Source organism: Paenibacillus sp. Soil750, from assembly GCF_001428045.1.
In the GTDB taxonomy this organism is placed as follows: Bacteria; Bacillota; Bacilli; order Paenibacillales; family NBRC-103111; genus Paenibacillus_E; species Paenibacillus_E allorhizoplanae.
The window spans coordinates 57,672-115,342 of record NZ_LMSD01000009.1 but is presented as its reverse complement, the minus strand read 5'-3'; the positions used below and the strand labels follow the sequence as shown (position 1 = coordinate 115,342).

Annotated in this window: 43 protein-coding genes (2 of these 43 cut by a window edge); 9 read left to right on the top strand and 34 right to left on the bottom strand. The window is 45.4% G+C overall.

The window, feature by feature from the left end; translation table 11 throughout:
- The 6 genes from ASL11_RS10080 to ASL11_RS10055 form a co-directional block, all read right to left on the bottom strand.
- Nucleotides 1–2,552 carry the 5' portion of an exo-rhamnogalacturonan lyase family protein gene (locus tag ASL11_RS10080; RefSeq protein WP_056613101.1) on the bottom strand. 16 nt of this gene lie to the left of the window's left edge, so the window shows 2,552 of its 2,568 coding nt (coding positions 1–2,552); the start codon lies at nt 2,550–2,552; its stop codon lies beyond the left edge, outside the window.
- Between the two features lie 123 nt (nt 2,553–2,675).
- A complete protein-coding gene (locus ASL11_RS10075; RefSeq protein ID WP_056613099.1) occupies nt 2,676–5,021 on the bottom strand; it encodes a helix-turn-helix domain-containing protein in 2,346 nt (781 codons plus the stop codon).
- A gap of 245 nt (nt 5,022–5,266) precedes the next feature.
- Entirely contained in the window at nt 5,267–5,767 is a 501-nt protein-coding gene (locus tag ASL11_RS10070; RefSeq protein ID WP_056613097.1) for a hypothetical protein, read from the bottom strand.
- 198 nt (nt 5,768–5,965) lie between these two features.
- The gene (locus tag ASL11_RS10065; protein WP_056613096.1) at nt 5,966–7,552 is read right to left on the bottom strand and encodes an extracellular solute-binding protein; all 1,587 of its coding nucleotides are present in this window, start codon (nt 7,550–7,552) and stop codon (nt 5,966–5,968) included.
- 47 nt (nt 7,553–7,599) lie between these two features.
- On the bottom strand, nt 7,600–8,484 hold the full coding sequence (locus ASL11_RS10060; RefSeq protein WP_056613094.1) for a carbohydrate ABC transporter permease: 885 nt from the start codon (nt 8,482–8,484) through the stop codon (nt 7,600–7,602).
- 33 nt (nt 8,485–8,517) lie between these two features.
- Nucleotides 8,518–9,489 carry an ABC transporter permease gene (locus tag ASL11_RS10055; RefSeq protein ID WP_056613092.1) on the bottom strand — a complete coding sequence of 324 codons (972 nt, stop codon included), beginning with the start codon at nt 9,487–9,489 and terminating at the stop codon, nt 8,518–8,520.
- A 253-nt stretch (nt 9,490–9,742) separates the two neighbouring features.
- Between ASL11_RS10055 and ASL11_RS10050 the strand changes: the two genes are divergently transcribed.
- Nucleotides 9,743–11,734, top strand: a complete 1,992-nt coding sequence (locus ASL11_RS10050; protein WP_056613090.1) for a beta-galactosidase — start codon at nt 9,743–9,745, stop codon at nt 11,732–11,734.
- Nucleotides 11,735–11,843: 109 nt separating this feature from the next.
- The gene (locus tag ASL11_RS10045) at nt 11,844–12,602 is read left to right on the top strand and encodes a YheC/YheD family protein (RefSeq protein ID WP_056613088.1); all 759 of its coding nucleotides are present in this window, start codon (nt 11,844–11,846) and stop codon (nt 12,600–12,602) included.
- Between the two features lie 192 nt (nt 12,603–12,794).
- Here the strand turns inward: ASL11_RS10045 and ASL11_RS10040 are convergent, their stop codons facing one another.
- From ASL11_RS10040 to ASL11_RS10010, 7 genes are all read right to left on the bottom strand, one after another.
- Entirely contained in the window at nt 12,795–13,838 is a 1,044-nt protein-coding gene (locus ASL11_RS10040) for a glycoside hydrolase family 88/105 protein (protein WP_056613086.1), read from the bottom strand.
- Nucleotides 13,839–13,862: 24 nt separating this feature from the next.
- Nucleotides 13,863–14,639, bottom strand: coding sequence for a carbohydrate ABC transporter permease (locus ASL11_RS10035; protein WP_420851928.1), 777 nt, complete (start codon nt 14,637–14,639; stop codon nt 13,863–13,865).
- Nucleotides 14,640–14,706: 67 nt separating this feature from the next.
- Nucleotides 14,707–15,609, bottom strand: coding sequence for a carbohydrate ABC transporter permease (locus ASL11_RS10030; protein WP_056613083.1), 903 nt, complete (start codon nt 15,607–15,609; stop codon nt 14,707–14,709).
- Between the two features lie 297 nt (nt 15,610–15,906).
- Entirely contained in the window at nt 15,907–17,241 is a 1,335-nt protein-coding gene (locus ASL11_RS10025) for an ABC transporter substrate-binding protein (RefSeq protein WP_056613082.1), read from the bottom strand.
- Between the two features lie 96 nt (nt 17,242–17,337).
- A complete protein-coding gene (locus tag ASL11_RS10020; RefSeq protein ID WP_056613080.1) occupies nt 17,338–18,900 on the bottom strand; it encodes a response regulator transcription factor in 1,563 nt (520 codons plus the stop codon).
- Between the two features lie 3 nt (nt 18,901–18,903).
- Complete coding sequence (locus tag ASL11_RS10015) at nt 18,904–20,652, bottom strand: sensor histidine kinase (RefSeq protein ID WP_056613078.1); 1,749 nt, start codon at nt 20,650–20,652, stop codon at nt 18,904–18,906.
- 147 nt (nt 20,653–20,799) lie between these two features.
- Nucleotides 20,800–21,642, bottom strand: coding sequence for an AraC family transcriptional regulator (locus ASL11_RS10010; RefSeq protein WP_056613076.1), 843 nt, complete (start codon nt 21,640–21,642; stop codon nt 20,800–20,802).
- A 155-nt stretch (nt 21,643–21,797) separates the two neighbouring features.
- On the opposite strand from ASL11_RS10010, the gene ASL11_RS10005 reads away from it, so the two are divergent.
- Complete coding sequence (locus ASL11_RS10005; RefSeq protein ID WP_056613074.1) at nt 21,798–23,309, top strand: sulfatase family protein; 1,512 nt, start codon at nt 21,798–21,800, stop codon at nt 23,307–23,309.
- 98 nt (nt 23,310–23,407) lie between these two features.
- On the opposite strand, the gene ASL11_RS10000 is transcribed toward ASL11_RS10005, so the two are convergent.
- From ASL11_RS10000 to ASL11_RS09975, 6 genes are all read right to left on the bottom strand, one after another.
- On the bottom strand, nt 23,408–24,241 hold the full coding sequence (locus ASL11_RS10000) for a hypothetical protein (RefSeq protein ID WP_056613072.1): 834 nt from the start codon (nt 24,239–24,241) through the stop codon (nt 23,408–23,410).
- Entirely contained in the window at nt 24,207–24,935 is a 729-nt protein-coding gene (locus ASL11_RS09995) for a hypothetical protein (protein ID WP_056613070.1), read from the bottom strand. The genes ASL11_RS10000 and ASL11_RS09995 overlap by 35 nt, the downstream gene beginning before the upstream one ends.
- A gap of 289 nt (nt 24,936–25,224) precedes the next feature.
- Nucleotides 25,225–26,214 carry an ABC transporter permease gene (locus ASL11_RS09990; protein WP_056613068.1) on the bottom strand — a complete coding sequence of 330 codons (990 nt, stop codon included), beginning with the start codon at nt 26,212–26,214 and terminating at the stop codon, nt 25,225–25,227.
- A gap of 4 nt (nt 26,215–26,218) precedes the next feature.
- Nucleotides 26,219–27,028, bottom strand: coding sequence for an ABC transporter permease (locus ASL11_RS09985; protein WP_056613066.1), 810 nt, complete (start codon nt 27,026–27,028; stop codon nt 26,219–26,221).
- On the bottom strand, nt 27,025–28,074 hold the full coding sequence (locus ASL11_RS09980; protein ID WP_056613064.1) for an ABC transporter ATP-binding protein: 1,050 nt from the start codon (nt 28,072–28,074) through the stop codon (nt 27,025–27,027). The genes ASL11_RS09985 and ASL11_RS09980 overlap by 4 nt, the downstream gene beginning before the upstream one ends.
- Nucleotides 28,075–28,212: 138 nt before the next feature.
- Entirely contained in the window at nt 28,213–28,977 is a 765-nt protein-coding gene (locus ASL11_RS09975; RefSeq protein WP_056613062.1) for a phytanoyl-CoA dioxygenase family protein, read from the bottom strand.
- Between the two features lie 167 nt (nt 28,978–29,144).
- Between ASL11_RS09975 and ASL11_RS09970 the strand changes: the two genes are divergently transcribed.
- Nucleotides 29,145–29,945: an AraC family transcriptional regulator gene (locus ASL11_RS09970; protein WP_056613060.1), complete on the top strand. Its 801-nt coding sequence runs from the start codon at nt 29,145–29,147 to the stop codon at nt 29,943–29,945.
- 291 nt (nt 29,946–30,236) lie between these two features.
- Here the strand turns inward: ASL11_RS09970 and ASL11_RS09965 are convergent, their stop codons facing one another.
- The 9 genes from ASL11_RS09965 to ASL11_RS09925 form a co-directional block, all read right to left on the bottom strand.
- Entirely contained in the window at nt 30,237–32,525 is a 2,289-nt protein-coding gene (locus ASL11_RS09965) for a copper amine oxidase (protein ID WP_056613058.1), read from the bottom strand.
- A gap of 299 nt (nt 32,526–32,824) precedes the next feature.
- A complete protein-coding gene (locus tag ASL11_RS09960) occupies nt 32,825–33,646 on the bottom strand; it encodes a helix-turn-helix domain-containing protein (protein ID WP_056613056.1) in 822 nt (273 codons plus the stop codon).
- Nucleotides 33,647–33,803: 157 nt separating this feature from the next.
- Nucleotides 33,804–34,085, bottom strand: a complete 282-nt coding sequence (locus ASL11_RS09955; RefSeq protein WP_056613055.1) for a sialidase family protein — start codon at nt 34,083–34,085, stop codon at nt 33,804–33,806.
- 185 nt (nt 34,086–34,270) lie between these two features.
- Nucleotides 34,271–35,227, bottom strand: coding sequence for an ROK family protein (locus ASL11_RS09950; protein ID WP_056613052.1), 957 nt, complete (start codon nt 35,225–35,227; stop codon nt 34,271–34,273).
- 11 nt (nt 35,228–35,238) lie between these two features.
- On the bottom strand, nt 35,239–35,922 hold the full coding sequence (locus ASL11_RS09945; RefSeq protein ID WP_056613051.1) for an N-acetylmannosamine-6-phosphate 2-epimerase: 684 nt from the start codon (nt 35,920–35,922) through the stop codon (nt 35,239–35,241).
- Between the two features lie 18 nt (nt 35,923–35,940).
- On the bottom strand, nt 35,941–36,858 hold the full coding sequence (locus ASL11_RS09940) for a dihydrodipicolinate synthase family protein (protein ID WP_056613049.1): 918 nt from the start codon (nt 36,856–36,858) through the stop codon (nt 35,941–35,943).
- A gap of 81 nt (nt 36,859–36,939) precedes the next feature.
- Nucleotides 36,940–37,770 (bottom strand): carbohydrate ABC transporter permease, encoded by an 831-nt coding sequence (locus tag ASL11_RS09935; protein ID WP_056613048.1) that lies wholly within the window; start codon nt 37,768–37,770, stop codon nt 36,940–36,942.
- A gap of 11 nt (nt 37,771–37,781) precedes the next feature.
- Complete coding sequence (locus ASL11_RS09930) at nt 37,782–38,678, bottom strand: carbohydrate ABC transporter permease (RefSeq protein WP_056613046.1); 897 nt, start codon at nt 38,676–38,678, stop codon at nt 37,782–37,784.
- A gap of 80 nt (nt 38,679–38,758) precedes the next feature.
- Nucleotides 38,759–40,159: an ABC transporter substrate-binding protein gene (locus ASL11_RS09925; protein ID WP_056613044.1), complete on the bottom strand. Its 1,401-nt coding sequence runs from the start codon at nt 40,157–40,159 to the stop codon at nt 38,759–38,761.
- A gap of 222 nt (nt 40,160–40,381) precedes the next feature.
- Between ASL11_RS09925 and ASL11_RS09920 the strand changes: the two genes are divergently transcribed.
- From ASL11_RS09920 to ASL11_RS09905, 4 genes are all read left to right on the top strand, one after another.
- Nucleotides 40,382–42,001 (top strand): response regulator, encoded by a 1,620-nt coding sequence (locus ASL11_RS09920; RefSeq protein ID WP_056613042.1) that lies wholly within the window; start codon nt 40,382–40,384, stop codon nt 41,999–42,001.
- A 4-nt stretch (nt 42,002–42,005) separates the two neighbouring features.
- Entirely contained in the window at nt 42,006–43,814 is a 1,809-nt protein-coding gene (locus ASL11_RS09915) for a cache domain-containing sensor histidine kinase (RefSeq protein WP_056613040.1), read from the top strand.
- Between the two features lie 86 nt (nt 43,815–43,900).
- Nucleotides 43,901–44,299: a CidA/LrgA family protein gene (locus tag ASL11_RS09910; protein ID WP_056613038.1), complete on the top strand. Its 399-nt coding sequence runs from the start codon at nt 43,901–43,903 to the stop codon at nt 44,297–44,299.
- On the top strand, nt 44,296–44,988 hold the full coding sequence (locus ASL11_RS09905) for an LrgB family protein (RefSeq protein ID WP_056613036.1): 693 nt from the start codon (nt 44,296–44,298) through the stop codon (nt 44,986–44,988). The genes ASL11_RS09910 and ASL11_RS09905 overlap by 4 nt, the downstream gene beginning before the upstream one ends.
- Before the next feature lie 717 nt (nt 44,989–45,705).
- On the opposite strand, the gene ASL11_RS09900 is transcribed toward ASL11_RS09905, so the two are convergent.
- The 5 genes from ASL11_RS09900 to ASL11_RS09880 form a co-directional block, all read right to left on the bottom strand.
- Nucleotides 45,706–46,590, bottom strand: coding sequence for a carbohydrate ABC transporter permease (locus ASL11_RS09900; protein ID WP_056613034.1), 885 nt, complete (start codon nt 46,588–46,590; stop codon nt 45,706–45,708).
- Between the two features lie 20 nt (nt 46,591–46,610).
- The gene (locus ASL11_RS09895; RefSeq protein ID WP_056613212.1) at nt 46,611–47,501 is read right to left on the bottom strand and encodes an ABC transporter permease; all 891 of its coding nucleotides are present in this window, start codon (nt 47,499–47,501) and stop codon (nt 46,611–46,613) included.
- A gap of 133 nt (nt 47,502–47,634) precedes the next feature.
- Complete coding sequence (locus ASL11_RS09890; protein ID WP_056613032.1) at nt 47,635–49,302, bottom strand: response regulator; 1,668 nt, start codon at nt 49,300–49,302, stop codon at nt 47,635–47,637.
- Nucleotides 49,303–49,336: 34 nt separating this feature from the next.
- Nucleotides 49,337–51,109, bottom strand: a complete 1,773-nt coding sequence (locus ASL11_RS09885; RefSeq protein ID WP_056613030.1) for a sensor histidine kinase — start codon at nt 51,107–51,109, stop codon at nt 49,337–49,339.
- Nucleotides 51,110–51,282: 173 nt separating this feature from the next.
- Entirely contained in the window at nt 51,283–52,995 is a 1,713-nt protein-coding gene (locus ASL11_RS09880; protein WP_056613028.1) for an extracellular solute-binding protein, read from the bottom strand.
- Nucleotides 52,996–53,317: 322 nt separating this feature from the next.
- Here ASL11_RS09880 and ASL11_RS09875 point away from each other — a divergent pair, with 322 nt between their 5' ends.
- Complete coding sequence (locus ASL11_RS09875; RefSeq protein WP_056613026.1) at nt 53,318–54,550, top strand: helix-turn-helix domain-containing protein; 1,233 nt, start codon at nt 53,318–53,320, stop codon at nt 54,548–54,550.
- Between the two features lie 12 nt (nt 54,551–54,562).
- Here ASL11_RS09875 and ASL11_RS09870 read toward each other — a convergent pair whose 3' ends face one another.
- Nucleotides 54,563–57,671: the 3' portion of a S8 family serine peptidase gene (locus ASL11_RS09870; protein ID WP_056613024.1), read on the bottom strand. The gene runs 1,181 nt beyond the window's last position; the window shows 3,109 of its 4,290 coding nt (coding positions 1,182–4,290); its start codon lies off the right edge, out of view; it ends in the stop codon at nt 54,563–54,565.

The window sequence follows — 57,671 nt, the reverse complement described above, 5'->3', positions numbered from 1 at the left end:
TCTGATATTAGCTCAAGTGCGATAATCGTATTTAATGACCATTGTGCGGCCTCATTCGTATTCATCCAATCGACTTCTTGCAAAGTATCCACATGCGTGACGATGGAAGCTTCCTGCTGAAGATCAACCTTAGCGAATGCGCTTCCGAGCAAAATAGCCCAGCACTTCTCAGCTGTCTCATCGTCCCGCTTATAAAATGCACCATAAGCAGTGATCGCTGCACTCAGCACAGGATGCTCGAAATTTTTCGTGGATATCTGACCGTTGGTCAGCTTATCCTTCTGCTCTTGTGTTTGGTTGTAATACACGCCAAGCTCCGCCATCATGTCTTCCCATTCGGGGTCCTTCAACATACCAGCAAGCTCGAACCACACTTGCGGTCCTCCCATACATATGGCCAAATGCCTGCCCCAGTTATCGTCACCAAGTGGCGAGAGCACGCCTGTTTTCGGATCATATCCATAGGTAGGTCCAGAGATCAGCCCATAATTGGCATCCTTAATACAGTTAATACCTACCAAGATTTTGTCCCGATACGACGTATCTTCATAGCGCTCCCATCGTGTCATCCAATTCGAGCTGAAAGCCGCCCAATCCGGACCCACACGGATATGCGTTGGATGCTCATCCTTCGGAAAGTAAGCACGCATCGGATCCAAATTCACCGTGGTGAAATCCGAATCACGGACTTCATCCATGATATCCCCAATTCGCTCATCAGCGGTCAAATAATAGAAGTATCGATGTAAGCCCGCCATCCCAATGCGAGCTTCCTTGCAGCCGCAGCCCCAATGGACCACATTATGCCTAGAGCCAAGTCCCGCATATTCACCGAAATGGTACAGGTCCACTTCACTTGTGTGCCGAGTCATCGCTTCAGCCATCCGGAAGATATCCACTCGTCCCGTACGCAGAAACATCACCCATAGCCACATGTTGGGCGCAAGCTCTGTATTTTGCCAAGCACAGCCGCCTAAATCATAGTTCCATACATGCCGAACAGGATCATAACTATGCATGTAATCGCCGTAATCCCAGAATCCATACCACTTTCGTTGCTCAACTTCATCTTGATAAAAGGTAATAATACCATCCAGCCGATTCTCCAGCTGCGCTTTCACTTTATGACTGCGGTCTGGTAGGCTCCAATATCCAAAAGCACCTGACTTGTGATAATACGTAGGCTCACAAATAAGAAGGGAGGGATCTTGCGTCTCTTCCTGCATGTGCTGCAGAAACTCCATATCCGGCGTCTCACTCGTACACCACAGCATCAATTCACTCGTATTCGCTATGCCATAGGGCGTAGCACGCAATTCCTCGGCCCCTTCATAGGAGGATTCCACGTGTGTTTCTGTATCATAATGGCGAAGATCCATCGGTGTCCCGTCAGGAGACCATAACCAGATCGTAAACGAAGCCGCAGGTGTTGCTGTACCGTGTACCTCCAAGCTAGATGGATGCTTCTCCCAGAAATGACGCAACCCCACTGCTAAGCCGCCGCCTTCACCGCCGACATAGCCCAGACCGCCAGCGCGAGCGCCGTCTGTCACCTTGACCCAGCTGCAGCCAGCTTTCGTCCGCTTCCAAATGCGATAATGTTCGGATGAATCTTGTACGAGTTTGAAGCTATCCCATGTTGCCGAATCATCCAGCAGCCCAAGGAAATACGCATCCTCTGTCGGGTCAAATGTAGTCATCTCACCTGCCGTTTGTCGCTCAAATAACGCTCTATACTTCCCTTTTGTTCGACGGGTATGTAAGGTTTTGGGCGATTCGCTGAAATAGCCACGATCCCCTGCCAAACGGATATGCCGATTGTATTGGGCCCCTCTCATTGGCACCGTGAAACGAATGCCTAGGCCTTTAATGAAATCCTCATGAGGATTTCCATCATAATGAAACGTGTGCACGAGTTTAATCGTTTCCTGCCCCGCATACACATACATACGCAGTGTAAAAGGCAGCCACTCTCGCGTTCCCGTCGTCGAGCGAAGTCTGCCGTCAAGTTTAACGACAGCCCGAATCGGTCCATCTTGTTCAACAACAGCGCGTAAGACACGGCTCTCGAAAGTCTCTTCGCGACTTATCCGTACACCGGACGCCTCACTCAGTCCTTCTTTCAAACCGATCAACTCGCCACCGTTGCATATCTCGTTGCCCTCACGAACGATGCTGCGAAGCCATTGTTTCCCTTGCTTGCCTATCGTGCAAATCATGACGCCTGTGTCCAGCGAAATGACATCGTCGGTTTCGGTTACGATCATTCGGTGATCGGAATCGGGACCAATCCCTTTACGAATGGCAAACCCTTCTGTTGCTCCAGGTTGAACTGCCGCCGCATGCGCGGACCACTTCACGCTCCCATCCGGCCAGTAAGCCGTCGGCCAGCTTTGGACGGGTACGGCGTCTTGGCCGTCACTGGTTTCCAACCGTAATGACTCATCGCGTCCAAGCTCTCCCTCACGCCATGGAATTCCCCACGTTATCCCTACAGGTTTTGATGCCCCTTTGTTTAACCAACGCAGCTTAATTGCCGAATTCGAAGCCAAGCGATCATCTCCTTTTCACATGTAGCCCTATTGTAGAAAGCGGAGCTCTTGCGAACAAGGGGACATTATTGCTAAGCAGTGATTCAGCGGATTGCACTTTTTTGGCGAACTCATACATTATTGCTAGGATGTTCGACTGAGCTCACGATAGCGCGTTGGCGTCATGCCCTCCAGCTTTTTGAAAATCCGATTGAAATACGTATGTTGGTATCCGACCTGATCGGCGACATCGTTGATTCGCATTTCCGAATCTCTTAGCAGTTCTTTGGCTTTGTCCATGCGCAGTTCCGTCAAGTAATCGATAAAGTTTTTGCCGGTCACTTGCTTAAAGGATCTGCTAAGGAAAAATGGATTCGTCCCCGTATGCTCCGCACAATTATCAAGCGAAATATCCTGTCTGTAATTATTTTGCAAATAAATCATCGCTTGTTCGATAATCCGTTTCACTTGAGCGTCCGAACGACCTGACATCTCCCTCATGAAAGGACTTAGCACTTTATCCTGAAACCACGCAAGAATTCTCGTAGACTCTCGAATCTGGGAAAGCTGTTCATATAAGTTCGCGCCCTTGAAGAGGCGATTCGGATTAATCCCGGACACCATGATGGCGTGCTGAACATTGCCAAGCAAATGCAACATCCCTTGCTGAACCTCAATTTCTTTGGCACCTTTACAGGTTAAAACCTCCAGGAAAGACACCAACAGTTCACTTGCTTCCCCTTCTTTTCCTGTCCGTAAGGCTTGAATGAGCTCCCGCTCCTGTGTAAATGGATATTGCAACTCCATGTCTTCATCTCCTGCAAAATTGTCATGCTCCATATCGATAATCTGATTCACATTCTCGAAGTAACGATAGCTAACTGCTTGCTTCGCTCGTTCAAATGCGATTGGCACATCTGAAATCAGTGATATCGGTCGGCTGATCGCCAAGGTCATGCGCATTTTCAAAATACGGTTAATCGACTGCTTCAAATCATCACTAAAAGCTTGGGTGGCTTCCGTATAAGATTGATCCTCAGGCAGGATGAGAAGAATACCCGCTGTTAAATCGTGAAAGTTAAGGGTATGACGCTGTTCAAAATACTGAGCCGCCAGCTCATCAATCATATTCACGGCTGCAAAAGTAACAAGTCCCTCTTCACCTAGCCGGAAGTTCCCCTCCATGCTCGTCATCCCAATCAACTGGACATAGAGGACAACGAATTGCTTATCCTTCACGTCCCATTTAAAACGTTCCATCCGATGGCGTAAATCGTCCTCTGAATACGCATTCAAATATCCTTGCAGCAGTTGGTGCAGAAAGCTGTCCTTGAGGTGGGGAAGCTGTTCTGTCAACTTCGTGTTCAGCTCTAGACTCTCGTTATGCAAATTCATCCACTTCGACTCCAGCAATGTGAATTCATCCGCATGCTCATGGTGAGTCGCGCTTCCCCCCAGCATTGCAACAAGCCTTTTGACAGGTAAATAAATGCGACGTGAAGCCAGCCATGCAAGAATAGCCGCGAGCAGCAATACCGCAAGACTTACCGTGATAATCAACTTGGAAATAAAGACTACCGGTGATGTAATACTCGAAATCGGCGAGGCGGATACATAGGTCCAATCTTCTGCAATTCTGGCCAAGCTACCGTACGATACCGTGTATGTAGAGCCTTTCCAATCCATAAAAAAGGAACCTTTATTGCCTTTTAGTGAGTCAATTTTGTCACGAAGAGCGCTTACAAATGGAGATGACGACGTGTTCCCGTTTGCTGAAACGAACAGTTCTCCAGCGTTCTGAATCAGAAATGTCTCCCCGCCATCATAAGGCGTCAGCGTATTGAGCATATTGGCCACCTTCTGACTATCAAAACGGAAAACTAAGACCCCGAACGGTTTCAAACTTCCACCGGGAACTTGATGAACGAGCGTTAAATCTTTGTTATCAGGACGATTCGCATCAAATGACCATTGCGTCCAGTAGGTCGTATTTTGACCCTGGATGAGAGGTTCATACCTAGAAGCTGTCGCTGCTGTACGATTATCGATCTTCATATATTCAGGGTTGAATAGAACAGAGCTTGTTCCACCCACATAAAGTTCTGCATGTTTCACCATCGCATTAGATCCCTGCATCGCGACCAGCGTTCTGGTAATATCCTGAGTCCGTTCGAAATTTCTTACAAAATCAAACCCATTTAAACTATAGTCAAATTTATTATCAAACGCCCAGTGGGATAGCAACAGCTCCAGATTGCCTAACTGGTCATCGATATTTTGCGACCTTTGTTCGATTTGCCGATAATGTAGTTGAAGCAGCTCACTTTCCACGCGCCCACCTGCCATCCAATATACGAGGACTCCCATCACTAGCCCAGGAATACCCGAGACGATGAAGATCGTAATCAGACTCTTTTTGTAAAAGCGACCTTGTCCACCAATCGTTTTGCTTAAACTACTTGCCAGACCTTGTTTCAATGCTCGGAACATGCTCTCACCAACCGTTCGAAAGTTTAGTTTGGAGCGAAGACTTCAACTTAGAGCGTATACCGGATGGCAGTCGGATGGAAGTTAATTTCCAGAGGAAATACATTACTTTTCCGACTTTTTGTGTTTAAAATGCAGTGGTGAAGGAGATCAAGTTTCTCCACGCTTATGTGGTAAAAAAAGACAGCTCCCCAACTGTCAGGGAGCTGCTGCATATCGTTGCGGAACGATAGTCCGCTATTCATCACTTATATCGAGAAATTTTTCATCAATGGCATTATAAATGAAATAACACCCATGCCCATTTTCATGAAACTGCCGATGTTGCCAAATATGCCGCCTGCCCCACCTGTACTTCCAGCTGCCCCTTGACCAAGTCCGCCGAGCAAGCCCCCAAGTCCGCCTGACGAACCTCCTCCTCCAAGCAAGCCACCGAGCCCCCCGCCACCTAACATCCCAAGCATGCTGCCTAATCCACCTAAACTGCCTAGACTAGAGATTTGTGCTTTGGATTTGCTTTTCTTGCGGGTAAGTTTTTTATTTGCCTTGAAGCCTTGAAGAATGACTTGATTGGCCTCAATGTCTTCCAAAATACCGTAGTAGACAGATCCATCTTTAAGCCCTATACAAACCGGTGTTCCTAAATGAGCTCTCGCTTGTGCAGCCATTGTGGACGAAGCTCTGGCAACTGATTTTTGTAAGACATGACCGCGTTTTTGTTTACTTTTGGACTGATATTGAGGTTTCATGCAGCTCACGCATCCTTTAAAAGTAGTTATTCTTGTCATCTTATGTTCAGCAGACAAGTTTGGACTAAGCTTTTAAGTACTTATTTAATAAAGACCAGCCTTTCACACTATTCCTAGTGGTAGACTGGTCTTTGTTTTTTAGAAAAGGAAAGAGCACCCTGTCGGGTGCCCTCGCTCATTGCTTTCACAAATACTAATTTACTTCTTCGCAGCAGCATACAAGTCGTTCATTTCTTTCACCAAATCATCTCCGCCTGATTTCTTCCAAGTTTCAAAAGCAGCCTTCAGAGCCGCTTCGTCACTTTGGCCGACGATAAATTTAATACGCGCGTCGTTGATGATGTTATCCAGCTGTTGACCTTTTTGTGAGTACACTGTGGAGATGAATGGCTCAACTGGATTGGCCACGATGTTCGCTTCTGCTTCTTTTTGAATCTTCGTCGTTTGCAAGCGAAGCGGTGTTTGCTTCACTTTCAAGCCGCGATCTTCCGGTATAAATGGCAGCATTTGGTTCAAACCTTCGACTTCGGACTCGAGAAGAGCTGTATCCTTACTCACAACAAGCGCGTCGCCATCCTTCGTATAATGCTTGCCTTCAATACCATAGCCAGCTAACGTTTGAAGATCCGGCTCATTCATTTGATCTAAGAATTTCAGCACACGTTTCAGTTCATCTTCCGTCTTCACGGTGGATTTCGAAACAGCTAGAATACCAGCAAATCCGGAGGTAGGTAGTGCTTTCAAACCATTTTTGCCTGTGACGCCAATCATATTATCTACATAATGAATGTTAGGATTGTCTTTGCCATCCTTGGCAAGCGCAGCATGAATTTTATCATCCATACGCGCGGCATTATCGGTTACGTCTACGATGACCCCTGCTTGATTGTTGGCAATTGGATCGTTCCACTTCGCTGAATCAAACACAGCAAAATCCTGATTAATTAACTTCTCATCATATAGTTTCTTCATAAATTTAAGGGCTTCCAGATATTCGGCGGTTTGATGCTCAGGTACGAGCTTCCCGTCTACAACGCCCCATTTGTTCGGTGCTCCGAACCAGAGTTTCATAATATCAAAGCCGCTTGCCCATTGCCCCGTCCATTTGACCAATACCATGCCGTATGTGTCGTCTTTGCCGTTTTTGTCAGGATCTTTTTCTTTAAACGCCTTGAGCATATTGTAGAAATCATCAATGGTTTTCGGCGGTTGCATACCAACAGCTTCCAACCAATCTTTGCGATAGTTAATCCCATTTCGACCCAAAGCACGACCACGGTAAATACCGTAGTTTTTACCATCGACCGACGAGTTGTTCATAATGACTTGGTTCGCTTTACTGAGGTTCGGATAATCCTTTAAATATTTTCCGATATCCCAGAAAGCACCTGATTTGGCCGCGTTTACAAAGCTTGGATTCTTCACATCACCAACATAAATGATCTGAGGCAGCTTGCCTGAAGCCAATGTAATATTAAATTTATCTGTGTAGGAAGCGTTCGGGACCCACTCCAGATGAATATTGGTGTTCGTTTTCTTCTCAATTTCAGTCGTAACAGGACCATCATCCTTTGGGAAATTCGTTTTGAAGATCGGAAGCATGATGCTTAGGTCCAGTGGAGCTAGATTCTCTGGCGCTTTGGTCTGTGTAGCTGCTTGTGTGGTTGAGGCGGATGCTGCAGGTGTAGCTGTTCCCTTTTTGTCACTGCTGCAACCAACAATTGTTGTCATGACAGCTGTTCCTACAGTTGCTACGGTAACCCATTTCTTCGCATTTTTCTTCATCTAAACATGCCTCCTCTAAGTTATGGACTTGCCTCTATCGTAATCCGTTACCCCTTGACCGAGCCGATCAAGACCCCTTTGGCAAAATGTTTTTGCAGGAACGGATAGACAAGTAAAATTGGAATGGTGCCTACGACGATAACAGCCATCTTGATGGATTGCTCAGGCGGTTTCACGAAATTCGGATCCATGGCATTGATATCACCAGCTGCAGCCTGAGACAGTAAAACAATCTGTCTGAGCATAACTTGCAGCGGCCATTTGGCGGGATCGTTGATGTAAAGTAAAGCTGAGAAGAAGTTGTTCCAATGACCTACCGCATAAAATAAGGTGAATGTGGCCAATACGGGCATTGATAGGGGCAGCACGATCCGCCACAAAAGGCCAAGCTCTGTGCAGCCATCAATCTTCGCGGCTTCCTCCAATTCGGGAGGGATCTCTTGGAAGAAATTTTTGACAATAATCAAGTTAAAAGCACTAATCGCTCCTGGAATCATTAAGGCCCAGTAGGTGTCCAACATGTGCAATTCACGTACAACCAAGAAGGTCGGAATTAAGCCTCCACCAAACAGCATGGAGAAAATAATCAGATTCAGCACGGTATTTCGTCCCATTAGCCCACGCTTCGATAAGGCATACGCCATCGTAACGGTGAAGAACAAGTTCACAAAGGTACCAAGAACCATCACGTACAGCGATACCCCAATACTTTTCAAAATCGTATCCGTTGAGAAAATAAAGCGATAAGCTGCTAAGGTAAACGTCTCTGGTATGAGGAACACGGAACGTTGTGTCAGTTCTGCATCCGAAGCGAACGACCCTGCTATGACATATAGAAATGGTAGAATGGCAACGATCCCTATAACGCCAAGTACAACATAATTCGTTACATCGAAGATGGTTCCGGGAACGCTCTTATATTGCTTTGCCAAAACCCCTCTCCTCCTTTACCTATCATATTCGTATTAATAAATGCCGGATTGTCCGAACCTCTTCGCTGTCCAGTTCGCACCGAGTACCAAGATAACGCCAATAACCGCTTTAAACAATCCAACAGCTGTACTATAACTAAATGCCCCTTGCGTAATCCCCATCATATAGACGTAGGTATCAAATACTTCAGCTACTTCCCTGTTCAATGGATTCAGCATGAGGAAAATTTGTTCAAATCCATTGTCCAACACATCCCCCATACGCAAAATGAGGAGAATGACGATCGTACTACGAATCGACGGTAGTGTAATATGCCACAGCTGTCTCCAGCGGTTAGCGCCATCCACGATGGATGCTTCGTATTGTTCCACATCGACTCCCGCAAGCGCTGCAAGGAAGATAATCGTGCCAAACCCGCATTCCTTCCAAATCGTTTGCATAATAATCATCGGCCGGAACCATTCTGGACTAGCTAAAAAGTCAATTTTGTGCCCCACATATTTCTGCAATAGCTCATTAACCAATCCGTCTTGTGTCGTCAGGAAAACATAAGTTAAGCTGGCCACGATGACTAATGATATGAAATGCGGCACATAAATTAATGTCTGAATAGTTCGTTTGTACATATTGACTTTGATTTCATTTAATAGGAGTGCAAGCACAATCGGTGCCGGAAAGTAAAACACCAAATTATATAACGAAAGCAACAGCGTATTGCGGAGGAGCATAACAAACTCTGGATTTTGAAAAAACACACGAAAATGCTCCAAACCAACCCAGTCACTTTTCCAAAAGCCTAGAAAAGGCTGATAATTCTTAAAGGCAAGCAGCACACCCCACATGGGTACATATTTAAAAATAATGAAATACAATAAGCCTGGTGTTAGCAATGCGTAGATCCATTTATCCTTGCGCAACCTTGCCCAGACCTGTGATCTGCGAAGCCCTTTCGCCTCGCTCACCTGAACCAGCTTTCTGTTGCTAGGAGCAGCTGCCTGCTTCATCCTTTTCACCTCCATGTCATGATCGCCTTGTGAGCGTTTGTAGCCCTATTATGCATCTCCTGTGATTTACCGCCTATCAGACATTCTTGTAAGCCCTTCCAAATGATTAAATTCGTGTTGTATCAAGAAAGTGCAAACCCGTCAAAACAGTTGAAACTTCCTAATTTACCCAGCAAGAATGTGTTATTGCCCCTGAGTAAAATAGCACTTATAGTAGAAACTAACTTTCTGATGAAAAGGATGGATGATGGTAATGGGTAAAAAGCTATATCATGGTGCTGCCTGGTATCCTGAACTTTGGGATCAATCGGTCATTGAACAAGATATCGTTCTTATGAAGCAAGCAGGTATGAATGTCGTGCGAATCGGCGAATTCGCCTGGTCTAATATGGAGCCAACGGAGGGGCATATTGACCTTGGATTTTTTGTGCAAATGGTTAACCTCCTCCATCAAAATGGGATAGATACTGTGATGTGTACACCGACTCCGACTCCGCCAATTTGGTTCACGCACGGTCATCCGGAACGGATGTATGTGAATGAGCAGCTGCAAGTTATGGGACATGGGTCGCGTCAGCATGCTTGTACGAATCATCCTTATTTTCGTGAAAAAGCCGCCATTATCACCGAGCATATTGCAAGGGCTATTGGACGCTTGCCAGGTCTGATCGGTTGGCAGATTGATAATGAATTCAAAGCGCATGTATCCGAATGTATGTGTGGAACCTGTCTTGTACAATGGCATGAATGGCTTGAAGCACGTTACGAAACTGTTGAGAAATTGAATGAAGCGTGGGGCACACAAATTTGGAGCGAATACTATCATAGCTTCGAGCAAGTACCGCAACCTGGTCCTGTGCCGTTCTTGCATAACTCTTCTCTCAGTACGATGTACCAGCTATTTTCAATGGAGAAGATTGCGGAGTTCTCAGATGAACAAGCGGCGATGATCCGCCAATTCTCGGACGCGCCGATCACGCATAATAGCAGCGTCGCTTTCAGTGTAGATAATGAGCGTTTATTCCGCGAATTGGATTTTGCGTCGTTCGATACGTATGCAACCTACGATCATCCAGCGAACTACTTATTAAATAACGACTTGTGGCGGAACTTTAAGCGCGGTCGAGATTACTGGATCATGGAAACGAGTCCCTCCCATGCGGCCTCCCTTGCAAGCTACGCAAAGCCGCATCCTAACGGCTATCTCAAAGCTGAAGCTGTTGCTGCTTATGCACTTGGAGCAGAAGCCTTCTGTTATTGGCTCTGGAGACAGCAGCGAGCAGGCTGCGAGCAGCCACACGGCTCTGTTATCAGCACTTGGGGCAAACCTACGGTTGGCTTCCCTAACGTATTAGAAGTCGAGCAGGCTAGAAAAGAAATTGAAGCCACAATCGTAGCGACTCGACCTACTCAAGCTGAAGTTGCGATGACGTATTCGGATCGCTCCAAAGCGTTTCTGAAAACAGAACCGCATCAAAAACTGAATCATCGCGGACTTGTAACCAGTTTCTACGAACGGATACTCCATCTTGGACTTCACAGGGATATCGTGCCAGAAGGTGCCGAGCTGACCGGGTACAAGCTGCTGTTTACGCCATTCCTCCCTTATATCTCATCAGATCTGATGAAGCGTGCTTCTGCATTCGTTGCGGAAGGCGGTGTATGGGTAGTCGGCCCTCTCTCCGGCGGACGCACCGAAGAACACACGATGCACACAAATGCTGCCCTCGGTGAATTGGAGCACCTAGCAGGTGTGGAAACAGTCTACACCTTCCCTATGGACGGCAGCGGATCCATCGGCAGCGCCTTTGGTGTCGCTGCCCCGCTATCACTTTGGAGCTCCGTCTTTGAACCGAAGGAAGCTGTCGCCGTTGGAACCGTCGAATCGGGGCTGACACCGGGGCTGGCCTTCATTACCGAGCGCACCTATGGCAAAGGTAAGATCGTCATGCTTGGCTCTATGCCGACCGGCGAGGAAGGTGAGCAATTGTTGAACAAGCTCATCCTGCGGTATGCGGATGATGCTGGTGTAACACTACGTACCGATGTAACAGCAGGTACGATTGTTGCTCCGCGACATGGCGATGGTCGCGAAGTCTGGGTCGTGGTTAACATGGACGGTGCAGGCGGCAGCGTGACTCTCCCACGTGATGGCGTCGACCCGATCACGGGAACCGTCTACCGCAAGGGGCAGCTAACACTTGGCCGGTATGAACACAAACTAATTCAATTCACAGCTAGGTAACAAAGGCACTTCAGAGGTTATGTTTATGCAAATTTGATGGGTCCATGGGTATAAGCACTGACAAGCAGCGTGCACCTCACATACGCTGTCTAAAAGAGGTGTACTCCCTATGCCCACGTATAAAAGCAGTTCAATCAAGAGCAAATGGCGTAAAACCAAATGGTTGCTTCAACAACCTCAATTACGTCACTATGTCCCTCGAACGTTGCTTTTTACGAAAAATAATTTGAATAGGATGTTGGATGATTATAAAACAGTCTTTTTCAAACCTACAGATGGTTCCGGTGGTTCCAATATTATCCGTATCAAACGGAAGACAACAGGCTTCCAAACTCAATTGAATCGTACAAAAAACTTCTATACCACGCTGAATGAATTGCATAGCAAATTGTCCAAACATGCGGGTAAGCGTTCCTATTTACTCCAGAAAGGGATTAAGCTCGCCCATACGAAAGGCCGACCTTTCGATATTCGCGTCATGGTGCAGAAAACGAATCAAGGTGAATGGGTGAGCACTGGCCTCTTCGCCAAAATCGGCAGACAAGGAAAAGTAGCTACGAATTATAATCAAGGCGGATCTATCGGTTATTTCAAACCCACCATGCTCGGAGCAGGCTATTCCACACCTGATACTCAAGAACGGGAAGCGCAATTGAAGCAGTTAGGCGTGTCGGTCGGGAATACTTTTGATGATCATAATCGAGGATTCCGAGAACTGGGTCTCGATGTCGCGATTGATTCCAAAGGAAGACCGTGGATTCTAGAAGTGAATACGCGACCTCAGTTCTATCCATTGAAGAACATGTCTAATCGTAAGCTGTATCGGCGCATGGTGGACATTGGAAAACAGTATGGGCGTAAGAAGTAGATGATTGGTTTCATCATACAAACTAACTGATATATGAGAAATAGATGGAAATCCTCCATCTATTTCTTCGTCTTTTCGCCATTTCATGGAAATAACAGGAAAACCTCCAGTTAATCTTGGCGTTTCTGTGCGTTTCGCAGAGAATGACCGAAATTAACTGGAGGTTTTCCATTTAAACTTAATTTTTACTCTCTAACAACCGTTCCCAAAACTATTTTTCTTCGAATTCAGTACCTCAGCCAGGAACGTCAAGGTTAACCCTTGCCCCCAACCTTGAATGCGTTTGTCTGGCACGCCTTTGTATCCTTCTGCATTTTTCATGACAGCCGTTCCCGCGGAAACACCAGTTACTGTGCCTTCCTCGGTAATTCGCGCTAAAATGCCGTCGATCGACTTCTGTGTATATTTGTTATACAGTCTGCCTCGCGTAAGTAAAGCAGTGGCAATACCGGCTGATCCGGAAGTTTCCAGCGGAGCTGTTGGATCATCAAGAATAGTGTGCCACAGACCTGACTCATCTTGCAATCGAACAAGTGCGCTTAGTTGATCACGCAATGAACCATCAATAATCATGAACGAAGGATGCGTAACTTCTACGAGATGAAGTGCGCGCGCCATCGTGAGAGCAGCCCAGGAGTTCCCGCGTGCCCAGAACATAGCGGACATATTATTTTGAGCGATATTGTCCCATCCATGGTAGTACAGGTTGGTTTTCGCATCTTGCAGGACGTTCTCATGTCCATGATATTGCTTCAAGCCAAGCTCGAAATAGTCATCATTATTCAGCAATGTTCCAACACGAAGTAGGAAGTAACCAGCCATAAACATCGTATCAACCCAAGCTTGTTCTGGAAAGTTATACGTTTCGGAATTAACCGTATGCTGGAGAATGTCGTCCCCAAACCGCTCCGCTTGTGTCGCTAGGAATTCCGCCATTTCCTTCACAGTGTCTAAATATTTTTCTTCCTTTGTCACGTCATATAGGGTAAGAAGGGAATGCCCGATGGACACCGCATTGACCGAAAGCTTCGGCAAGCCATCCTCCATATTTTCATCCACCCAAGCCTTCAGCCTAGTTAGATACGATTCATTCCCTGTTGCCGCATAGGCTTCACAAACCCCATAAAATGCGACACCACCTGGCCAATCCCATCCGAAGTCCATTCGAAACGTGCGATCTACCACACGATCGATGGCTGAAATGATATCATTTTCCTCAAATACTAATTTCGGCATGTCTATAAGTTCTCCTCTCATCCTCTATCCTTTCAAGCCGCTTGTGCTAATTCCTTCAACAATGTACCGTTGGAAAATGAAGAACACGACAACAATCGGTACCAGTGATGCGGATGCCATTGCGAACATGCCCCCCCAGTTATTCACTGACTCTCCATCTAAGAAAAGTTTCAAGGCCAGAGACACAGGGTACATACTCGGCTTATTTAAGTAAAGCAGCGGGTTTATGAAATCTTCCCAGCGCCAGTAGAAGGAGAAGATCGTTGATGTAATGAGCGCCGGAACGATAAGTGGAACCAAAATCCGGAAAAAGATGCTGTATTTGCTGCAACCGTCCATTTTAGCCGCTTCATCAAGCTCAATGGGAATTGTCCGAATGAACTGCATAATCAGGAAGATAAAGAATGGAATTGCGAAGAACTGCGGCATGATGATCGGCTTAAAGGATCCAATCCATTCTAACTTCGCAAACAATACGTATTGCGGAATAATTGTAACATCGTGCGGCAGCATCATAGTAAGCATCATACAACCGAACCAGAAGTTTCTTCCGAAAAATGGGATACGGCCAAACGCATAAGCAACGAGGGCTGAACTGACCACCGCGCCGATCGTAGACAGGATCACGATATAGAACGAGTTCATGAAAAAGCGACCGAATGAATTACCTGCGAAGCCTCTCCAGCCTGTTTGAAAGTTCTCCCAAGCAATCTTGCTCGGAATCAAGCTGTATGCAGTTGAGAAAATTTCACTGTTTGGCTTCAGCGAGCTAGCAAGCAACCAAATGATAGGGTACATCATCACAAGCGAGCATAGGACTAAAAGGAGATGATAGCCAACGCGTTTGTAGTTATTCGAATGTGCCATGTTATTTCTCTCCTTTGTTTTCGTAGTAAACCCAGTATTTCGAAGTTTGGAAAATAACGAGTGCTATGATACCGACAAGTATGAGCATGACCCACGCCATTGCGGAAGCATAACCCATTTCGTAGAATTGGAATGCTCTGCGATACAAATACAAAGAATAAAGTAATGTATTGTCTAGCGGTCCACCTTCGCCGCGTGAGATGATATAGGCTGGCGTAAAGGTCATGAACGCAGAGATGGTTTGCATAATTAGATTAAACAGGATAATTGGGCTAAGCAACGGAAGTGTAATCTTGAAGAACTGGCGAATTTTATTCGCGCCGTCTACACTCGCCGCTTCATAATAAGAAGCTGGAATGTTTTTGAGACCGGCAAGGAAGATGAGCATGGAAGAACCGAACTGCCAGACGGACAAAGCAATCAGTGTCCATAGCGCCGTCGACGGGTTCCCGATCCAGGACGTATCTGTGTGGATCCCAATAACACCTAGTGCGGAATTGACCAAGCCTTTATCTCCGAACACTTGCGTCCACATGATGGAAACAGCCACGCTGCCCCCGATTAAGGAAGGCAAGTAAAACGAGGAGCGGTATACGCCGATACCTGAGACAGCTTTATTAAGTAGTACCGCTACCATCAAAGCGAATGCGAGTCGAAGTGGTACACTGGCGAACACGTACGTAAAAGTTACACTGACGGATTTCCAATACTTATCGTCCGCGGTAAACATTTTTTCATAGTTGTCAAAACCGATAAAATTCGGTGCATCAAACAAGTTGTAATCCGTAAACGAATAAAAAAGTGATGAAATGATCGGATACAGTGTGAAGATGAGAAACCCCAGAATGAAAGGGGAAGCAAATATGTACCCCACCAGGTTATCGTTATAACGCAGCTTGTTCATTGGTGATCAACCCCTAACCTTGATTTATGAAGCGGAAGCCTCGCTTCCTCTCTTCTCTACCTTTATTATAAAAGAGTTGATTCGCTGCCAGAAGGCAAAAAACCGTTCTGTTTGTATAAATAACAGAGTGATAATAGCGGTTTCATGGTCCTATTGGAAGGTCATTTCTATCGTGGGGCGCGGCAGGCTCGGGTGTTACGTAGGCTTCTACTTTCGATTGATCACTAAAGCTGACGATCTCGACTGAACGATGAAAAAGCCTCCGCACGATAATCATGCGGAGGCTTCAGTCCAAGCTTATTTTTTGTTTTTAGCCAAGATTGCGTTCGCGTCCTTACGGAATTTCGCTGCGCCTTCTTCAACTGTTAACTTTTTGTACATGATTTGTTCAGCCGTATCTTTAAGCAATTTTTCTACTTCAACGGAGCCAATTGGGCTTGGCGGATCCATTGGAGAAGCGTTTTTCTCTGCCCAAGCTACGTACTCAAATACTTTCTTTTGTTCCGGCGTCAATAGCGGCATCAAAGCTTCTTTAACTTTGGAGGAAACCGGTACACCACGCTCGCCCATGATGATTTTGTTCGCATCGATATCATTGATCAAGAAGTCAACGAATTTGGCTGCTTCTTCTTTATTCTTAGAGCTTTTGGACACAGACCAGAACATACTTGGTTTCAAGAATAATGCTTTGTTTTGACCCCAGCTTGGTGTTTTCATGATATCCAGCGAACGCTTCGCAGCTGTATTGAAGCCAATAAACTGGTTAGACCAAGCGAATGTTGCAGCCGCATTGCCTAGTACCATTTCATCGTCTTCCGCCGTTCCTTTTTTCTGCGCTAACTTATCTAGCGGCAGCAAGTAACCGGAGTCATACCATTTTTTGTACATCGTGTAGTAGTCAACAAAAGCTTTATCATCGGAATAGCCAAGACTTGCGCCATCTGCCGCGTATAGCTTTTGACCAACGCTTCTCAGATAGAACGGGAAGTACACATCATGACGAAGATCACCGGCGAGCAGCTTACCTTTGGCTTTCAGCGTCGCGCCGATTGCATCCAAGTCACCAAATGTCAAATCTTCCTTAATCGTAATCCCATTGTCTTTCAACATTTGCGGATCGAACGTACCGCCTAGGGCATTGGATCCTGCGTTCATAGCAACCAGTTTACCGTCAATTTTACCACCGGAAATACTGTTTTCTGCAATGTCTTTCACATTCAGCACACCGCTTGTTGTAAATGGTGTCAAATCTTCCAATTGCCCTCTAGTGCCATATTGTGTAAGGTAGGAAACGTCCATTTGAAAGACATCTGGCAATCCGTTAGCTGCAGCTTGTGGTGCAAGCTTCTTCCAATAGTCGTCGAATGCGGCATACTCCGATTCGATTTTCACATTCGGATGCTTTTGCTGATACAATTCAATTACTTTCAATGTATAGTCATGGCGTGCTTGTCCGCCCCACCAAGAAACGCGCAAAGTAACTGGATCTGCTTTGGCACCCGTCGTTGGTGCTGAACTTGCTGCTGGGCTTGTGCCTGTGCTCGGTGTACTTGTTGATCCGCTAGAACCACTTGTTCCGCAACCTGCAAGTAGTAGTGCGGCTGAGATTACTGTAAACATGACTTTTTTCATCTGTCATTTCCTCCCCAAAGTTGTAATCGTTTTCTTTCTACTCGTATTATGCCGCTGGAAGGAGCAAACGTTAATCCAAAATACAGACCTATTTGTTTAAAATGCAGAGGTGTCTGTCGATTTCATGTATTCCGATGGGGTTGAACCTCGATATTTTTTGAATACTTGACTAAAGTATTGTGGATTGTCTCCGAAACCAAGACGTTCAGCGAGTTCGAAAATTTTGATATCCGCATCCTCGGCGATCAACTCGGTGGCGCGATTTATTCTAGCTTTCATGACATAATTGGAAAATTTCTCGCCAGTTTCCTTCTTGAATAGTTTCCCGAGATAGTCTGCATTCATATACAGCATTTCATGCGCTACCCAGTTCAAACTGAGCTCTGAGTTTCCTAGCTGAGAAGTGATTACATCAATAACCTTTTGAACAATTGCACTGTGCTTCACTTTGTTAAGTCCATAAAATCGTTCCGTCATGGTAATAACAACATTCTCCATAAACGTTTGAATCGTTTGCAGTGTGTTCATTTCAACAATTAAGGGAATTTGGGTGAAATAATGATTCATTTCTTCTGGTGCGCACTGTCGAACTAGTGATACAAATTGCTGAATGACATATGATTTTGTTACATCAATATCAAGCTGAGCTTCTTTTAAGCCCCCAATAAAAGAACGTAAAGCTGCTTCCGCTTCCTCACGATGACCGGATCTCACCGACATATTGAGACGTTCCTCATCCCAACCCAGCTCCTTCGGCGAAGCTTCTTGGGAGCCTTCGGTATCCTTGCGGGTAATGAGACTGCCCTCTCCCAAATAAAAGCGATAATTCAACAAATGAAGACATTGCCTATACAGCGTTCTAGCTTGTGTTATGTGGCTAGGTTCACTTAGTGCGATCGTGACATCCCTTTTATAATAACTTTGAAAAGTATCTCGAATATGATAGATCCGCTCATGAAGCTGATCGATGTGATCTGATTCTTCCAGTAGAATTAAGACATGATTCCCAATGGTCGTACTAAGGAGAGGACTAACTAGAATTTCCTGAGCAATATTCTTGATGGCGAACAATAGTTCAAACTCAAATCCCTCTTCCAGCTGAAACAAGAGAAGTCGAATTTGGTAATCAAAGTCAAGCTTAAATAAGCTTCGGAAATAGTCCCAATCCACTTTACCATACGTCTTATTCGTCACAAACTCCTTGAGGAATTGTTCTTTCACATGCGGCATCACTTTCTCAAGCTCCGCCTTCATATTCCGAACGAACGACTCTTTACTTGTCTCCTGTTCTAGCTCTGCTACGATTTCCTTCAGCGCTTCCCCGATCTTCCCTTCATTCGTTGGCTTGAGTAAATAATGCTTAACGCCATACTGCATCGCTCTGCTCGCATAGTCAAATTCACCAAAACCCGATAGCAGCACGAAGCGAATATGCGGATACGCCTCATGCACACGCGCCACCAGCTCAAGCCCATCCATCCCAGGCATACGAATATCACTTATGATAATATCAGGCGCCTGTCTCTGTATAATTTCAAAAGCTTCTACACCATTACGCGCAGTCCCCATAAGTTCCGTTTGTAAGGAAGACCAATCCACCATACGTGAGATGCCATCCAGGATAATACGCTCATCATCAACTAACAATACGTTATACATTCCTTATTCCTCCTGTCCTTTAGGTAAACTTAAAATGATAGAAGCTCCCTGTTTGGCTGACTCATCCACTCGAATTCCGTACGCTTCGCCAAAAGCAAGCTTAATCCGATCATCAATATTCAGGAGTCCGATACCTTTCCCCTTCGTCGTCACTTCACCACTACGCAGTCTTTCAATAAGTCCATTGGGGATTCCTGGTCCCGTATCATCAACAGCAAGGAAGATGCCATCTTCTGTACTCCAGCCTCGAATTGTAATCTCACAAGGTTCAATGATTGACTCTAGCGCATAATGAATAGCATTCTCCATTAGCGGCTGGAGGGTCAGCTTGGGAATAGCCCGACTCATTAATTCTTCAGGCACATCCAACCTAAACACCAATCGTTCTTCGAATCGAATTTTCTGAATCGTCACATAGCTGCGAACGATATCTATTTCCTCACCGAGTGTAATGATGGGTTCCTTTAAATCGACAGAGTGGCGAAGTAAATAAGCCAGCGCTTCCACCATCTCGGAGATTTTGGATTGTCGATTTACTTTGGCCATCCAATTAATCGATTCTAACGTGTTGTACAGAAAATGCGGGTTTATTTGGGACTGCAGTGCTTTAAATTCCGTTTCTTTAATCAGAAGTCGATTCGCATAATTCTCCTGAATTAACGTATTGATCCGTTCAATCATGAATCGGAAGCTTCGCTGTAAGAGCCCAATTTCATTCATGGCTACCTGCCCGCCTGGCGGAAATAAATTCGCCTCTTCGAAGTTCCCTTTCTCCGCCAGCTTCATCCGCACCATCAGTTCGTCGATCGGCCTAGTTAAACTGTACGAGAATCGTATGCCTAACAAGATCACGACTACGAATATCGCAATAAAGACGAAAACAACCATTTCCTTGATGAAGATGATACGATCAAAGATTTGATTAAATGGCGTGATGTTCAAGTAAGTCCAACTTGTATTCAGTGACTGGATTTGGGCAATGAAATATTCTTCGCCGTTAATCTTCTGAATTTCATAACCTTTACTAGCATTCACAGGCTTCGTAATTCGACCCAAATCAAAGGAAGGTTCACTAGGAAAGATCACATGCTCATCGGAAACAATCATAACATCGCCATCTTCAGGCGCGATATCACGTACAAGCTTCTCAATATTGATTCGAATGACAAGCGTCCCTAAATAGTCCAAATCAAAGTTCGTTTTGTGAAAGGAGCGAATTTCCCGCGTTGCAATCAAGGCAGAATCATTGCTGTCCGGGTATATCCAACGATTTTCCCCATTGCCTTCCGCAGCCACATTCAAGATGTGCCTTTTCCGTTCAGCGTCCATTCTTAGAATGTTGCCGCCCTCATGCTCATTTCCTTTGGCATCCATAATTTGAATGGAATATAAATAGGGTTCTTCTCCGGAATAGCTGATAAGTCGATCTACCAAGTATTGACTAATGATGAGTCGATCATAATCGGAAGGATTTTTTTTGAGTGAAGTCAACCATTCTTGAACTTGCTCTTCGGCCAGAATCCGATAAGAGAGCTGTTGCAATCGCTTAAGCTCCGTTTCGATCGCGGTAGACGATAAATTGAGCACGCGTGAAGATTTATCATAAATTTGCCCATCGTAGATCGAAAACACATATTGCTGGATCAAAATTGTAAATGCCAAAGATACCGCGATAATCATCGTGATCAAAATCGACAACTTATTTTTGATCTTCATATGCCGATACATATCAAGGACTGAACGTAATCCCATAATTGGCCGACTCCCTATTTCGTTTTATCATCGATTATGGCATTCTGAAAGATAATGGTCAACGTTCAACTGTCAAAAATCAATAGTGAAATAGACCGCATCCCTTGGATACCAAGGAAACACGGTCTTATTATTAATTGTGGAGCATTACCCCCGATAACTGCGTGGTGAGACCCCCATATACGTCGTAAATGCCCGTGTGAAGGCATATAATTCGGAATACCCCAACGAATAGGCGATTTCTGTTACCGATAACGACGTGGTTTTGAGCAGTTCGGCGCCCTTCTCCAAACGCTTGGTGGCTAAGTAACGCTGTGGTGAAGTGCCATACTTCTTCAGGAATGCAGCATACACATGTGACCGATGGTAGCCAAAATGGTGGGCGGCATCCTCGACACGTATATGCTCTGTATAGTGCAAATCGAAGAAATCCTTCACCTGTGCGAGCCAATTTTCTTTCGCATTGGAGGCTGAACGGTTCGCTTGCAGGTTCATTTTATAAAAAAGATCACTGAGTGTCCGCTGCTCGAGAAACATATTTTTCTTCGCCCCCGAAATGACACCTATCACGCTTCGCAGTGCTTCTCCAACTTCGTTATTCACCATGTCATGTAACCAATACTTATGTGGCGTTAGGCCAAACTCCGCTGTTAATAACGGCAATTGATTGCCTTCCATAGCTAACCAAATCATTTTCAACGGCGGAGTACTGTCTTCCGTTTGCATCGTTTCGTACACATAAGGACGTCCGGGAAATAAGCAAAATAAATCCCCTTCGCTTAATTCAACTGTATGGTCAAGTGAAGTCACCCTTACTTTGCCTTGCATTATCCAATGAAAGCTCGTCTGCTCAATCACTTTGGGTCCTATGTGATACGTGGACTTGGCGATATTCTGCCCCGCCCGTACAATCCAACAGCCGCTTGTTGTTTGAAAGGGGTGGGAAATAGCGAACCAAACATCGGCGAATTCCATCTCATATTCTTGCATCTCTTGCCTCCTATACGCCCATGTTACTCAATACCTAATTTTACAAAGAAGTAGACATAATGACAACTTCCTAACATTCTATCATGTTATTTTCTCCCTCGTATTTCTATACTAAACCTAGTATGTAAGAAGAAAAAGAAAGGCGGAAGATCCCCTTGAAGAAACCGAATATTCTACTCATCACAAGTGATCAGCAGCATTGGAACACGATTGGCGCTTTTAATCCAGAGCTATCTACGCCTAACTTAGATCGACTCGTTCATGAAGGAACGACTTTTACAAGGGCTTATTGCCCCAATCCGACATGTACACCGACTAGATCTTCCATTATAACTGGACAATATCCTAGCCAACATGGTGCATGGACGCTCGGCACGAAGCTTTTGGAAGATCGACATACCGTAGGTGAAGATTTCAAGAAAGCGGATTATCGCACAGCATTGATCGGTAAAGCACATTTCCAACCGCTCAAAAGTACAGAGGAATATCCCTCACTAGAAGCTTATCCAATCCTGCAGGACCTGGATTATTGGAAAGCATTTGACCAACCTTTCTATGGCTTTGACCATGTTGAATTAGCACGTAATCATACGAATGAAGCTCATGTGGGACAACATTATGCGCTATGGATGGAGGAGAAAGGGCTCACGAACTGGCGTGATTATTTCTTAGCTCCAACTGGAACCATGGACCCTAATCAGCTGCATCATTGGGCTATTCCGGAGGAGTTCCACTATAATACGTGGATTGCAGAAAGAACGAATGCGCTGCTTGAACAATACAAGGAGTCCGATGATGGCTTCTTCCTGTGGTCGAGCTTCTTCGATCCGCATCCCGACTATTTAGTCCCTTCGCCATGGGACACGATGTATGATCCAGAGAAGTTGACCATCCCAACCGTCACACCTGGCGAGCACGAGAAGAATCCACCACATTTTCAGCTGACACAAGAAGAGAATCCCGACTTCTCTTATCTGAAAGAAAGCGGCTATGGCATTCATGGCTATTCCTCCCATTCCCACCTGCCGGAGAGTGAACGCAAGCAACTCGTGGCCACCTATTACGGGATGATCAGCTGCATGGATGCACACATTGGCCGTATCTTGGATCGGTTGGACGAGCTTGGGCTTGCCGAGAATACGATCGTTGTATTTACCACGGATCATGGTCATTTCTTCGGGCAGCATGGTCTACAATACAAAGGTGGCTTCCATTATGAAGATTTGATTAAGCTCCCTTTCATCGTCCGCTATCCAGGTCAAGTTCCAGCGGGTAAAACGTCGACTGCAATCCAATCTCTCGTCGATCTCGCACCTACTTTTCTATCCATGGCTGGCCTCCCGGTCCCATGCTTCATGACGGGTGTCGACCAAAGCAGCGTGTGGACAGGTCAATCAGAACGCGCGCGCGACCATGCAATTTGCGAATTCCGTCACGAGAAGACAACCATTCATCAGAAAACGTATGTAGATGATCGATATAAGCTAACCGTCTACTATAATCAAACCTATGGTGAACTCTTTGACCTCCAAGAGGATCCAGGTGAGATTCGTAATTTATGGGATGAGTCCGATTATAAAGATTTGAAAGCTCGCCTGTTACTGTCCTATATTTGGGCGGAACTGGGGAAAGAACCGATAGCCATGCCAAGGATTTGGCATGCTTAGTTAGGCTTTACAGCACGATCTCCTCTTTAGTCCCTTCTCCTCTCTTACAACCAATTGAAAAAAGCTCCCGCGAATAAATCGCTGGGAGCTTCTATGTCTTACAAAACCGTTTGAAAACCCGTCTTATCGGCATGTTTATATTTAATACCTGAATCACGCGTCGATATGACCATCATATCACGCCAAATCAGTAGATCCGTCACCTCGGCTTGCGCATTTAACGCGTGCAGTATAATGTTGCCTCTGATCTCGCTCAGCTTATACAGCCCCGTATTGGCACATACGTAGACTTCCCCCCGATGCGTGACTAAGCGATTCAAGAACATCTCACCGAATCGATGTTGATTGAATCCGCCATTCTTATTGCCCACGATCAAACCCCCACGTTCTGTCGTCCCGACCAGCATCGTGTTGAATACGGCTAAACTAGTCACCGCTTGATGGAGTGGCATACTGCACCATTCGCCAGTAAATAAATCGTAAAAGGCAACGCCATCCTCGTAGCCCAGGAATATAAAATGAGGTGTAACTAGCAAATCATAGGTTTTCTTCCCACGGTAGGCCAGCGGCAGCCATTCATTATCACTTCCACAGAGCAAGCCGTTCTCCGTGAGAACAAATCGATCACCCCAGCCAATCGCCGCATAACAGGGATCGGTGACACTCGTTTGGAGCCATATCTCATCCTCTAAATGATACAATCCGTGGCTCGTAGAAGCGAATAGCTGCGACTCCACCCAGTCTAAACGGTAGACATGAACCTGCGCTGGCAACCCTTCCGATGCGCTTTCCCAGGAACGTAACGGTGAGAACTGAACCACACCATGTCCTTCCGTTCCCGCATACAATACCCCGTCTCGGGATGCGGTCAACGTAGTAAACTTTAGGGACAGCAAGTCATTGGTGGATTGCCAAGTCGAATTTATTTCCATGAAGTCCGTCCTCTCTGCAGCAGGTACACCTGCGACTTTCCAAATACACATCTTTCACAAGTCGGAGATAATCGAGCGATTGATCCATTGTGAAATGGTTCGTCTCGATGCGGTGCTGCTTGCCGCTCATCAGATTGACGACTTGCAGCTGCACAGGTTTCTCTCCAAAAGCCTTATTGCAAAAAACAACCGACATATGTGTAAACAGGGCAAGCGAAGCCGCACTGTCTTCCATGACAAATTTATGAATCACAATGGATTCTTCTGAAGATTCCATCACTTGAACGATCATGGATAATCCCAAATCCAGCTCATCAATCCATACATCCATGCTTTCGAATAAAAGGAGCGGCCACTCGATCCGACTTTTATTCGTCAGAATGTGATACAACTGATCCCTGACGCGATGTTTAACCTCACTATAAAATATATCCGTCCCGAATTTTTGCGTTTTATTCGTCCACTTTTTCTCGAATTCATTCTTTAACATATGTTGTGTCCGAACAGCAGGTGGTAATGAATACCATGCGTTGATCGCGTGATACGCTGCGAATTGAGTAAGCTGCTGCCAATTCAACTCCTGCGAATCTGTCTCACTGTCTTCATGAGTAAGGGTATGCAGCCATCGCTCTAATTGAAAATCCGCAATAACCTGCAAGTTCCCGACGCCAATACCATTCTCGCTATGTTCCATATCGACTAGCCCCCTCATGATGCCGTTCACTCTCGTCACCAATTGATAATCATTTTCATTTAGTCCTCTACAACGAATGATAATGGTTCTCACTGATAATGTCAAGATAATGGAATACATTTAGGAGCCTTTTGAAGCCTTTTGACAATATGTCAGAAAACGACACCGACTTTCGAGCGACATCGCATTTGAAATGCGTTAATCTATGAAAAATGATTCATAGGAGGCGTACTAGGATGCAAAACTTACAAATCTGCGGATTGGGTTTTATCGTGCTATGTATTATGTACTATCTCGTCATTGATGTCTTCGAGAAGAGTAAGCGCCTCAGACAGACGGCTTCCAACTTACAAGAGCCTCTAACCGCAGTGATACCTCCTGTTACCATTAAGGTCGCTCCTCCCATACAGGAAGGTGTGTATCCCATGTATATCGACTGCAGTCGCAACGAACCATTTATCCCGCAACACTCGAATAACGCCTTAACCCCTGTGACCATATAAAAATAAGACCCCATTACGACCACCATCGTTACGGCTGGAACGCCCCAAGCGGCCCAGCCGTATTGCTCTGGTCGCAATAAATACGCCGCTGGATAGAAGCTGGCCAATGAGTACGGGATGACGTAAGTTAACAATCCACGTAGAATGGGATGAAAGATTTGCATAGGATACCTTGTGAAATCATATAGCCACGTTATTGGATAAATGAGAGATCGTATCTCCTGAAACCAGAACGTTAATACACTAATCGTTAGTAGAATCGAGAATTGAATAAGAGCGCTGCACAATAAAGCAATGACTACATATAGTACGCTCAAGAACGTCCAACTCATCTCCAAATGAGACGCCGCATAGCCCATAATTGCCATGCCAGTAATTAATTGGCCGACGCCATTCAACTCTTGGGAGTAGCCAATGGTTTGAAAAAGTACGCCTACAGGCCGCACCATCATCATATCCATCCGTCCATTCCGAATGTTGCCTGTTAGCATGAAAGGCGCATTGAAAAATGTTTGATTCAGTGCTCGACCCGTGGCGGCCAGTCCGAACATGAAGACCAACTCATTGTAGTCCCAACCTGCCAACATCGGAATGCGTTTGAAAATGACCGTTAAGAAAATCAGCATACTTCCCTGCGCAACGATCCCCGCAATGACCGCAATGATCGTATCCGCGCGATATTCTACCAACGTTTTGACATACACTTTTAGAAAATGACCATACATCCCTATCAGATACGCTACCTGCTGCATGAAGCTTCTCTTTGGTGCCAACATCCTCTCACCCCCCGTTAATCGCTAGTCGCTTCTCTGCTTTCATCCACAACAATCGACTAATAACAATCATAACAAGCGCCCACGCAAGCTGCTCCAATAGCGCGACACCCATATCTACACCCGTCAACTTACCTGTATATATCGATAGTGGAATATAGGCCATTGCTTGAAAAGGTAAATAGGTCAGTACGATTTGTAAGCTGCTTGGGAAGAAATCGAATGGGATCAACGTTCCTGCGAAAATATCCATCATCGCTCGCTTTGCCAACTGTACCCCGAACGTATTCGTCGTCATGAACGAAATCATCATAATAATCGAGTTAATACTGAACGCTACCAAGAAACCGATAATAAGACTTAAAAGAAAGGCCGCTCCAGCAGCCAAGTTTGGTGGTGATTGAATGCCGAGCCCGAAGATCAGCAGCAGAAGCGCGGGAATATTCACCCACAACATTTCCACGGCAAAAAAGCCTGCGGCTTCTACAAATCGTTGTACTTGGAAGTCCACCGGTCGGATCAAATCCAGCGCTATGTCCCCGGAACGAACACGTAACGCCATGGCATAGGTGGGAGCACGTTCTGCTGGTGACCAGCGAGCAAAGTTAATCGTTTGACCTACCATGACATAGGTTATTAATTGCTCCCAAGGCAACACCTGCCCGCTGCCATACATATAAATCGCTTTCCAGAGCATGTAGTAAAGCACACAGAACATGAGCGTTGACACGAGTGTCATCATAAAATCAAATCGAAACTGCATGCGTTGGCGAACCGCAATGCGAGACATTCCGCCTAGTCGTTGAAGGGTATTCATGAGCTAACTACCACACCTTCCAACTCATGCTGTGGCTCCTGCGGCGAGCCTGAAATACCTTCCCGATAAATCCGAGAAATTAAGGCGTCGATGTTTTCATCCTGCATGGTCAGATCACGCGGCTGTGTGTGCTCTAACAGATGCTTAAGTAATGTGGACGTATCAATGTGATGCTGATCATAGGAAATTTTAAGCATCCGCTCTTCAACCAACGTGTGCACATTGAAGCCAATGAATAGTGAAGCAGCCGCTTCGGCGAGCTTTGTATCCTCGAAGGTCGCTTTAATTTGACGCTCAGTCGCATAATGATCGCGAATATGCTGCAAACTGCCATCATAAATGAGGCGCCCCTTATCAATAATCATCGTCCGGTGACACAACCGTTCGATATCATGCATGTCATGTGTTGTCAGCAGCAGCGTCACGCCTTTTTCCCGATTGATCTTCTCGATAAATGCACGGATTCGCTCCTTCGCCACAACATCTAGCCCAATGGTAGGCTCATCCAGAAAGAGGATATCCGGCTCGTGGAGCAAGGAAGCCAGGATTTCACAACGCATCCGCTGACCAAGAGAAAGCGTTCTCACCGGACGATTGAGTAAATGCTCAACTTCCAGAACCTCTGCAAATTCACGTAAATTTCTATGATATTGCTCCCAAGAGATGCTATACATATACCGTAATAAATCATACGAATCCTTCACAGGCAAATCAAACAGCAGCTGACTTCGTTGTCCGAATACGACACCAATCTGATAGGAACTCATCTTCCTGCTTTTATGCGGGATCAAGCCTGCCACCTCAATACTTCCGCCGCTCGGCTCCAGGATTCCTGTCAGCATTTTGATCGTTGTCGATTTGCCTGCACCATTAGGTCCCAAATAGGCAACACTCTCCCCTTTTTCAATGGAAAAAGAAATATCCTCCACCGCGACCATCTCTCGCTTCTCGGGCTTGATCAAGCTCCGAATTGTGGCAAATCGCCCCGTTCGTCTCACATCGGTCTCAAATGTTTTCCTTAAATGCTTAACCTCAATTAACGACAAAGCGCTCTCCCCTTTGGTTGCGATAGTCCGATCTGAATCTCATTCATTATACCAGTGTTCCAAATGATGGTAACTACTTTTTCGCAGCATAAAAAAACATAGCCCCTCATCCTGAGATGACGAGCTATGTTACAACGCCTAGTATAACGGATATTTCACTCGTAGATCTTCCCGGAACAAGACCGTGGAATCATTCCGAATATAATGACACACATACGAACGGCGCCAGCGATCCTTGCTGCGATTTTTGTAGGAGGAATGAATGAGCAGCTCATGGAAAAATAAAATGTCCCCTTTTTCCATAATAACTGGAATCTCTCGACTCAAATCTACACCTTCAGTTTCATCCGTCCAGCTTTCATGCTCTTCGAGATTCGTTACTTTCCCATGCGGGAGCAACCCTAATTTATGTGTACCTGGGATTACCCATAAACAGCCATTCTCTTCATCAACGACTTCCTCCAAAGCAATCCAAGCAGCAATCATGGACTTCGGGTCATCCTTAATGTAGTAGTAGTCCTGATGTGGCGCTTGCCCTGGCGAGCCTGGCTCTTTATAGAAGTACATACTTTGCACACAAACGGCTTCGTCGCCCATCATTTGAGCAAGCGCACCTCGCACGACAGGGAGCTTCATGAGTTGTCGTGAGAAGCCGTCATGCTTATGCGGATTAAATAATCGCACCGAGAACCGGTCCTTATCTGTTACTTGCTGATTGCCCTTTTTGGGGAGCGCCCATTCGGCTATCTCATCTGCTGAACGTATACTGTGAATGTGTCCATTAAAGGCATCTACAAGATCTGCACTGCACCCTTTTTTCAATAAGTAGTACCCATGCTCATGAAAAAATGCCAACTCTTTTTCCCCTAACGGTGCTAAACGATCCTTAACTTGACTTTGCATATCCCTTTCCCCTTTCAAAATATAAGCTCGAGCTATATACTTAGCATACAGTCGCACTCCCATTCCGAACATGGCTGTGATTGACGATTATATATCTGTAATTGATATTCAAATGGCAGTGAACAATATTAATCTCTTTCATTAAACCATTGAAAAGGATCTCGCTCATGACATCAGAATCCATTATTAACATCCCCAAAGTACGAGCTGCCGTTGGCGGAACTGTTGTCTACCCAGCGGGCAGTCGATTCGGCCCCCGTATTCAAGCGGATCTGCAGCTAGTCTTGCTGCATACTGGCGCAATGACCGTGTATATTGATGAGGTCCCCCATGCGATACAGCCTGGGCAAGTGATTCTCCTGAAACCAGGACATCAAGAACAGTTCTTGTTCGCGAGAGAGCAAGAAACTTGGCATCGCTGGATAGCCGTTCATGTTGGTGAACTTACGGAGCAGCAACGCAACCAATTGGAGCAATTGCCTCATACACAAGTCATAAGTGAAGAGATGAATCGCTTAACGGACATCCTGATTTCCTTAAGATTACGCTACGATGCGGCCTCGGAAACCCTCTGCAGTCTGGGACTAGCGGCTATTCAGTTATTTATTGCGGAATCGACTAGCAATCATATGCAGCATACGCACCCTTCGGTTCTACACGCAAAGCAATATATCGAGCAACAATTCCATGATCATCTCTCGCTGGAAGGCATTGCTGATGAAGTCGGGTTGTCTCCTGAGCATCTGGTTCGCTTGTTTCGTAAACACGAGGGCATCACGCCGATCAAATTCGTATGGAATTATCGCATTTTGCGGGCAAACGAGTTACTAACGCAAACTGGCTTAGCCATTGGCGAAATCGCCATGCGCTGCGGGTTCAAGAACTCGTTTCATTTTGCTCGCGTGTTCAAAAGCACAACAGGCACTACACCTTCCGATTACCGGCATGGGAACTGGCGAGGGAAATGACAAAGAAGCTGATCTATGATCAGCTTCTTTGTCTAGCCGCAACGGTCACGGTGCCGCCGAGAACCTCCAGGCACACATCTAACTGTAAAAACTACAGCTAATTCTCCCCGTTTTTGCAAATCCGATCAATTAGATGGATTTTGTGCAGCTAATATTGCCTGATTTGGCTGAAACAGCCGATCGTGGGTATTTTAGCTGTACTTTTTCCATCCTTTCAGCAATATCAGGCTTTTCGAGTGAAAATAGATGGAGGTTTTCCAGTTAAACACCGAGTGACGTGCCCAACATCATTTATGGCAAATTCATGGTTGGCGTATTATCGAAGAAATTCCACGGCTTCAACATCGCGTGTACCCATTCCGTTGGCATAATCGGCCATTCTTCCGCACGAGCCACATGGGTAGCGCCTGTCGTGATCCAAACCACGTCATCTGTGTTCTCGATTGAAGCATTGTCTGCTGTAAATTCACCTAAACCTGTATCCTTCGCGGTGCGATTCGGGTACTTGCCTTCTGGATAACGCTCATCCGGATTGTAAGTCGTCACCCAAATTTGCTTATCCATAAAGCCTGCACGTTTGAATAGCCAGTCGTCAGCACTGAATAGCGCTCCCTTCGCAATTGGATGTGTTCCACCAGCAAAAGGAATAATTTGATAAGAGACCGGGTTACCTACTTTGTTTTCCTTATTCGGATTACTTAGAATTCGAATCGTAGATGGATCGAATTTCTGCGTAGCTTCTTGTTCGGTTTTAACGGTTTTGTGCTCGGTGATCATGACACTTTTACGAGGTCCACCATCCATATTCTCAGCGACTTTCGGATCAATTTCCGTTAAAGAGTTATTTTCCCCATCCACATCCATATCGAGTCTAAAATTATAAATATGCTGATGTGTTGTGCCTACGATATTTTTATCAAGCAATGTGCCATATTTCGTATCCTCAGTCGCCGACGCATCGTGCATATTGGTGGTTACGACACCTTTGACCGCTTCAATTCCGGAAGCACCCACATCGATTTTGATCGTACCGTTCGGTTGCAGCACCCAATCGAAAATATAATCATAATTCCCCACCGTCGAAATCCAACGAACGACTAATTCTCTACGCTCTTTGCTATCAGTTCCTTGCGCCGACATCGTATCATGGCGATACTCGGGACCTGCATATTGTTCGAACACAGCCATTGCATTCGGGATCGTACGCGGATTCCCTTGCGTGTCTGCAGTAACCGCATCTAGCAACACCGCATTGTTAGGTACGTCCTTTCCTTTTACAAGAGAAGACGTCAGCGTCCCCATGCCATACTCCCCGGAATCAAAATACGTCTTGAAATACCAGCCGATATCCGGATCGCCATAAGGTACGACCATGCCACCGAGTGAGCCTTCGTACATGATTTTACGCTTTTCTCCTTGATCGTTATACGTCATTGTCGAAAGAATTGGCCCCACACGACTATCCAATCTCAAATGGAAATCCCAATTCCCCCAGGAGATCATATTGCCCGTTAAATTGTAATTTTTACCCGCTGATTCATCAATCGTAAGAGGCTTCTGGGCTAGCTTGTCAGCAAAATTACGACCATCATAAGGGTTCGCTTGCATCGGAACTGGGATGACCCCGTTATCTTCAATTTTAATAATTTGTTTCTTTTCCAAATCGACAACAGCTACTAGGTCTTCAATGGGGTGTGCCCAGAAGTTTCCATCCCCTGTATCCAAATAGGAAACAACCTTCAAGAGACGCGCATCCTCAACCAGATCATCCTCACCGCCAAAATAACCAACCGTCAAAGGAGTGGTCACCACTTTCTTAATATCCGAAATACCTCGCTTCGCAATTGCTTCAGCATAGGCAGCATCCACTTCAATGACGCTCTGTACCGTAATCATATCGTCCAGTGTAACCATACCTTGTGCGCCTTCCTTGGTTTCCCATTTGGTCAGCTTTCCATCCGCAAGATTCACTTCCCCTTCGATGACATATTTACCGTCCAGCGCTACGAATTCAGCTACTCGAGGTAGAAGCTTATTTCTTTCACCTGCTAAGACATAGCTCCACACATCGCTTTTCGCCGGCGGCTTCAACGAGATTTCCGTAAAGAGAATCGTCTCTTTGTAACCTTCAGATCCTTTTACAATGCTGACAGCTTTCTCTATCTCTTGAGCGGTTAGCGGATTAAGTGGGTTCGAATCCTTTGAAATTTGAACACTTGGCACTACGTCAGATTGGAAAATAGCATTAATAAAATCATGATACACGTATGTGATCCCATTCTTCATCACCACAGGCCCAGCAAGTGTCCTCAGCGTCCCATTCACTTTTGCATCGGCACTATTCAACTGAAGCTGAGCCACTTTGCCATCCTTCACGACTTGAATCGTCTTCGACGTTTCATCCCAATACACCGCAGCACCAAATTCCTCAAGCGTTGGTCGTAAGGCCATGTATTCATCTTCAAAGCTGCCACCATGTGCATAAGCTTGTTGCGAACCAAATGGCAGGAATGGCGTGATCGCCATTGTTAGCACCGTGCCAACTATTATGCTTTTTTTCAAAGAATTCCTCATTTTCATTCGTGTATTCCCCTTCTGTTGTGGAGTGAAGTTCATCTCGATGTGGTTAGTATACTAGAAGAGTGTACAGAAATATTGGAAAAATCGGCCATTGTGTTAGGTTAGTTAACATTAAGCGGGAAATATTTACTGGGAGCAGTTGACGTGATGGAGAGTCTGGGATTTCAGAGGAGTTGGGAATTGTTTTAGTACGGTGATGGAGAATTGATGTGCGTTGGGTTCGGTGAGTAGTTGGATGTTGCTGGATTATTTACTACAAATGGAGACAAAAAAGGACCAACGATATGGCCCTCGCTCCTTTACTCCTGCAAACAACGCTTCATCCAGGCATGCGGTGTTTCTTGATAAAACTTCTTGAACTCATTAATGAAATGAGCTTGATCATAGTAATAAGCGTGCTCTGAAATGCTGTCCCAAATCGCAGAGGCTTGTGGAGCGGTAATCAATCCGTTCAGCGCATGCTGGAATCTCGTAATTTGGCTAAATACTTTGGGAGATAAGCCAACAAAATGCTCAAATTGCTTACGAAGATACCGCTCCGAATAAGCAGTTTCAGCCGCCAAATCCTTTACACTCATATTCCCTTTTGCCATAATCATCCGATTGAGGGCAAAGCGCACCAACCGTGAATCCTGCTGAGTAGTTAAGACTTCACCGAGTATTTCCTGGAACAAGCGTATCTTTTCTGTGAATGTTGCAGCTGTAAGAATAGGCTCAACACTCTTCGTATTCAACTTGATAAAATCCGATAAAGGGCAAGATTGACTAATTAAATCCTTCATATCAATCTTCGAGCTGCCTGTTACATGAAGGGAGAGAAATCGAACACCAAAATAGTTCGTATCGCTTTTTAGCGTGATCGTGCGTTTGGAAAGGACAGAACCGTATACTTGAATATTAGGCTGGCTAGCATCACAGGTAAATAACATATCTACATGACCGTCTGGAATAGCGACGAAATCAGGTGACCCAACACCTTTGGACCGAAATTGATAATATAAAGCTGGGATATGATGCGCATCACCACGCGCTTTATATTCTTGATAAGCAGCAGTTTGCCAGGCCATCTCAGGCTGCAAAGGGATATAAGCATTGGTTGTATCCGTCACGAACTCATTCATCGCCTGCTCACCTCTTCAATTTGTGATGCTTATTAAAGCATTATATTAAGGAGTCCATTCTCATTTGTCAATATATATAACATTAAAAGTGATGTTAAGTTACATACAAAAACAGAAAGGGAGCCCCGCATGACATGCAAGGCTCCCTATAATAAGCTTATGGCGCTTCAATCCACGCTTTACTCATGCGCGCTAACGCGATTTTGCTGCCCGCAGGCTTCTCGTACAAGACGAATATGGTTTTATCCGGTGCAACACCAATATCCGAGTAACCATTCGTTCCAGCATAAATTTCTTTGGATTTATACCAAGTGGACGCATCGTCATTGCTCATCCGAATCGTCATATTGGTACGTGTACTCGTGTTCGCTGGGTTTGTAAACAAAATCGTAGAAGCATCATACCGCTGTATACCTCCTGCTACGATGGGGTCAATCAAGGTGGTATAGCTCTATCATAGAGCGACTTTTCTTCCTTGATAATCCCTCGAACTTGACTTTCAGGGGCTCTTTTTTGACCATCCTTCACGATATTCATCCTAAAATACGTAAAAACCTCCGCTCTATCGCGTTATACGATAAAACAGAGGCTGACTTCTCATCTATACTCGTTCTTCCATGACGTTCATTCCCACCATTGCAGTGCTGCGCCAATCATACCGCTCCAATTCCCTCGATACGCTGGCTCAATGCGAACACCTTCCAGCATCGAAGGCATCGTCCTGCGTGCTACTTCTTTCCTTAGCTCCGCAAACAAGAGATCGCCTGCTTCAGCTACCCCGCCACCGATCACGATTAACGAGGGATTACACATATGAATTAAGGAAGCAATGGCCGTTCCTAGCGCAGCCACGGTTTCCTGCATAAGCTCATTCGCCGCCAGATCCCCCGCATGCCATCTAGCAAACACCTCCCGTGTATCCACGGTTTCCTCAACTATACCCATGTGGTCAAGCTTCTCGCGCATACGCCTCGCAATCGAAGTCCCTGAGGCATATTGCTCCAAACATCCAATCCCACCGCATACACAAGGGATACCACCGAAATCAACCGATATGTGGCCTAGTTCACCGCCACCGCCCCATGCGCCGTGGACCAGACGGCCATCCACAACGAGTGCACCGCCAACACCAGTCCCTAGTGCAAGGCATAGAAAATGTTCCACACCTTGTCCTGCTCCCAAGTGTTTCTCTGTCAGAGCCAGCACATTTACATCGTTATCGATGATGACAGGCAGCTGAAAGCGTTCCTGAAGAATGTCTTTAAGTGCCGTTCCCGCATAACCGGGAATCAGCTCAGATGCTGAGCGAATCGAGCCGTTCGCCCAATCGATTTGCCCTGCACTTCCAACACCAATCCCTTTTAAGCATAGGCTCGGCATTACTCCTTCACACTCCGCGATTAACTCGCGAATGACTTGCTCAATGCGTTCCACTGTCCTTGCTTCGCCCGCCATCGTCGGCAAACTAACCATAAACAAAACTTCACCTTGTGCATTTACGAGACCAGCGTTGATCTTGGTACCTCCAACATCAACACCAATTACGTAATTTGCTAAGGGGTCATACGTATACACGACCACCCGTCTCCCCCCTATGCACGCTGAGTGAATAATGCCTTCACATAACGCTCCGTAATGAGCTGCGGTCGCGTGATCGCACTCCCAACCACGACATAAGCGGCGCCGCAAGCCATCGCTTTCGCCGCTTCCTCCGGTGTCCAGATCCGGCCTTCTGCTACAACAGGTACGCTAACTTTCGCACATAGCTGTTCAAGCAATTCGAAATCCGGCCCTTCTTGCTGTGTACTGTACGGTGTGTATCCGGCAAGTGTCGTCCCGATGAAATCAACACCAAGGGATTCTGCTGCTAACCCTTCTTCCAAGGTTGAAATATCAGCCATAACAGCGGCTCCCATTTCGTGAGCCCAAGCGATTAGGGGCTTTACGGCTTCCAATCGGCCTTCCCGATTCGTAACATCAAGCGCAACGATGTCCGCACCAGCCATTACGATGGCTTTTACTTCGTCCAAAGTTGGAGTAATAAACACACTGGACCCAGGCATATCTCTTTTGATAAGCCCAATCACAGGTACGTCTACTTCTTTTTTTATCATCAAAATATCGTGAACCCCGTTCGTGCGAATGCCAATGGCACCCGACTGGACAGCTGCTCTCGCCATTTTCGCCATCGTATCGCCACCATGAAGAGGCTCATGTTCCAATGCCTGACAGGAGACGATCAAACCACTCACTGGAAATATTTCTCTACGTTCCATCCGTGACACTCCCCCCAATTATGCCTTTGCTAACTCAACCAGTGTCATAATTCGTGCATTCAACTCTTCGATTCGCCCTCGATCCCCCGAAGTGCAAGGTAATAACGGCATTCTCGGCTCTCCAATATCGTAACCACGCAGCTTTAGAATCGCTTTGCAAGCCCCATACAAAGATGGGAATGAGAGTAATTGGGTAATGAGTTCGTTCACCTTGAACTGCCACTCCTGTGCTTCGCGCATCTTCCCTGCCACATAGCATTGTTCAATTTTGAGGAACAGCTCCGGCATTACCCCATAAGTTCCTCCAATTCCTCCGTCTGCGCCAATACTGCGTCCCGCTAAATACTGCTCATCAGGTCCGTTGAATACGAGGAACTCACTGCCTCCTGCCGCTTTGAATTGCTGCAGCTCAAAGGTACTTTCAGCCGAGATTTTCACTCCGATAACCTTGTCCTGTGCAGCCATTTTCATTAATAGACTTTTTGATAAATGAAAGCCTGTAGTCTGAGGAATGTGATAAATGATGAAAGGCAGTGATGTCGCATCGATAATTGCCTGCCAATGCCCCTCTACACTATCTGGTGATAGGCGATAATAAATCGCAGGAACCGCTGATACCGCATGCGCCCCAACTTCCGCCGCATGCTTGGCAAGCTCGACACTATCTCGCGTGGCAGCTGCTCCTACATGGGCAATGATCGTCAGCTCGTTGCCGACTTCTTCCATCACGGCCGCAAGGATCAGTTTACGTTCTTCAACGGTTTGCAGCATACCCTCACCTGAACTGCCGCCAACATAAAGTCCTTTCACACCTGACGTAGCGTAATAGCGAGCTAAGCGACGCACAGCGTCAGTATTCATTTCTCCCTGCTCATCGTAACTTGCATATAAAGCGATAATAATACCGCGAAATGGTTCCAAATCATAAGGTTTCATGTATGTTTTCCTCCGATTGTTTGACTGTTTATATTGTGTACATGATTATTAGCTGTTATCTTCCATCCCACTACTGCAACTTTATCCCTTGACCGCACCCATCGTAATGCCTTGTGTAAAGGCTTTTTGGAATACGAGAAAGATCGTAATCATAGGTACAGACGCTAGTGCCGCTCCTGCCATCATGATTCCGTAGTTGGTCGTAAATTCGCCTTGCATCGTTGCTACCCCTAGCGGCAGTGTCATCATCGAGGTAGACCTCGTCATAATGAGTTGGCTGAAATAGTCGTTCCACGATGCAATGAAAGTAAAGATCGCTAGTGCTCCTAGCGCTGGTTTGAGTAATGGCAAGATAATCGTGGAGAATAGTCGGATTTCGGAGCAGCCATCGATCTTCGCCGCTTCAATTAACTCTCCTGGTACCGTTTGAGCGAATTGTTTCATCAAGAACACACCAAATGGCCATCCAATCGCTGGTAAAATAAGTCCATGATACGTATTGACCCATCCAAAGTCGGCCAACATCGTAAAGAGCGGAACAAGAATGACTTGTTTCGGTAAAGCCATTGCAGCAATAAACATTGTAAAAATGATTTTCCGGCCAGGGAACAGCTTCTTCGCCAGCACATAGCCGGCAGAAGCGGAAACCAGACAGACAGCGAACATTTCAACCAAAGCAATGATGAAACTATTTAACGTCCAGCGCCATACCGGATTCTTGAACAAATCCACCCAGTTCTGTAAGGTCGGTTTGAGCGGGAACCATTCTGGCGGAATTTGTGTTGCCACGGTTTGGAATTTAAAAGCCCCCGTCACAATCCAATAAAACGGAAATATAAAAAACAACGTAGAAAGAATCAATAATAGCGTAGAAAATCCGTTAAATACCCTTTGCCCAGCGTTTACTTTCATGATGTCCCCTCCTAGTACTCAACATCGCTGCCAAAGAATTTAAATTGAATCAACGAGATAACCCCGATAATAATCGCAAGGAATACACCCATAGCCGAGGCGCTGCCGAAATGACCCAGCACGAAGGCTTGCTCGTACACACCATACATGACGGTCGAGGTACTATAAACAGGCCCGCCAGAAGTAAGCAATTGAATTAAGGCGAAGCACTGAAACGTATTGATCGTTGTGATGACGATAATATAGAGATTGGTTGGCATGAGCATGGGCCAAATAATTTTCAAAAAGATTTGCCAAGGTGTCGCTCGGTCGATTTCAGCCGCTTCGATATACGAAGTTGGGATATTCCCTAGGGAAGCCACGTAAAGAATGATAGGCTGACCTACTGAGGTTGTGATCAAAACCGCGATAATTGCTAGCAAAGCTGTCCGCTGGTCGCCCAACCACGAAATCGGCTCAAGCCCAATTAATCCCCCTAAATAGTTGAGAATGCCGTAATTCGGATGGTAGATCCATCCCCATACAACTGTAATACTGACGACAGAAGAAACGGCTGGCAAATAGAATACGCCTCGAAAGAATGATCGAGCAAACTCTTTTTTCTTATAAATAGAAACGGCTACGAATAAAGAGAAAACGATTACTATAGGGACCGTAATAACGACTAGCAACAGTGTATTTCGCATCGATTTCAGAAACGTTTCGTTTTGAATTAAATCGACATAATTATCAAATCCAATAAAGTTAAACGTTCGCAAGGAGTAATCGAAGAAGCTAATATAGATCCCTTTTACCATGGGATAGGCAACAAAAAGCAGAAAGAATCCGAGTGCAGGCAGTAAAAAGACATAGCTCATAAGCCAATCTCGACGTATGTAACCTTTGGTTTTACGAACCGTTACCTCCATATTTCTTCCCTCCCTTTCTTTTTTGAGATGAAAAGAGTAGAGTACAATCGCACTCTACTCCCAGTGGACATTCCTCGTACTTATTTGGCAGCTGCTTGATCTTTCTTCGCTTTCGCAATGGCTTCGTTCGCTTTGGTCGCAAAGCTATCCAACGCTTCCTTACCTGTTGCTGCACCTGTTAACACACGTTGTAATTCTGGGAACCAGAATGTACGAATTTCCGCGTAACCATCAGCAATTGTCGGTGCATCCGTGATGAATTGACGAGCTGTTTCTGCGTACTTATATTCGGCATCACTATAAAGGCCTGTAATCGACGTACGTGCAGATAGTCCGCCTGTTTGAATCAAATTCTTCTTCGCATATTCGGGATCATTCGCGATAAAATCAACTAGCTTCTTAGCAGCCGTAATTTTGTCTGCGTTTCCATTGTTAAACACGGCCATACCGCCCAAATACGGCTCAAGCTTAGGCTTAGATCCATCTAGTGTTGGGAATGGCAGCAGAATATCTTCGAATTGCACCTTTTTAAGCGGAACGTTCTGCGCTTTAAGTACCGCTGAATAATTCAAAGTAAAAGCTAATTTACCTTGCAAGAACAAATCGTTGACATCCGCAGCTGCTAAGGAAGCAGAACCAGATACACTGATTTTATCCTTCGTCGCCTTAGCTACCCAGTCCAATGCTTTCGCAGCATTGTCGGTATTAATGGCTACTTTGGAGTTATCTTCACTCAAGAATCTCGACACACCTAAGTTAGCAATATATGCGCGAGTCCCTTGATCACCTGCTGTACTTTTTGCAAAGAAGCCCGTTGGAATAATCTCAGGTGCTTTCTCCTTCACGGCTTGTAGCGCTTTCTCATATTCAGCTACTGTCCACGTCCGATCAGGACGACTTAGTGGTAGTAAATCCAGGGCACCGATTTTCTCAAATACGGTCTTATTGACGGCCATCATGAATGGCGCTGTATTGATCGGGTACATATAAATCTGATCGCCAACCATGGATTGCTTCCATAGCGCTGGCGTAATATCTTTCTTCACCTCGTCGGTGACAATGTCATTCAGTGGAGCTAGTAACTTCTTCTTTCCCCAGTCAATAATGCGCCCCGGAGCATCGTAAATCACATCTGGTGCCGAGTTCGAAGCGATGGCCACGTTCAGCTTTTGCGGACCACCTTCAAAGGTAATCATTTCTAGATTGACTTTAATTTCTGGATACTTCTTGTTAAAAGCGGCAATAATCTGCTTCTCGTATTTCCCAACTTCCCCATCCAGTGGTTGAAAGTTCGGGAAGTTCCACCACGTAATCTCAACTGGCTTCGCAGCCACTGGACTTGGTGTTACTGTTTTGCTTTCGGCAGTACTCGTGGCTGTGTTCGCTGGAGTATTCGTAGATGAATTCGTACATGCAACTAACTGCGACCCGACAAGAGCAACGCCGATCAATGTCATTAATCCTTTTTTCATAGCCCTCATTTGAGCACCCCCGTTATTGTTTGTGGAATAAACATGCTTCGTTTCATTCCGTGCCCTAAGCATACGTGATATTGAAATGGAGGAGAATCCCCGTATCTTTACATTCATAGTCGTATTCTGACCTGTTCGTTTTCCAGCAAATGAGAGCCTCATTTCCGATAATTTTAGTGTTATACTTAAGTTACCGCAAGGTTTCAAGTCCTAACAAGCTGGGGGAACTTCATGTATAAACTACTAATTGTCGAGGATGAACCTCTAATCAGAGCTGGCTTGCAGCACTATTTTGACTGGACAGAGCTTGGTGTGACTTCTATTGTTGAAGCTGAGAATGGAAAGGAAGGCTGGCTCACAGCTCTGCATGAGCAACCTGATCTGATCATCACCGACATTCGCATGCCCGAGATGGACGGACTTCAGATGATTGAACACATTCGAGCGACACTCCCGGATACCCTCTTTATTATTTTGACTGGTTTCAATGATTTTGAATATGCCCAAAAGGCAATTCGTCTTGGCGGCGTGCATGCCTTTCTATTAAAGCCGCTTGAATATGAAGAAAGCTTTTCGACCATTCAAAGCTGTATGGCTACACTTAAGCAAAAGCGAAATGAACGGGCCCAACGTACGGAGTTGGAAGCGCAAGCCAGCGAAAACAAAAGCTTTAAAAGCAAAGAGCTGGTCAAATTTTTACTGGAAGACGAGCATGCAGCTTGGGAGGAAAGTGTGCGCCAACAACTCAACGACTTCGGGCATTTTGCGATTAGGTATCAACCTTTTGTGGTAACATGGATACCTTCAAATCCCTCTCAGACTTACGAAAGAAGAGAGTTCCAACAACACGCTGAACGCATCATTCGAGCCGCTTTAGAAATAATGTCTAGTTCCAGTATTCCCCCACAACTATTTATATATATAGATAAGACCAAATGCTATGCTGTAGCGATATTGGATGATCAACCAAGTTCATACGAGTCCGATCACTTCTCACTTCCAGCTTGTGATGCCAACTTTTTCATGGCTATTGGTAAAATGACGGCTGAAAGCTCGCAATTAACACAATTGCTTCGTCAAACGGATCAAGCGCTATATCAACGCTACTATCAGGACAAGCGACAGATCTTCTTTCCGATCGCAGCCAATGAGTCACCGACACGTGCCAAAGATTCACGTTTACTTCTTGAAGAAGCGGATAAGAACCGTATCATTGTCGGTCTTGAAAGTGGTAATCCTACGGAAATCGAACAGCTGATGCAGCGACTCGCGCATGACTTGAGCATACATCTGCCCCGCACTTCAATGGATCGTGGATTCGCCTTTATCCAAGAAATCATCTCCACCACCGTTCGCTTCGCCCACCGGAATGGCATTCCTGTCGAAGGCGTCTACAGTGAAAAACTGCTAAAGCTTACGTGTGTCGATGATTTCCCAACGCTAGATGCCCTTTTCAGCTGGCTAGCAGCTTGGATGGTGCAAGTCAGCGACGTGTATCGCGATGAGCTCTCTTCAACGAACCACCAGGATGTGCTTATTTTTGAACATATTGAAGCTTATATTAAAGAGCATATCGACCAAGATATTACGCTGCAAATGGTAGCCGATCGTTTCTTCTATAATCCATCGTATTTAAGTCGTATTTTCAAAAGAAAACTAGATAAGAACTACATGCGGTTTGTGACCGAAATTCGCATCCATTATGCCCAAGAATGCTTGAAGAAACCAGAGTATTTGGTGACGGATGTGTGCACGATGTGCGGGTATAAGAGCTACAAGCATTTCGTCAAAACTTTCCGAAGCATTACGAATATGACGCCAACCGACTATCGGAAGAAATGGGGGTGGTAGACGTTTGAACGCATGGCAGCGGCTTTCGCAGCAATACCGGATGAAGCATGTTAACCATCAAATATTCGTACTTATGATCCTAATTATCACTGTTCCCTTATTGATTATCTCCGTCATTATTTATTTTTTTTCCATCCAAGCCGTCAAAAATGAGTACCAGAGCTCCTCGAACCTGATTCTCACAAATCTATCCTTCAATATTGACCAATATTTGCAGAGTATCGAAAAAGGAACGCTCAACGCGCAAATGGATGGGCAACTGCAGAATGCCTTGGAGCACTGGGTTGCTGATGGTGACGAGAACAGTAATGATCAACGTATCCAATATGGGAACACCATTGAACACTTTGTCAGTTCCATCGAAATGACGATTAAAAATGTGGACAGCGTGCAAATTTATGCAGGCTCTCGTGTCTTTTACTCGGCTAATTTCAATCGCTCGGATTACGATGTCGAGGATTTCACCCATGAGGATTGGTACTTGCAGACACAGCAAAGTAAAGGTGGCATCGTCCTGTTCGGAACACACCTCCCCTTCCATCGCGTGAATGCCAAGGATCCCGTTATTTCCATCGCTAGGGTCATTAATAAGGTAGGAAGTAAGCAGCCACTCGGGGTTATGCTCATCGATATTCGATTGGATTCTTTGCGAGAAATATTGAAATTGTCCGAGACAAGTAAACGCAACTTCACGATTATAGATAGTCAGGGAGCTAGTATTTATAATTCCGAAAGCACGACTACGAATGCCAATGTACCAATCACGTTAGAGAGTCAGAAGCTTCAGACCGTTTTGAATGCTGAAAATGGGAGCTTTTACGCTTATTTTGCCGGGTCCAATTCGTACATTAACTTTGTGACCTCGCCTTATTCGGGCTGGAAGGTCATTCAATCCATTGATGAGAAAGAAATGACGAAGCAAGCCGAAATTTTGATTAAAATCATATTAGCATTAGCCTTCTTGTCCCTAGGAACTGCGGTTTTATTCATGTTCATTCTATCCGCGCGCGTAACGAAGCCAATCATTCTACTAAGCCGCAAGGTGAAAATGGTTGGTTTAGGCAATTTCGATGTCGATCTTAGCTCGAATCGGCAAGATGAGTTCGGCGTGCTTTATCAAGGTATCCGCAAAATGCTAGAAGACTTGCAGAACTATATTGAACGTTCCTCCATGGCCAAAGCACAGCAAAAAGTCGCGCAATATGGCGCTTTGAAAAGTCAGATCAATCCGCATTTTCTGGCTAATGTGCTGGAAACGATTCAAATGAAGGCGATCATCAGCGGACAACGAGATGTCGGTGAAATGGTCGGTATCTTAGGTCGCCTGTTCCGCATTCATATCCAAACGGGTAAAGAAACAGTTACCTTGCAGGAGGAATTGATCCACATTCGGCTGTACGTAAAAATCCAACAGCTGCGCTTCGGGGATAAAATTCAGTATCGCGAGGAACTCTCGGTGAATAGTGAGACTTTGCAGGTTCTGCATTTTTCATTGCAGCCGCTGATCGAGAATGCCTTTGTTCATGGACTGGAACGGAGCAGTCAAGCAGGACTGTTGGAAGTATCTTCCGAGATATCGGGGGATGACTTGCTGATCCAGATCAAGGATAATGGAGTTGGCATGGATGAAATCAAGCTTGGGCAGCTGCGAAATCGGCTAGCCCAGCCTTCAGACACACTCGATGAAACACATATTGGCATCAAAAATGTGCATGATCGAATCGTTTTCTACTTCGGAGATCCGTATGGGATTGACATAGCAAGTCATCCGGGTGAAGGGACGATCGTGCGGATACGCATTCCTGCGCGGTAGAGCATTCCCCTTCAGCAACCACTTCAAGACAACAGACGAAGATGACTGACAGGACAACAGACCAAGACGACAGACAGGAGGACCTTATGCTAGGACTCGCGATTTTACTTGCTTTTAACCTCATTGGCATTTGGCTTCAAACGAGCTTTCACATCCCTCTTCCTGGCAATGTGATTGGACTAATTCTTTTTACCATCGCGCTATTCGCCAAGCTCATCAAGTTAGAATGGGTGGAAACGACAGCGAATTGGTTCACAGGCCATATGATGCTATTTTTTCTACCCTTTGTTGTGGGAACCATGGCATTCTTCCCTCTGATTGGGCGGAATTGGCTTTCTATCGGGGTTGGCGTCATGGGGAGCTCTGTGGCTGTCCTACTCGTAACTGGATTTATCACCTCGCAAATGCAACGTAGTCAGGTTAAAGGGCATCGGATGCCTACAGGTGCAAATGGGCAAAAGACGGCTGAAGGTGGGATGAAATGAACACCTCTGATTGGTTAATGAACCCGATGTTTGGCATCGCGCTTAGTGTTGTAGCCTATACGGCTGCACAACATATTCACAAGCGTTGGCGGTGGCTTCATCCGCTTTTTGTATGTTCAGGCTTGATCATTTGCATTCTGCTCAGCTTTCGTATCCCATATGCCGCCTACAAAGTAGGCGCTGATCTGATTACCTTGTTGCTTGGGCCAGCAACCGTAGCGCTAGGTGTACCGCTGTATAAACATGCCGGTCTGATTAAAAAGCATATCACCGGCATCTTAATCGCCGTTACGCTGGGATCGTTGACCGGCATTGTTAGCGCCGCTGCCCTAGTTGGACTTCTCGGCGGAAGCCGCGAGATTCTTCTCAGCATGCTGCCGAAATCCGTCAGCTCGCCGATCGCCTTAGAGATATCACGCCATCTCGGCGGATTGCCAGAGCTAACGGCCGTGCTGACGGTGCTCACCGGGCTTTTCGGGAGCATGATCGGCCGGAAGCTGCTGACCTGGATCGGATGGCGTGATTCGGTATCCATCGGTATCGCCGTTGGCACCGCTGCGCATGGGATAGGCACGGCACGCCTCCTCAAGGATTCCGAGGAGGAAGGCAGCATGAGCGGCTTCGCCATGGGCGCCGCTGGGATAATAACGTCGATTTTGTTTATTCCGGTGTATTGGTGGTTTAGCTAGAATAAAGCCCCTAACTCGAAGCAACTGCTTCAGGTTGGGGGCTTTATAGGTTCCGGAAGTGGCAGGTTCTGGTGTAACAAATTACCTGTAAAAACTACAGCTATTCTACTACTTTTGAACCAAATATAAGCACTAGATGGATAACCTACAGCTAATTTTAAGTAATTTGGCAATTTCGAGTGAATTAGGTGTAACTAGCTGTACATTTTCCAGTTAATCCTTCTCGATCGCTGAATTGGACAAAATTAGATGGATGTTTCCCAGTTATTTGGAAATGCAGTCCTAACTAGGTGCCATTTTCTTGCTCAAAGTAAAGCCGCCAATGCCATTGCGTATAGCGAGTGCCCGTATTCATTCGGATGATTGAGGTTATTCATCAACAAACTCGCGGTTGATTTGCCTGCCGCTAATTCAGCTACCCGTAGCTTCTGAACATCCGCGAGTGCAACCTCATACCATCGCTCATCTCCCCCTTTTTACACTTACCAAAGTAGATCTATTCGACCTGTAATTCCCTCTAGATAAATACGATCCTCTTGGCAAGCGCAGCGCCTCTGTGCAAACTTCGTCTATCGCAGAAGGATCGAGGTTTTTGAAAGGTTTGAGACTCATTTCCAAGGAGGCTCGTTGAAGTGTATTTTTAGTAACATGTTCTACCGCCATCTCTGTTATCTCCTTACAATCGATTTATTCAATTACCAGCTCTCTCTATATTCGCTATTCCTTTACACTGCCAAGTATAATCCCCTTTGTGAAATACCGTTGTAGAAACGGGTAGATGACGAGAATCGGCAACGCTCCTAGAAAGATTTGTGCAGCACGTGCAGTACGATCCGATATAAGCGCCAGCACCTCGAGATCCGTGTTGCTTTTGATCAGCGTATCCAGACCTACAACCACCGTATATAAATAGCTTTGGAGTGGATAATGGGATGGCGTGTTCATGAATAGAATGCCGTCAAACCACGAATTCCAATGGGAAACTGTCGCGAAAAGCGTAAGTGTTGCCAAAGATGGCGTAGATAATGGGATGTAAATATTCCACAGGATTCGCCACTGCCCTGCGCCGTCCATGAGGGCGGCTTCTTCTAATTCTTTGGGCAATGCCCGGAAAAAGTTCAGTAAAATAACGACATTATACACTGGCACCGCATGCGTTAAAATTAAGGCCCAAATCGTGTCTAACAACCCGAGCGACCGCATTGTCATATAGAGTGGGATAATCCCCCCACTGAACAGCATGGTGAACACGAATATCCATACATACACCGTTCTGCCCTTGAAACTCGCTGCTTCCTTGGACAGCGGATAAGCGACTAGAATGGTCAACACCATATTCACAATGACGCCTAACACGACTCTTTTGATCGAAATGATGAACGAGGTCATAAACTCTGGTTTTTCCAGGATGAATTCATACGATTTCCAAGTGAACTCGATGGGCCAGAAAGTGACAGAACCTGTGGCTACGGCATTATTGGAGCTGAGCGACATCGCCAGCAAATGAATTAATGGCAGAATACACAAGACAGATAAACTAATAAGAAACACATAGTTCGCAATTGTGAACCCTCGATATGCCCAAGACGCTGTCTTGATCATGCTGAATTTCCTCCTTCCCCTCAGAAAATGCGGTAATTGGCGAACCGATACGCCATCGTATACGAAAGTGCGATAAGGATAAGTGAAACGAGTGACTTAAAGAGTCCGACGGCTGTCGCCACCCCGTACTGCGCATCGATCATCCCAATCCGATACACGAAGGTGTCGATGATATCTCCACTTTCATACACGATAGGGCTGTACAAATTGAATACCTGCTCGAATCCGGCGTTCAGCACATTTCCAATACTAAGTGTCGCCAGCAGTACGATGATCGGAGCCATCCCAGGCAAGGTAATATGCAGTGTTTGCTTCCACCGATTCGCGCCATCCATCGTCGCCGCCTCATACAACGCTGGGTTAATGCCGAGGATCGCTGCCAAATACACGATTGTGCTGAAACCGAATTCCTTCCACTCATTCGTCAATACCAATGTGAATGGGAACCAATGATTGTCTCCCAAGAAGAAAATCGACTGCATCCCCAAGGCACGAAGCCCCGCATTGACGATCCCTTCTTTTGGCGAGAGAACATCCAATAAGATCCCGCTTAGAATAACCCACGAAAGGAAATGCGGCAGATACACCAGCGTCTGAACAATACGTTTCACCGCATTCTTTCGAACTTCATTCAGCAAAATGGCAATGACAATCGGCACGATCAGACCTACAATAATTTTCATGAGTGCAATATAGATCGTATTCCAAAGCACACGATAGAAATCTGGCAATTCCATCACATATCGAAAGTTATCCAGCCCGATCCATTTGGAATGAAAAAGCCCCTGTGTTGGCATGTATTTCTGGAACGCAATAACAATGCCGGCCATCGGATAATACTGAAAAATAAGGATGGCAATCAATCCGGGAATGAGCATCAAATGCAGGGGCATTTGCGCTTTCCATTTCATTCTGTTCACATATTCTCCCCCTTACCGGATGAAAAAAAAGAAGCTGGATTATCGCCAACCTCTTCCATGTCTTTATTATAAAATTAACGAACATGCCACCGATACGGGACATTATTGCGGCTCTTGCCTTATATTAACCAGTTAATCGAGAGTCGCGATACACCTGTGGCGTAAGACCCGTGATCTTCTTAAATAGTCTTGTGAAATAAGGCGCAGACTCCAATCCAACCATCGCTGCGATCTCATGGATTTTGTGTTCCGTCGTCATTAATAGGGTCTTTGCCCGCTGAATGCGCACATCCGTAATATAATCAAGCAGACCTTGCCCTGTTGTTTGTTTATACATGCGAGAGAGGTATGGCGGGCTCAAATATACCAGTTCCGCTAGGCGCGTTAACGAGAGCTCCTCTTGTAGAAAAGCATGCACATAATGATGAATCTGACCGATCATATCCGTCGTTCTCTCCGCCTTTTTCAACCCGTTATAGTCCGCCAGCGACAGCGCGATACCCGCCAGAAATTGAACGGCTCCTACCGTACTGTTATGCTGAAAAGGATTCAGAATCTCTTCGATCCGGAACGATTCACCCAGCTGCGCGATCAAATGACGCTTATTGATATACGTTAAAAGAAAAGCTGCAAGATGCGAGAACGCCTCATAGGCGAGCGCCTCGCCCGCATCGTTGTGCGATAACAACTTGATTGCCTTAACAACCTCACCAAATAGGTGCTCACACCCTTCTTTTTCACCGTTATCCAAATAGGTCTCCAACAGATCCATTTTGTGCAAATGAATACGCAAATCCTGCTCTTCATAGAATTGCTTACTAGAGCGCAGCTCTTCCTTGTCTTCCCTGCGTTGTTCGGTTAGCAGCATCTCAGGTCCTTTCCCGATGCCATAGGCCAACTGCAGCTTCATGGCCTCAATCCGCTGCATCATCGCTTCCCATGTGCAGAAGCTAGAAGCCAGCAGGAAGGAAACCGGCACCTTCAGATGCCGCCGACAGGCAGACTGAACAAGCTCTACTCCGCCGGAAAGCGTACGAATCACTTGTTCTTCTTGCCCGTCATCGGTTGGCTCAGTTGGTTGAACGAGCCAAATAAACCGATTGCGATCATACGGAAGCGCTATCATGTTTAGTGAGCCGTTCAAATATTCCTCCGCTATGTTATGTACGGAATAGAACAGAAGCGATTGATCCGATGGTGCGGCGAAGGACCCCCATTCATCCAATCGTCCGATGACGAGGAGCACAGGACTCCCTGCGTGCAGGCCGATGCCCAGCTCCTCGAACCTGCGAGCCCTAATGGCGAGCGATTCGGACTCGCCTTGCACGAGCTGCCGCAGGTAATCGCGGCGAATCGTTGGTAATGCGGCATGCAGCTGCTCTCGAGAACGCTTCAATATTTCTTCACGGTTGATTTCGAGCGCGATATCCTGCGTCGCCTTCTGCACCGCTTGAATGATGGCCTCATCGCCCTCTGTTTTGAGGACGAAATCGATGCCCCCATTGCGAATTGCTGTCTGGGCATAGGCAAAATCATCAAAGCCAGTCAAGAAAATGATGCGGCAGCGCGGCCATCTTTTACGGGTATAATCGGCAAGCTCCATCCCACTCATCCCCGGCATCCGAATATCCGTGAGCAGAATGTCCACTTTCCCCGCTTCCATCTTCTCTATCGCTTCCTTGCCGGAGTGAGCTTTCACCATTTCGAAATCCATGTCTTCCAGCTCAAGCAAAGTTTCTGTCAAATAGTGAACGGCCAGCGGCTCATCATCCACGATCATCATTGTCAGCATGACATCACGTCCTCTTTTTGCAAATTGAAATCCCCTATCCGACGAATGGAATGACGACTGAAACGATCAAACCGCCTTCCTCTCGTTGGAGAATCCGTACACCGGCCTTCTCACCAAACCTTAATTGTAAGCGTCGATGCACATTCAACACCCCCGTTACTTCCTCCGTCGCTTGTCCCTCTTGCGTTTTGGCCTGAAAATCTCGGAGTTCCTCGTCGGTCATCCCTTTGCCATTGTCCTCGACTTGGATGATAACAAGTCTCTCTCCGTCATCGCTCTCCAGGCATACGGTCGAAATCCGCAGATGACGCTCATGATGGTCCTGATCAAACCCATGATGATACGCATTCTCCACGATTGGCTGTAAGATCAGCCGTGGAACAACAATTTGTTTACATACCTCTGGCAATGGCTCCATTTCAAACGAAATACGGTTCATATACCGGATAGTTTGAATCTCAGCAAAAGCACGAACATGGCTCAACTCCCGCTCCAACGGGACTTCCTCACTGCCATTTCGGGTCATGTACTGGAAATAATCGCCGAGATATTTGGTGAATCGGGTTGAGTTTTCGAAATCTTGCGCTTTCGTCATACGATACAGTAAGTAGAAGCTGTTGTATAAAAAGTGCGGATTGATCTGCGACTGCAGCTGCTTCAGTTCGGATTGCTGCGTACGAATTTTCTGCTCGTAAATTTCGAAAATTAGTTTTTTCAAATGCGCGACCATGTTATTGAATTGGGCATACAAATAATGAAATTCATCACTGCTTTTATACGCTAGCTCGACTTGTAGATCACCGGATTCCACCTTGCGGAAAGCTCGGACAAGCCTGCTGAGCGGGCGATGTATGATGCGGTACACATAGATAGAGAACAAGATAATGACAATAAGTGCACATAAGGAGATGAGATATAAATAAACTTGATAATGATCCAGCGGCCCCATCACAGCCTTTTCCGGAACAAAAGCAACCAACATCAGATCTAGTGCTGATGAATAGGTGGAAACCGTGAGAAGACGCTGATTCCCGATCTTGATAAGCTCATTAGCTGCTTGAACGATTTGTGAAGACTTAATCTGGAGCATGGACATTTGCTCCCGAACCGTTTGACGAATGAGGGTGTAGGCCTCTTTATTTTGCGTATGGACGATATCCCAATCTGCTTTCACGATCGCTGCGCCGCCCTGGTCATAATTAGAAATCTGCGCTAAATACGATTGCATAGCGGGCATGGAAAGCTCCAGTTCCAGAACGAACATCGGGTCGCGCCCTTCCACCAACTGGTTGTTGGGATAATATTCACGTAAGTAAAGATGATCGCCATCGCGATAAAATAATCCTTTATGCGAAAACGAATCTTGTTTTAATCGATCCAGACGCTCTCGAGGCAAGATGTCGGCTAACTCCGTAGATGAAATAATTTTATTAATAGGCGGAATATACACACTTGCCCGCTCGATATACATACTCGATTCCTTTAATAGGACGAGGCGTTGCTGAAACCTTTTCAAAATAACAAGCTTCTGATATTCGGTTAAACTATCGGCCGTCACACTCAGCGCTTCCAAATCTTCGTCATTCATAAATTGCCGTTGAATACGTCCCATTCTGTCGATTTCATTCTCAAGTGATGAGCGATAGAACTGAATTTGCGACTCGAGTGATTTGGAAATTTCCTTGCGGACAAGCCCCGCACCCCATTCATTAATCTGTGTCCCGATCACATACATAGGTGAAAGCACGATGAGAAAAGTCACTATTAATTTGCCAAGTATTGAGAACCGTCGCTGTCTCCCTGCCATTCACATAACTCCTCATCATACGTCCTTTTTCTCACTATACAAAAGATTGAGCGGATTGGATATATGACCGGCACCATAAGATAATAAAAAGCAAGTATGATAAAATTGTCCCATCCTACAAAAAAACTACCCCGCCCGTAGATTTCTCTACATGCAGGGTAGTCGTCATCGGCCTATTTGTTCTTCGCGTACCAATCGTTCACTTCTTGCTCGATTTTATCGCCGCCAAGCTTTTGGAACTCTTCAGCGAACTTGTCGAACTCATCGACGGATGAATCACCCATGATGATCTTAGTGAACGTTTCAGCGACTTTCTTCTTCAACGTCGGCAGCTTCTCGGACATCGTCGGCGTTGCTGGAGCTAGGAACAAATTATATTGTCCGATCTTCGCTTTGTTATATTGATCAATAACACTATAACTGCCGCCATCGCCCATTACGATATTGCTAAACCACATCGTGTCATCACCAGCTTTGAACTTCGTCATGCGATCAAAATGAACACTGGCTGGGAATCCAAGTTTACTGCCATCGCCGGTCTTTAAGGATTCTTGCACTTGGTGATAGGCATCTAGATTCGTATTTAGCGAATCCATCGTAACTGGCGCATATTTCGCTGCCATAATCCCCGTTTTCGAATCGGTAATGAATGGGTTCGGATCCGGTGCATACGATTTCTCGTAAAAACGATTGATATAGATATTCGCTAACTTAATAGCCGCTTCCGGATGCTTCGATCCTTTTTTCACCACATAAAACGTACCGGCTGTGTCGTAAAGCTGCGGTACAGCTGGCTGACTATCTGCAGAAACAATTGGGAACACTTTCCATTGCGCTTTCGGATCCTTCGTGTGATTCTCCTTCTGGATATAGCCGCCATCTGACACTAATCCGTAGGCAAGCCCGACACGTCCTGCTGCTACATCTTCTTGGATTTTAGCTGGCGGTTTAACGCCAAATTCCTTATCAAGCACGCCATCCTTATAGAGCTCTTGGAGCTTCTTCAAAGGCGCTTTTAGTTCTTTTTGAACAAAACCATATACCAATTTACCTGATGGATTCTTAATGAAAATATCGGTATAACCATGATAGCCGTTAAAGAAGCCACGCAATGAACCGTGCCCATAATCCCAGAAATCTTTATTTACCGCAAGCCCAATCGTATCATCTTTCCCGTTTCCGTCTGGATCTTGTTTGGCAAATGCAGTTGCTATTTTAATCACATCATCCATCGTTTTGGGTTCAGGCAATTTCAGCTTCTGCAACCAATCCGTTCGTACGTAGATCATTTCAGCTGTGCTGATACCGCCGTTACTGAACGTGTGAGGAATGCCAAGCATTTTGCCGTCAATTGTAGCTGCCTTAATCCCAATTCCACCATCTTGGTTCAACATATCTTTCAAATACGGCGAGCTGTATTGTGCCCATACTTTCGTTAAGTCCTCTAACTGACCCGCATCCGCCAAACGCTTCATTTCCTCTTTATTCACCTCAAGGAAATCCGGAATATCGCCCGATGCGATAGACACATTCAGCTTCTGATGGTACTGCGTTGAATCAACCGACCACGCATTTTTCACTTTAATCCCGTAGTCTTGCTCGAAAATTTTGGTCCAGATATTGCTGTCGATCGAATCGCCAGCTGCATATTTGAAAGTTGCGTCCACCGATCGCACCGTCGTCACTTCAATTGGCGGAACATATTTCGCCAACGGGTCTACTTTCACTGCTGCCGTTTGAGCAGCCACCGGACTAGCCGATGCCGCAGCAGTTGCGGATTTGGACGCCTCTGGTTGAGCCGTCGAATTACTACATGCACTTGCGACAACTGATAATAACATCATGGAGCCTATTGAAACCGCCCCGTATTTTCTCCCTTGCTTCATGGCCATTTCCCCCTCGTTCGCCTATTAATTCAACTGGATACGTTTTCATTATAGAATCACTCGAGCATGGCTCGAAACGGGACATTCTTGCGAACCTTGCTTTTTATTACGCTCTTTGTATCTCTTTAGGATAAATGATGGCCCAGGGGGATGGCAATGGGAGGGATCGTCTTAACCATCAAAGTTAACAACGAGAAAGAAAATGCACTATGAAATCTCCTTATTATAGAAATTTATACCAATTAATCGAATGTGCCTCTACACCTATTTTAATGTACAATGAGATCGTAATCACTTTCGACGAAACTTGGGGGAATTTAGTATGTATGAAGGGAAAATTATTAAATTCTATCGAGAGAAATCCCAATTAACGCAGGAGCAACTGGGGCGAGGTATTTGCTCTGACACACATATTAGTAAAATTGAACGTGGATCTACTGAATATTCACCTGAGATTATCACCTTTCTGTCCAAACGAATGCAAATCGATATTTCATTAGAAGCCATTCGGCTTAAAAATATAAGAACACGTCTTCATCATTGGCATGACGTTATTATTGAGCAGCTATTTGAGGAAATGGCTGTGTTGTATAAAGAACTGGAACAGGAACCGCTTATCCAACTCTCAGACTACCAACCACTTTACAACTTGCTGAAGGCCCGCTACTATTTGATGCACAACCAAGCCGATAAAGCCTACAAGGTAATTAAAATCTTCCATAAGGATGTTCAGCAACTTCCCCTGTATGAAAGTAATTTATACAAACATGTCATGGGGATGTACTATATGTCGAAACAAGAATACTTAAAAGCTATTGATACGTTAACGGCGATTGTTCATGAGGATTACAATAATCCCGAGTACTATTATCATTTAGCCTCAGCCTATCACGCCATTCAGTCACCCGTCATGGCTTACTTCTATGCTGAGAAATCACTTGCTTTTTTCAAAGGTATCAATAGCTTCTTAAGAATTATCGATGCCGAAATGCTGATGCTGATTCAAGTCAAAGATGAGAAGAGCCGCGACTTCAAAGAAACCATTCGACGGTTTGAGAAGCTGATTCAAAGTTGCGATATCTGCCAAGCACCTGTTCGTAAAGCAAGAGTTCTACATAATTTGGCTTATGAGTACATGAGAAGAGAAAATTATAAGCTTGCCAGCAAGTACTACCAGCAATCCATGAATTTAAAAGAAAAGAAAACAGGTGGATACCTGCTTTCTTTGGAGGGATATATTCGAAGTTGTTTACATGGGAATCTACTGCCAAGTGAAGAATTAATGCAAATCGCCAAAGATGGGCTAGCCCTAGCCAAGAAGCTGAAGGAAATCTTCTATATGCATCTGCTTCAGCTCCTCCTTCTCTTGATACAGAATAGGGAACACGAGTATCATGTCTATTTAAGTGATATAGCTCTACCTAAGTTTAGAGAATCGGGCAATACATATCTAATCCAAAATTCGGAGAAAGAATTATTTGCCTTTTACATGAAGACGAATCAACCCGATAAGGCTTTGGATATCGCAACCAAAGTGATGAATAAAGTGAATTGATTTTCTTGTAATCTAGTTAATTGGCTTAAGACCGAGTTCAATCAAGTAATAAGCCAAATCCTTTTTCCCGTCTTTTTCTTTCGGTTTACTCTTACCTTTCACATCAGGATCCATCTTCAGGAAGTTCTTTTCAATGTAACGAACTTCTTTCTCGTCCACGGTTCCATCTTGATTTATGTCCTCTTTCTTGGAGGATTTTCCGAAAGCGTTGGCGACTTTCTTGAGATCTTCAATGTCGATCATCCCATCACCATTCACATCTCCGGCGTAGCTAATCGGTTGTAATTGTCCAAGCAATTGATTTGTCCCGATCAGCTCGCCACCTTCTGTTTTACTCAATTGGACCGATAATTTACTTCTCAAATGCCCTGGGACCTCTACAATGACTTCATAAGCTTGTTTCGTGACAGGGAGATTATCAATGTAAAATACGCCGCTTGGATCAACAGTTCCCTCATACGTTTTGCCATCCGCCGATTTCGCAAACACTTTAGAGCCGATTTCACTTAAATCCTTCGTCCAATCCAAGTAACCATTCTCATCTAGAAAGGCCTCCACCCAAGTTACAGATGAAATTGTTGAGTGTTTTGGAATAATATCAAATCCATTGATTTGATTAAACACAGGTGCTATTGTTTGTACAGTTTCACCATATTTCTTGTAGAAAAACTCTTCGATATTTTGCTCGATATTCATCGTATCTTTGATTACCCCAAACCACTTATCATCTACTAATTTAAACGTGACATCTAGGAAGGCACTGTCTCCATCAATCCCATGGAAATTGTTTCCTGAAATGGTTGCTCCAACTTTCACCATTTGTTTCGCTTCGTACACATCGTGGTCCGTTACAACTGGCTTATCCACGTTCACCTTCAGGCCTTTTTGGGCAGCTACTTTTTGAAAAGCAGGATTTACCTTGACATCTACAAATTTAAAATGCTTATAGTAATCTACTGTATATTGACCTGAGATTAGCTTTTCAACATTATTTAAGTTTAAGGTCATGGTAATCTCATCACCAAGATACACTTTTTTCTTGTTATACTGCGGTACAACATATGCCGAGCCTGCTTTGATAAATCCGTAGTGACGGAAATCTCGAATCAGACGAGCATTTGTAGCCATATCAATAGGGAATACATTCATCGTTAACGGATGATCTTGTAAATCCTCTGGCGTCACACCGAACTTCACATTCCCGTTCGCTTGAATTGGGAATTCTCCGTCAGGGAAAACATTTTGATTTTCATAATAGTACAAATGATTAGCGGATTGCGTGATTTTTGATGTGGCCAATGATTCAATCGCTGTATCATGTACGTTGGCATGCACCCAGAGCGCACGATGGCTTTTTCCATCTATCTCTTCAACTGTATACATATCATCACTAACTTCATAAACTCCTGGCGCATAATCAAGGAATTTGAGTTCAGGTAATGTATTATCAACAACAAATGCTTGTTCTTTTGTAAATGTGTGACCATTCGCTTCCGTCGCAATCATCTTGATTGTGTAAGCACCTTCAGGTAAGTTGACAGCATCAGCACTAATGGTTGGATCAGTAGGATCTCCTATTAAAGGATACACCCATCCGCCAACGGGGTAGATATATATCTCTTGGTCTAACGGCACATCAACCGCATTAAGCGTACCACCATTAGCACTTCCCAACACTTTTCCGTTTTTATCTGAAATGAGCACATCGATGGTTTGAATAGCACTATTTAATTTAAAGAACAATATTTTAATTGGGTCTTCTTGAAATGGATGCATGATTTCAGGAATATCCGTCATAATGGCCTGATTACTTAATTGTATATACTCAATTCCAGGCTCAACTACACGAACAGCGAAAGGAATTCGATATTTCTCTACTGTTTGTGTAGCATCTGCACTCACAATGTTAATATATCCTTCATATCTGCCTAATGCTGCATGGGCCGGCACCTGAATGCTCGCTGTCAGATCGAACAACTGATTGGCTGCCACATTCACCGTGTTTGGAACCGTAACTGTAACACCATTTGCCGCAGCATTCGGTACACCAGGCTTAGCCGGCAGATACTCAACGGAGAACGTAAATTGTTTATTTTCAACGCTTCTGTTTTGAATGCTCAGACGTCTGCTCTCTTCTACGGCTTTATTAACAACTTTCGCGTGGTTCCCAAAAAATATGGAGCCAGTTGGATCTTCGATTTCGACTAGTTCGCCCTCATTGTTTACGTTTAGCGTCTTATCTATTACTTTAATAGAAGTAGTCGCATAAACCGCTTCGACAACATCAACTAATCCCGCACCCACTTCATAAACAGAATATGTACCATTCAGCGCATCTGCGGTATTCATCAATGCAGCCTTTACATCAAAAGGCGTGTACGTAGGATTTTTTTGCAAAATCAGTGCGGCAATACCTGCCATGTGCGGTGTAGCCATCGATGTGCCAGATATACGAGCATAGGCAGACGAATAATCAATCCCATCTTCTGGACTATTGATATACTCTGGGTAGCTGGAGTAAACAGCCACACCCGGCCCAATTACATCCGGTTTAATGTCGTAATTCGTATTGACCGGTCCTCTTCCACTAAAATCTGCTAGTTGATTACCTTCTGTTTCCAAACTGCTAACATGACCAAACGTAATTGTAGGCAAACTATCTAATCCTAATAAGAACTCCCCTTCCGCTTTGGTTAACCGGAAAGAAGGGATAAATTTAGGACCTTGCCCTGTATAATGCGGAATTTCGCCTTCGACATTATTGAACATGAGAACCGCTTCCGCTCCAGCCGCTCTCGCATTAACGACTTTCTCATCTAAAGCATTTTCCCCACGCTGAATTAGAGCAACCTTCCCCGTAAAGTCCTTGCCTTCAAAGTCATTAGTCATACCTAGTCCCGCGAATTCGATAGGGAATGCCTGTCCTGTTAAATCTTCAAGGTTATCCGTAAAATTTTTGGCTAGCAGTTTCATATCCGGAAGTTGTGTAGCAACGGTCGAATAGACAGTCGCAGATACCGTTGGAATGGACATGGAGAAATTGCTTGCTCCAACTGTAATCCCAAGCGCTGTTACGCCAGGTACAGTTACGGTTCTCTCATTTGGTCCTGAATTACCAGCA

Coding starts and splice junctions, on each gene's coding strand:
- ASL11_RS09935 (WP_056613048.1), bottom strand. CDS start 37,770: ATGAAAGTAAACGCTGGGCAAAGGGTATTTAACGGATTTTCTACGCTA.
- ASL11_RS10025 (WP_056613082.1), bottom strand. CDS start 17,241: ATGAAAAAAGTCATGTTTACAGTAATCTCAGCCGCACTACTACTTGCA.
- ASL11_RS10030 (WP_056613083.1), bottom strand. CDS start 15,609: ATGAACAAGCTGCGTTATAACGATAACCTGGTGGGGTACATATTTGCT.
- ASL11_RS09895 (WP_056613212.1), bottom strand. CDS start 47,501: ATGAAATGGAAAGCGCAAATGCCCCTGCATTTGATGCTCATTCCCGGA.
- ASL11_RS09960 (WP_056613056.1), bottom strand. CDS start 33,646: ATGAATGAGTTCGTGACGGATACAACCAATGCTTATATCCCTTTGCAG.
- ASL11_RS09965 (WP_056613058.1), bottom strand. CDS start 32,525: ATGAAAATGAGGAATTCTTTGAAAAAAAGCATAATAGTTGGCACGGTG.
- ASL11_RS09875 (WP_056613026.1), top strand. CDS start 53,318: ATGTATGAAGGGAAAATTATTAAATTCTATCGAGAGAAATCCCAATTA.
- ASL11_RS09920 (WP_056613042.1), top strand. CDS start 40,382: ATGTATAAACTACTAATTGTCGAGGATGAACCTCTAATCAGAGCTGGC.
- ASL11_RS09940 (WP_056613049.1), bottom strand. CDS start 36,858: ATGAAACCTTATGATTTGGAACCATTTCGCGGTATTATTATCGCTTTA.
- ASL11_RS10075 (WP_056613099.1), bottom strand. CDS start 5,021: ATGTTCCGAGCATTGAAACAAGGTCTGGCAAGTAGTTTAAGCAAAACG.
- ASL11_RS09910 (WP_056613038.1), top strand. CDS start 43,901: ATGCTAGGACTCGCGATTTTACTTGCTTTTAACCTCATTGGCATTTGG.
- ASL11_RS09925 (WP_056613044.1), bottom strand. CDS start 40,159: ATGAGGGCTATGAAAAAAGGATTAATGACATTGATCGGCGTTGCTCTT.
- ASL11_RS10000 (WP_056613072.1), bottom strand. CDS start 24,241: ATGGAAATAAATTCGACTTGGCAATCCACCAATGACTTGCTGTCCCTA.
- ASL11_RS09970 (WP_056613060.1), top strand. CDS start 29,145: ATGACATCAGAATCCATTATTAACATCCCCAAAGTACGAGCTGCCGTT.
- ASL11_RS10070 (WP_056613097.1), bottom strand. CDS start 5,767: ATGAAACCTCAATATCAGTCCAAAAGTAAACAAAAACGCGGTCATGTC.
- ASL11_RS10035 (WP_420851928.1), bottom strand. CDS start 14,639: ATGATGTACCCTATCATTTGGTTGCTTGCTAGCTCGCTGAAGCCAAAC.
- ASL11_RS10020 (WP_056613080.1), bottom strand. CDS start 18,900: ATGTATAACGTATTGTTAGTTGATGATGAGCGTATTATCCTGGATGGC.
- ASL11_RS09990 (WP_056613068.1), bottom strand. CDS start 26,214: ATGTTGGCACCAAAGAGAAGCTTCATGCAGCAGGTAGCGTATCTGATA.
- ASL11_RS09985 (WP_056613066.1), bottom strand. CDS start 27,028: ATGAATACCCTTCAACGACTAGGCGGAATGTCTCGCATTGCGGTTCGC.
- ASL11_RS10015 (WP_056613078.1), bottom strand. CDS start 20,652: ATGGGATTACGTTCAGTCCTTGATATGTATCGGCATATGAAGATCAAA.
- ASL11_RS10010 (WP_056613076.1), bottom strand. CDS start 21,642: ATGCAAGAATATGAGATGGAATTCGCCGATGTTTGGTTCGCTATTTCC.
- ASL11_RS09885 (WP_056613030.1), bottom strand. CDS start 51,109: ATGGCAGGGAGACAGCGACGGTTCTCAATACTTGGCAAATTAATAGTG.
- ASL11_RS10055 (WP_056613092.1), bottom strand. CDS start 9,489: ATGAAGCAGGCAGCTGCTCCTAGCAACAGAAAGCTGGTTCAGGTGAGC.
- ASL11_RS10050 (WP_056613090.1), top strand. CDS start 9,743: ATGGGTAAAAAGCTATATCATGGTGCTGCCTGGTATCCTGAACTTTGG.
- ASL11_RS10040 (WP_056613086.1), bottom strand. CDS start 13,838: ATGCCGAAATTAGTATTTGAGGAAAATGATATCATTTCAGCCATCGAT.
- ASL11_RS09945 (WP_056613051.1), bottom strand. CDS start 35,922: ATGGAACGTAGAGAAATATTTCCAGTGAGTGGTTTGATCGTCTCCTGT.
- ASL11_RS09880 (WP_056613028.1), bottom strand. CDS start 52,995: ATGAAGCAAGGGAGAAAATACGGGGCGGTTTCAATAGGCTCCATGATG.
- ASL11_RS10045 (WP_056613088.1), top strand. CDS start 11,844: ATGCCCACGTATAAAAGCAGTTCAATCAAGAGCAAATGGCGTAAAACC.
- ASL11_RS09900 (WP_056613034.1), bottom strand. CDS start 46,590: ATGATCAAGACAGCGTCTTGGGCATATCGAGGGTTCACAATTGCGAAC.
- ASL11_RS09975 (WP_056613062.1), bottom strand. CDS start 28,977: ATGCAAAGTCAAGTTAAGGATCGTTTAGCACCGTTAGGGGAAAAAGAG.
- ASL11_RS09905 (WP_056613036.1), top strand. CDS start 44,296: ATGAACACCTCTGATTGGTTAATGAACCCGATGTTTGGCATCGCGCTT.
- ASL11_RS09930 (WP_056613046.1), bottom strand. CDS start 38,678: ATGGAGGTAACGGTTCGTAAAACCAAAGGTTACATACGTCGAGATTGG.
- ASL11_RS09995 (WP_056613070.1), bottom strand. CDS start 24,935: ATGGAACATAGCGAGAATGGTATTGGCGTCGGGAACTTGCAGGTTATT.
- ASL11_RS09890 (WP_056613032.1), bottom strand. CDS start 49,302: ATGCTGACAATGATGATCGTGGATGATGAGCCGCTGGCCGTTCACTAT.
- ASL11_RS10065 (WP_056613096.1), bottom strand. CDS start 7,552: ATGAAGAAAAATGCGAAGAAATGGGTTACCGTAGCAACTGTAGGAACA.